This is a genomic window from Stenotrophomonas maltophilia (genome assembly GCF_004920835.1).
Taxonomy (GTDB): domain Bacteria; phylum Pseudomonadota; class Gammaproteobacteria; order Xanthomonadales; family Xanthomonadaceae; genus Stenotrophomonas; species Stenotrophomonas maltophilia_AQ.
This window is the reverse complement of sequence record NZ_QFHO01000021.1, coordinates 1-57,671: the sequence shown is the minus strand read 5'-3', so window position 1 is coordinate 57,671 and position 57,671 is coordinate 1. Positions and strand designations below refer to the sequence as shown.

General features: G+C 66.6%; 45 protein-coding genes and 1 tRNA gene (1 of these 46 running past the window's edge). 18 read left to right on the top strand and 28 right to left on the bottom strand.

The window, feature by feature from the left end:
* The 10 genes from DI041_RS14850 to DI041_RS14805 all read right to left on the bottom strand — a co-directional run.
* Positions 1–1,827, bottom strand: the 5' portion of a protein-coding gene (locus DI041_RS14850) for a tetratricopeptide repeat protein (RefSeq protein WP_136639480.1). The gene continues 9 nt to the left of window position 1, outside the view; 1,827 of the gene's 1,836 nt are visible here — the first part of the coding sequence; its start codon is at positions 1,825–1,827; its stop codon lies beyond the left edge, outside the window.
* Complete coding sequence (locus DI041_RS14845) at positions 1,824–2,828, bottom strand: vWA domain-containing protein (RefSeq protein WP_136639481.1); 1,005 nt, start codon at positions 2,826–2,828, stop codon at positions 1,824–1,826. The genes DI041_RS14850 and DI041_RS14845 overlap by 4 nt, the downstream gene beginning before the upstream one ends.
* Positions 2,825–3,274, bottom strand: a complete 450-nt coding sequence (locus DI041_RS14840; RefSeq protein WP_136639482.1) for a DUF4381 family protein — start codon at positions 3,272–3,274, stop codon at positions 2,825–2,827. The genes DI041_RS14845 and DI041_RS14840 overlap by 4 nt, the downstream gene beginning before the upstream one ends.
* Positions 3,271–4,200 (bottom strand): DUF58 domain-containing protein, encoded by a 930-nt coding sequence (locus tag DI041_RS14835; RefSeq protein WP_136639483.1) that lies wholly within the window; start codon positions 4,198–4,200, stop codon positions 3,271–3,273. Before DI041_RS14835 ends, DI041_RS14840 begins: the two co-directional genes overlap by 4 nt.
* 8 nt (positions 4,201–4,208) lie before the next feature.
* Entirely contained in the window at positions 4,209–5,234 is a 1,026-nt protein-coding gene (locus DI041_RS14830; RefSeq protein ID WP_136639484.1) for an AAA family ATPase, read from the bottom strand.
* 189 nt (positions 5,235–5,423) lie between these two features.
* On the bottom strand, positions 5,424–7,391 hold the full coding sequence (locus DI041_RS14825; protein WP_046984283.1) for a type IV pilus secretin PilQ: 1,968 nt from the start codon (positions 7,389–7,391) through the stop codon (positions 5,424–5,426).
* A gap of 21 nt (positions 7,392–7,412) precedes the next feature.
* On the bottom strand, positions 7,413–7,916 hold the full coding sequence (locus tag DI041_RS14820) for a pilus assembly protein PilP (protein WP_046984284.1): 504 nt from the start codon (positions 7,914–7,916) through the stop codon (positions 7,413–7,415).
* Between the two features lie 26 nt (positions 7,917–7,942).
* Positions 7,943–8,599 (bottom strand): type IV pilus inner membrane component PilO, encoded by a 657-nt coding sequence (locus DI041_RS14815; RefSeq protein ID WP_046984285.1) that lies wholly within the window; start codon positions 8,597–8,599, stop codon positions 7,943–7,945.
* Positions 8,596–9,477, bottom strand: a complete 882-nt coding sequence (locus DI041_RS14810) for a PilN domain-containing protein (protein ID WP_136639485.1) — start codon at positions 9,475–9,477, stop codon at positions 8,596–8,598. Before DI041_RS14810 ends, DI041_RS14815 begins: the two co-directional genes overlap by 4 nt.
* Positions 9,477–10,535 carry a pilus assembly protein PilM gene (locus tag DI041_RS14805; protein ID WP_046984287.1) on the bottom strand — a complete coding sequence of 353 codons (1,059 nt, stop codon included), beginning with the start codon at positions 10,533–10,535 and terminating at the stop codon, positions 9,477–9,479. Before DI041_RS14805 ends, DI041_RS14810 begins: the two co-directional genes overlap by 1 nt.
* A gap of 219 nt (positions 10,536–10,754) precedes the next feature.
* On the opposite strand from DI041_RS14805, the gene DI041_RS14800 reads away from it, so the two are divergent.
* Both DI041_RS14800 and DI041_RS14795 read left to right on the top strand, forming a co-directional pair.
* The gene (locus DI041_RS14800) at positions 10,755–13,178 is read left to right on the top strand and encodes a penicillin-binding protein 1A (protein ID WP_046984288.1); all 2,424 of its coding nucleotides are present in this window, start codon (positions 10,755–10,757) and stop codon (positions 13,176–13,178) included.
* A 208-nt stretch (positions 13,179–13,386) separates the two neighbouring features.
* A complete protein-coding gene (locus DI041_RS14795; RefSeq protein ID WP_046984289.1) occupies positions 13,387–14,031 on the top strand; it encodes a hypothetical protein in 645 nt (214 codons plus the stop codon).
* A gap of 144 nt (positions 14,032–14,175) precedes the next feature.
* Here DI041_RS14795 and DI041_RS14790 read toward each other — a convergent pair whose 3' ends face one another.
* The 8 genes from DI041_RS14790 to DI041_RS14745 all read right to left on the bottom strand — a co-directional run bounded on the left by DI041_RS14790 (position 14,176) and on the right by DI041_RS14745 (position 26,538).
* Positions 14,176–14,925, bottom strand: coding sequence for a hypothetical protein (locus tag DI041_RS14790; RefSeq protein WP_046984299.1), 750 nt, complete (start codon positions 14,923–14,925; stop codon positions 14,176–14,178).
* Between the two features lie 69 nt (positions 14,926–14,994).
* Positions 14,995–19,824, bottom strand: a complete 4,830-nt coding sequence (locus DI041_RS14785) for an ESPR-type extended signal peptide-containing protein (RefSeq protein WP_169050358.1) — start codon at positions 19,822–19,824, stop codon at positions 14,995–14,997.
* Positions 19,825–19,891: 67 nt separating this feature from the next.
* On the bottom strand, positions 19,892–20,590 hold the full coding sequence (locus tag DI041_RS14770) for a pilus assembly protein (protein WP_105164584.1): 699 nt from the start codon (positions 20,588–20,590) through the stop codon (positions 19,892–19,894).
* A gap of 19 nt (positions 20,591–20,609) precedes the next feature.
* Positions 20,610–21,518: a CblD like pilus biogenesis initiator family protein gene (locus tag DI041_RS21555; protein WP_345775783.1), complete on the bottom strand. Its 909-nt coding sequence runs from the start codon at positions 21,516–21,518 to the stop codon at positions 20,610–20,612.
* A gap of 221 nt (positions 21,519–21,739) precedes the next feature.
* On the bottom strand, positions 21,740–24,463 hold the full coding sequence (locus DI041_RS14760; RefSeq protein ID WP_136639487.1) for a TcfC E-set like domain-containing protein: 2,724 nt from the start codon (positions 24,461–24,463) through the stop codon (positions 21,740–21,742).
* 49 nt (positions 24,464–24,512) lie between these two features.
* The gene (locus DI041_RS14755) at positions 24,513–25,019 is read right to left on the bottom strand and encodes a CS1 type fimbrial major subunit (protein WP_136639488.1); all 507 of its coding nucleotides are present in this window, start codon (positions 25,017–25,019) and stop codon (positions 24,513–24,515) included.
* A 276-nt stretch (positions 25,020–25,295) separates the two neighbouring features.
* The gene (locus DI041_RS14750) at positions 25,296–25,661 is read right to left on the bottom strand and encodes a NirD/YgiW/YdeI family stress tolerance protein (RefSeq protein ID WP_136639489.1); all 366 of its coding nucleotides are present in this window, start codon (positions 25,659–25,661) and stop codon (positions 25,296–25,298) included.
* 109 nt (positions 25,662–25,770) lie between these two features.
* On the bottom strand, positions 25,771–26,538 hold the full coding sequence (locus DI041_RS14745) for an alpha/beta fold hydrolase (RefSeq protein ID WP_136639490.1): 768 nt from the start codon (positions 26,536–26,538) through the stop codon (positions 25,771–25,773).
* A 93-nt stretch (positions 26,539–26,631) separates the two neighbouring features.
* On the opposite strand from DI041_RS14745, the gene DI041_RS14740 reads away from it, so the two are divergent.
* Positions 26,632–27,405, top strand: a complete 774-nt coding sequence (locus tag DI041_RS14740) for an AraC family transcriptional regulator (RefSeq protein WP_136639491.1) — start codon at positions 26,632–26,634, stop codon at positions 27,403–27,405.
* Between the two features lie 237 nt (positions 27,406–27,642).
* On the opposite strand, the gene DI041_RS14735 is transcribed toward DI041_RS14740, so the two are convergent.
* The 9 genes from DI041_RS14735 to gmk form a co-directional block, all read right to left on the bottom strand.
* Positions 27,643–28,743, bottom strand: coding sequence for a hypothetical protein (locus DI041_RS14735; protein WP_136639492.1), 1,101 nt, complete (start codon positions 28,741–28,743; stop codon positions 27,643–27,645).
* 290 nt (positions 28,744–29,033) lie between these two features.
* Entirely contained in the window at positions 29,034–30,311 is a 1,278-nt protein-coding gene (locus tag DI041_RS14730) for a citrate synthase (protein WP_136639493.1), read from the bottom strand.
* 296 nt (positions 30,312–30,607) lie between these two features.
* Entirely contained in the window at positions 30,608–30,850 is a 243-nt protein-coding gene (locus DI041_RS14725) for a type B 50S ribosomal protein L31 (protein ID WP_006389217.1), read from the bottom strand.
* 87 nt (positions 30,851–30,937) lie between these two features.
* Complete coding sequence (locus DI041_RS14720) at positions 30,938–31,876, bottom strand: nucleoside hydrolase (protein WP_136639494.1); 939 nt, start codon at positions 31,874–31,876, stop codon at positions 30,938–30,940.
* Between the two features lie 465 nt (positions 31,877–32,341).
* A complete protein-coding gene (recG, locus tag DI041_RS14710) occupies positions 32,342–34,453 on the bottom strand; it encodes an ATP-dependent DNA helicase RecG (RefSeq protein ID WP_136639495.1) in 2,112 nt (703 codons plus the stop codon).
* A 7-nt stretch (positions 34,454–34,460) separates the two neighbouring features.
* Positions 34,461–34,847, bottom strand: coding sequence for a RidA family protein (locus DI041_RS14705; protein ID WP_012511991.1), 387 nt, complete (start codon positions 34,845–34,847; stop codon positions 34,461–34,463).
* A 260-nt stretch (positions 34,848–35,107) separates the two neighbouring features.
* Positions 35,108–37,270 (bottom strand): RelA/SpoT family protein, encoded by a 2,163-nt coding sequence (locus DI041_RS14700; RefSeq protein WP_046987317.1) that lies wholly within the window; start codon positions 37,268–37,270, stop codon positions 35,108–35,110.
* A gap of 106 nt (positions 37,271–37,376) precedes the next feature.
* Positions 37,377–37,676, bottom strand: coding sequence for a DNA-directed RNA polymerase subunit omega (gene rpoZ, locus DI041_RS14695; protein ID WP_005410877.1), 300 nt, complete (start codon positions 37,674–37,676; stop codon positions 37,377–37,379).
* A 110-nt stretch (positions 37,677–37,786) separates the two neighbouring features.
* On the bottom strand, positions 37,787–38,452 hold the full coding sequence (gmk, locus tag DI041_RS14690) for a guanylate kinase (RefSeq protein WP_005410878.1): 666 nt from the start codon (positions 38,450–38,452) through the stop codon (positions 37,787–37,789).
* Positions 38,453–38,743: 291 nt separating this feature from the next.
* Between gmk and fdnG the strand changes: the two genes are divergently transcribed.
* The 8 genes from fdnG to selD all read left to right on the top strand — a co-directional run bounded on the left by fdnG (position 38,744) and on the right by selD (position 49,317).
* Positions 38,744–41,812: a formate dehydrogenase-N subunit alpha gene (gene fdnG, locus DI041_RS14685; RefSeq protein WP_136639496.1), complete on the top strand. Its 3,069-nt coding sequence runs from the start codon at positions 38,744–38,746 to the stop codon at positions 41,810–41,812.
* 10 nt (positions 41,813–41,822) lie between these two features.
* A complete protein-coding gene (fdxH, locus tag DI041_RS14680; protein ID WP_006389637.1) occupies positions 41,823–42,740 on the top strand; it encodes a formate dehydrogenase subunit beta in 918 nt (305 codons plus the stop codon).
* A complete protein-coding gene (locus DI041_RS14675) occupies positions 42,737–43,384 on the top strand; it encodes a formate dehydrogenase subunit gamma (RefSeq protein ID WP_046987320.1) in 648 nt (215 codons plus the stop codon). The genes fdxH and DI041_RS14675 overlap by 4 nt, the downstream gene beginning before the upstream one ends.
* A gap of 367 nt (positions 43,385–43,751) precedes the next feature.
* Positions 43,752–44,735: a formate dehydrogenase accessory protein FdhE gene (gene fdhE / locus DI041_RS14665; RefSeq protein ID WP_136640014.1), complete on the top strand. Its 984-nt coding sequence runs from the start codon at positions 43,752–43,754 to the stop codon at positions 44,733–44,735.
* A 3-nt stretch (positions 44,736–44,738) separates the two neighbouring features.
* Positions 44,739–46,163: an L-seryl-tRNA(Sec) selenium transferase gene (gene selA / locus DI041_RS14660; protein ID WP_136640013.1), complete on the top strand. Its 1,425-nt coding sequence runs from the start codon at positions 44,739–44,741 to the stop codon at positions 46,161–46,163.
* Complete coding sequence (selB, locus tag DI041_RS14655) at positions 46,160–48,091, top strand: selenocysteine-specific translation elongation factor (RefSeq protein WP_136640012.1); 1,932 nt, start codon at positions 46,160–46,162, stop codon at positions 48,089–48,091. The genes selA and selB overlap by 4 nt, the downstream gene beginning before the upstream one ends.
* 24 nt (positions 48,092–48,115) lie before the next feature.
* Positions 48,116–48,211 (top strand) — tRNA-Sec (locus DI041_RS14650).
* 26 nt (positions 48,212–48,237) lie between these two features.
* Complete coding sequence (selD, locus tag DI041_RS14645; protein WP_136640011.1) at positions 48,238–49,317, top strand: selenide, water dikinase SelD; 1,080 nt, start codon at positions 48,238–48,240, stop codon at positions 49,315–49,317.
* A gap of 57 nt (positions 49,318–49,374) precedes the next feature.
* Here selD and DI041_RS14640 read toward each other — a convergent pair whose 3' ends face one another.
* A complete protein-coding gene (locus DI041_RS14640; protein WP_046986673.1) occupies positions 49,375–50,235 on the bottom strand; it encodes a YicC/YloC family endoribonuclease in 861 nt (286 codons plus the stop codon).
* A gap of 124 nt (positions 50,236–50,359) precedes the next feature.
* Here DI041_RS14640 and rph point away from each other — a divergent pair, with 124 nt between their 5' ends.
* The 7 genes from rph (at position 50,360) to pepQ (ending at position 57,610) form a co-directional block, all read left to right on the top strand.
* Complete coding sequence (gene rph, locus DI041_RS14635) at positions 50,360–51,085, top strand: ribonuclease PH (protein ID WP_046986672.1); 726 nt, start codon at positions 50,360–50,362, stop codon at positions 51,083–51,085.
* Positions 51,082–51,471 (top strand): VOC family protein, encoded by a 390-nt coding sequence (locus DI041_RS14630; protein ID WP_046986671.1) that lies wholly within the window; start codon positions 51,082–51,084, stop codon positions 51,469–51,471. The genes rph and DI041_RS14630 overlap by 4 nt, the downstream gene beginning before the upstream one ends.
* Positions 51,468–52,064 (top strand): RdgB/HAM1 family non-canonical purine NTP pyrophosphatase, encoded by a 597-nt coding sequence (rdgB, locus tag DI041_RS14625; RefSeq protein ID WP_136640010.1) that lies wholly within the window; start codon positions 51,468–51,470, stop codon positions 52,062–52,064. The genes DI041_RS14630 and rdgB overlap by 4 nt, the downstream gene beginning before the upstream one ends.
* Positions 52,065–52,120: 56 nt before the next feature.
* The gene (gene hemW, locus DI041_RS14620) at positions 52,121–53,347 is read left to right on the top strand and encodes a radical SAM family heme chaperone HemW (RefSeq protein ID WP_046986669.1); all 1,227 of its coding nucleotides are present in this window, start codon (positions 52,121–52,123) and stop codon (positions 53,345–53,347) included.
* Between the two features lie 202 nt (positions 53,348–53,549).
* Positions 53,550–55,832, top strand: coding sequence for a DUF1631 family protein (locus tag DI041_RS14615; protein WP_136640009.1), 2,283 nt, complete (start codon positions 53,550–53,552; stop codon positions 55,830–55,832).
* Positions 55,829–56,203 (top strand): PilZ domain-containing protein, encoded by a 375-nt coding sequence (locus DI041_RS14610; RefSeq protein WP_046986667.1) that lies wholly within the window; start codon positions 55,829–55,831, stop codon positions 56,201–56,203. Before DI041_RS14615 ends, DI041_RS14610 begins: the two co-directional genes overlap by 4 nt.
* Before the next feature lie 75 nt (positions 56,204–56,278).
* Positions 56,279–57,610 (top strand): Xaa-Pro dipeptidase, encoded by a 1,332-nt coding sequence (gene pepQ, locus DI041_RS14605; RefSeq protein ID WP_136640008.1) that lies wholly within the window; start codon positions 56,279–56,281, stop codon positions 57,608–57,610.
* Positions 57,611–57,671: the final 61 nt, after the last annotated feature.

Sequence of the window (57,671 nt, the reverse complement as noted above, 5' to 3'; positions counted from 1 at the left end):
TTCCTTCTTCCTGCGTTCGTTTTCCAGCTGGAACTTGGCCCGCAGCAACGCGCCCGGATCATCCGGCACACGCCGCATCCACGCCTCCACCGCCTGTTGCTCCTCGCGCTGGCGTGGCGTGGCGCCATCGCTGCCCGGTACCGGTTTGCCGTCCTTGTCGGCCTTGCCCTCGCGTGCCTGCTGCATCGCCTGCTGCATGCGTTGGCGCTGCTGTTCATCGGCCTGTGCCTGCGCCTTGGCATCTTCCACCTGCGGCGGTGCCTGCTGGCCATCGCGGCCACGCTCGCCGGGCTGCGGGTTCGGCTGCGCTTTGTCGTCATCCGGCTTGGGCTGGCCCTGCTGGCCCGACTGCGGCTGGCCCTGGCCGGGATTCTGCTGGCCCTGCTGCGGCTGCTGGCCCTGCGGATTCTGCTTGCCCTGCGAATCGTTCTGCTTCTGCTGGCCGCTCTGCTGTGGCTTCTGCTGATCCTGGCCTTGGCCACCGGATGACTTGCGCTTGCGCGCGGCATCGACCACCGCACGGTTGGCCACCGCATCGGCCATGCCCGGATGCAGCGCCAATGCGCGATCGTAGGCGGCAATGGCTTCGTCGTAGTTGCCCTGGCGTGCCAGTGCGTTGGCCAGGTTGTACCAACCGGCATCGTTGTCGATGCCCTCGAACTGCTTGCGCGCACCGGCGAAGTCGCCATTGCGGTACGCCTGCACGCCGTCGGCCAGGCGCTGATGCTGCAGCTGGTCGCTGCGCTTCCACAGCGTGCCCTGTATCGGCTGCGGCGTGGCGGCCGACGGCGCCTGCGCCTGCACTTCGCCCATCCATGGCAGCAGGCCCACTGCCAGTACGGCAGCCAGCAATGCACGGCGACGGAACGCCAACAGCGCCAGCAGCATCAGGGGCGGCAGCAGCCAGAAACCTTCATCGCGCCATTGCCTGCCCTCGCCCGGCCGCTCCGCCGTCGTGCCCTCACGCACATTGAGCACGCCCAACGCGCGCAGATCGCTGTCATCGGCGGCAATGCGCGCATAGCGTCCGCCGCCGGCCGTGGCCACCGCGCGCAGGCTGGCTTCGTCCAGTGCGGCCTGGCGGATCTGACCGCTGCCGTCGCGATAGGCCGCACCGGCTGGCGTACCCAGGCCCAGCACCGACACCTGCATGCCCAGACCGCGGGCCTGTGCTGCGGCCAATCCGGCTTCGCCGTCGGCCTGGTCGGTCACCAGCAGGATCTGCCCGCGCAATGCACCGATCTGCCGCATCAGCCGGGTCGCCCAGTCGATGCCACGGTCGGCGCGCTGGCCATCACGCGGCATCACATCGGGCGACAAGGCATCCAGGTACAGCGCGACATTGCTGCCGTCATCGGTCAGCGGCGCCACGGTGTAAGCGTCGTCGGCGTACACCACCAGGCCGACCTGCCCGCCCTGGCGCGCGCGCAGCAGCTCACCCACCTTGGCCCGCGCCTGCAGCAGGCGCGAGGGCGGCAGGTCGGTGGCAGTGATCCGGCTGGACAGGTCCAGCACCACCAGCAACGGTGCGCTGGCCTGGAACATCGGTTGCGCCTGCTGGCGCCAGCTTGGCCCGGCCATCGCCAACGCAGCCAGCGTCCAGCCCAGCAGCAGCGCCCACGGCAGGCGCGCACGACGACGGGTGCCCGCCGCCAGCAGATGCGGCAGCAGGTGCGCATCCACCGCGTGCCGCCACACGTCGCTGCGCCGCTGCCGGTACAACGCCACCGCGAGGATCAGCGGCAGCGCCAGCAACGCCCACAGCCATTCCGGACGCAGGAAGTGCAGCGCGTTCCAGTCAGGAAAATTCGAAGCAAACGCGATCATCGGCGACGCTCCGGCCACAACCAGGCCAATGCGCCCAGCAGCAAGGCCAGGCCCAGCGGCCACGCATAGCGTTCCTCGCGCGGGCGCAGGCTCGGACCCTTCGCCGCGATCGGCTCCAACCGGTCCAGCTCGGCATAGATGCCGGCCAGCTGTGCGGTGTCACGTGCGCGGAAGAACTGGCCGCCGGTCATGTTGGCGATCTTCTTCAACGTGGCTTCGTCGACCGGATCCTGGTCGGCGGAAATCAGAATACCAAACAGGCGCATGCTGCCGTCACCACCAAAGGCCACGGTGTGGATGCGCACGCCTTCCGCGCGCGCCACCTCGGCCGCGCGCAGCGGTTCCAGCACGCCGGCATTGCTCACGCCATCGGTCAGCAGGATAAGCACGCGCTGGCCTTCGGGTTGGCTGCGCAGCCGCTTCACCGCCAGGCCGATGGCGTCGCCAATGGCCGTCTCGCGGCCGGCCAGGCCGACCACGCTGTCGCGCAGCTGGTCGCGCACGCTGGCCAGGTCGGCGGTCAGTGGCGTCAGCGTGTAAGCGCGGTCACCGAACACCAGCAGGCCGATGCGGTCGCCAGCTCGACGGTCAAGGAAGTCGGCCAGCACGGCCTTGGCTGCGGTGAGGCGATCAACCGCCTGTCCGCCCAGCACCATATCGCCTTCGCCCATGCTGCCGGACACGTCCATCGCCAGCATCATCTGCCGGCCTTCCTGCGGCGGCGTGATCGCCTCACCCAACTGCTGCGGACGCGCCAGCGCCACGCACAACGCGCACCAGCCCAGCCACAGCAGCAGCGTGCGCAGCCATGACACATCTACGCGGCCGCCACCGGCCAGCGCTTCCAGTTCAGTGGCCGCATACGGCACGCGCAGCGCCGCGCCCGGATCGGCACGGCGTTTCCACCAATGCATCAGCAATGGCAGCGGCAGCGCCAGCAACGCCAGCGGCCACGCCAGCTGCAGGTCCGGCCACGGCCAGTAACTCGCCAGCACATTCATCGGCGGCGCTCCAGCAGCAGCGCCAGGTAGCGTTCGCGCGCCCAGCGGCGCACTGCGGCCACCTCGTTGACGTCCACGCGTGGGCGATAGGCACCTTCGGCCAACAGGCTTCGGCGTGCTTCCGGCAATGTGCCCTGCGGATCCACGCGCTGCCACCAGGCCTCATCACGCAGCGACTCGCTGCCCGGACGCGCATGGCGGGCGGCACGCCGCAGCAGTCCCGCAATGGCCGCCAGTTCCGCAGCGGCGTCGTGGCTCGCAGCCAACTCCTGGTCGAACAGCTGCAACCAGCGCTGGTGACGACGGCGGCGGCGCCACCCCAGCACAGCCACCACCAACAGCACCAGCAGCAACGCGCTGCCGATCATCAGGTAGCCCGGTGCCGGTGGCCACCATGATGGTGGCGGTGGCAGCTGCACATCGCGCAGCGGCAGGTTGGCGCTCATGCCGGCACCTCGGTCGGCGACGGTGCCAGCCAGGCATCGCTGGGCGCATCGGTGGACAACACCTGCACGTCGACACGGCGCGCACCGAGCTGACGCCGCAGCTCCTGCAGCGGTTCAACGAAATGCGCCTGCCAATGCGCCTGTACCTCGCTGCGGCGCAGGTCGAGGCCAATGCGCTGCTGCAGCGTCTGGAACTGCAGCGCGGCCGATGGCGGCTGCAGCTCCAGCGGATCGACCAGCAGCACCAGGCTGAGGTCGTGATGCTGGGCCAGCGCGCTCCAGCGCGCCGGCGGAATACGGATGGCCTGCTGCGGATCGGCCAGCACCAGCATGCGCGCACCCGGGCGCAGCACGCGGGCCGCATGATCCAGCGCGCGCTCAAGGCCGAGATCGTCCGCGGGTGGTTGCGCATACCAGCGGGTAAGCGCATCGAGCACGCGCAGCACGCCGCGCGGCCCGCCTGCGGGTGCGATGGGCGACTCACGATCACTGCCACGCAGGGCGCCCACGCGGTCGCCGCGACGCTGCGCTGACCACGCGGCGACAGCCCCGGCGCGTGCGGCCTGCACCGACTTGAAGCGTACACGGGTGCCGAAATACAGCGCCGGTGAAGTATCGGCCACGATCAAGCTGACGCGTTCGCGCTCGGCCTGGAACAGCTTGGTGTGGGCGCGCCCGGTGCGCGCGGTCACCCGCCAGTCGATATGCCGCGCGTCGTCACCGGCCACGTACTCGCGTGACTCGGCATATTCCATGCCACGTCCGCGCAGCGGTGACGGCGCCTGCCCGGCATTGCCGGCGCGGCCGCGTCGCGGCGGCGGGGGCCGCTGTGCAAGGCGGCGCAGCGCCACCAGCTCGGACAGCTGCGGCCGCAGCCCGTCGCCATCGCTGACGTTGGATGTGGGTTCCAGGGATGGATCGATCATGCGCAGGCTCAGGGTGCCGGCACCCGTGCCAGCAGTTCCTGCACCAGGCGCTCGCCGTCCCAGCCTTCTGCGGTGGCTTCGTAGCTGGGCAGCACGCGATGGCGCAGCACGTCGGCGGCCACCGCGCGCACATCATCGGGGGTGACGAAGTCGCGGCCCGCCAACCAGGCGCGCGCACGCGCGCAGCGCTCCAGTGCGATGGAGCCACGCGGGCTCGCACCCCAGGCGATGCGGCGGCCGAGGCCGGCGTCATAGCGCGAAGGATCACGCGAGGCCAGCACCAGTTCGATCAGGTAGCGTTCCAGCGCCGGCGCCATGTGCAGGTCCAGCACTTCACGGCGGGCATCGAACACATCCTGCATCGGCAGCTTTTCCGGTACCGGTGCCGACTCGCCCAGCGCGCCACGGGCGCGCTCGCGGGCCAGGCGCAGGATCTGCGACTCGGCTGCCTGGTCCGGGTAGCCGATGCGCACGTGCATCAGGAAGCGATCCAGCTGTGCTTCTGGCAGCGGGAAGGTGCCTTCCTGCTCGATCGGGTTCTGCGTGGCCATCACCAGGAACAGAGACGGCAACGCGTAGGTGTGGCGGCCCACGGTGACCTGACGCTCACCCATCGCTTCCAGCAATGCCGACTGCACCTTGGCCGGTGCGCGGTTGATTTCATCGGCCAGCAGGATCGGGTGGAAGATCGGGCCGGGCACGAATTCGAAGCGGCCTTCCTGCGGGCGCCAGATCTCGGTGCCGGTCAGGTCGGCCGGCAACAGGTCCGGGGTGAACTGTACGCGGGCGAAGTCGGCTTCCAGGCGCGCGGCCAGCGCGCGGATGGCAGTGGTCTTGGCCAGACCGGGGGCGCCTTCCACCAGCAGGTGACCGTCGGCCAGCAGCGCGATCAACAGGCGTTCGACCAGCGCGGCCTGGCCGACGATCTCGGCCGACAATGCGTCGCGCAGCTGGCTGAAAGCGGCATGCAGGCGGGAGATGGCCGGCGCGGGCGGCGGCGAGACGGTTTCGGGCATCGGCGGTGGCAGGTTCATGGGGGCCTTTGACCGGCGCAGGACGGCACGGGTTCCCGACATCATCGCAGGGTGCCCTGCGAATGGCATCAAGAACGGCTGAACAGCATCCACGCATGGCGTGGATCTACCGGCCATATGCGTGAACGGGGGGCCAAACGAAGAAGGGCCGCACAGGGCGGCCCTCTTCGTGTTGCCGGTTGCGATGGCTCAGTTCTGCTTGGCCACGCGCAGCACCTTCGGGGTCACGAACACCAGCAGCTCGGCCTTGTCCTTGCTGCGGCCACGCTTCTTGAACAGGTTGCCGAGGAACGGGACGTCACCCAGGAACGGGACCTTGCTGATGCTGTTGCGATCGGTGAACTCGTACACGCCACCGATGACCACGGTCTGCCCGTCCTCGACCAGCACGGCGGTGTTGACCTCGCGGCGGTTGATCGACGGCACGGTACCGTAGCCTTCCAGCTGGATCAGCCGATCCACTTCATCCTTCTTCACCTGCATGTTGAGGAACACGCGGTTGTCGTTGGTGATGGTCGGGGTGACCTTCAGCTCCAGCACCACTTCCTTGAACTGCACATTCGGCGTGGCGACACCACCCGCACCGGCACTGATGGTCACGTAGCCGATTTCCTTACCCTGCTTGATCAGGGCCTCGCGCTGGTTGGTGGTGACCACGCGTGGGTTGGAGATCACTTCGCCACGCGACTCTTCCTGCATGGCCGACAACTCCACGTCCAGCAGGTAGCCGGCATTGAGGATCGACAGTGCCAGCGAGCCTGCCGGGTTGGTCGATGCCGCCGGCATGGCCCAGTTCAGGCCACGGGTGATCGCCGAACCCACCGGCACCGGCGCCGGACCGGTGCTGCCGCCGGCCAGCCAGTCGCGGTACGCCTTGGCATTGGCCGCATCGGCTTCGACCTGCGACTTGCGGGTATCGCGGTTGGCTTCCAGATTGCCACTGAAGTAGGCATTGTCGCGGCTGCCGCTGATGCCGAACCGCGCACCCAGCTCACGTGCGAACGTATCGGTGGCGATGACGATGCGGCTTTCGATCAGCACCTGGTCGACCGGGCGGTCGATCACGCTGATCAGCTCACGCATCCGCGCGATCTTCTTCGGAATGTCGCTGATCATCAGCGTGTTGGTGCGCTCGTCGGCGACGATGCGGCCACGGCCGGACAGGAAGCCACTTTCCTCCTGCGACGACCCACCGCCACCGCCACCTGCGCCACCACCGCCACCGCCGCCGATGCCCTTGGCTTCGGTCAGTGCTTTGAAGATCTGGGTGGCGCTGTGGTAGTTGATCTGGACGTAGTCGGTGACCAGGTCCTCGCGGTTCTCGATGGCGATGCGCGCGTCTTCCTTCTCCTGCTCGAACTTGGCCAGTTCGGCCTGCGGCGCCACCCAGATCACGCTGCCGTCGCGACGCTTGTCCAGGCCCTTGGCGCGCAGCACGATGTCCAGCGCCTGGTCCCACGGCACATTCACCAGGCGCAGGGTCACATTGCCCTGCACCGAATCGGACGCCACCACGTTGAGGTTGGACTCTTCGGCGATCAACTGCAGCACGGTGCGCACCGGCACGTCCTGGAAGTTGAAGGTCACCGGCTTGCCGGTGAAGCCGCGCTGGCCGACGGCCTTGGCGGCCTGGGTCACGCTGCCGGCAGTAACCGCACCGACGGCGGCCGGGGCCTGCCGCGGGCTGATCTCGACCACGTACTCGTTGCCGCTCTGGTAGGCCAGCGATTCGACCGCACCGCCGGTGCTCAGCACCAGCTGGGTACCGGCCCCGGACGGCTTGGCGTCGATGCGTTGCACCGGCGTAGCAAAGTCGATGACGTTCATCGGCTTCTGCAGGTTGGCCGGCAGGCGGGCATTGCCGACATCAACCACCACGCTGTTGCCCTGCGTACGCAGGTCTGGGATCGCGCCCTGGCCATCGAACTGGACGATCAGGCGCCCCGCGCCATCATCGCCCCGCTTGAAATCGATCTTGGCGACCGACAGGCCGGCCGGCGCCGCGGCCGGTGCCACGGTGGTGCCCACCGGCTTCTCTGCCGGTGCGGCGGCCAGCGCCGGAGCGCAGGCCAGCATCAGCGCGACTCCCAACGCGCTGACACGGTTCAAGGTAGAGCGCCGGATGGGACGCAGCCCCTTGGCTTGGTGAAAGGTCATCGTGCTATCCCCAGTAAACGATCATTGATCTTCAAGCGAGAGCGTTGCCGGCCGTTCCAGCCAGCCACCCGCGCCATCCGGCACCAGTTCGATCAGCTCCACGCGGTCCTCGAAGACCGCCGTGGCCCGTCCGTCGCTCTGCCCCAGGTAGCCACCCGGGCGTACCCGGTAGGTCACCTTGTCCGGCCCCATCACCAGCGCAACGGTACCGCTGCCGGTGCCGATGGTACCGACCATGTCCAGCGCGTCCAGCGGGAAGCCTTCCAGCGGCTCCTTGCGCCGGTTCGGATCCGGCCGCAACCCACCGCTCCCCTGCGGATTGGTCCAGGCATCGGTAAACGGATCGCGCAGGCCCTGCGCGGAGTACTCGAAGGTCTCGAACTGCTGCATCACCGGCAGCGGCTCCAGCGGCTGTGCCGGCCGGGCACGCTCGCCCTCCACCCATTTTTCCAGGTTCGGCGCATCGCCCGGCGTGCTGGTCACGCCACGGCCACAGGCTGCCAGCAGCAGCACCGCGGCAACCATCCCACAGCGTGCAAAGAAGGAACGCGTCACTTCTTGTCCTCCTTGCCAGCTTCAGCCTTCTGCTGTTCCTGGACCTCGGTCTCGTCCAGGTAGCGATAGGTCTTGACCGTGCCGGACAGTTCCAGCGCACCCGCACGGGCACCGCCACCGGTCTTGTCGGCAGGTTTCAGGTTGATGTCGTGCATGGTCAGGATCACCACCCGCGGCAACGAGGCCACGCCACTGACGAAGGCGCCGAACTGGTGGTAACTGCCCACCATCTTCAGCTTGATCGGCTTCTCGGCGTAGAACTCCTTGACCTGCTCCTGCTCCGGCTCGAACAGCTGGCTGGTCAGGCCGCTGGACAGCGCCGTCTGCGAGATGTCGATGATCAGGTCCGGCATTTCGGTCTTGCTCGGCAGCTGCCGCAACATCTGCTGCAGCACCTGCTCCATCTGTGCCAGCTGCTGCTTGAGCGGGCCCAGGTTCACCGCGCGTTCCTGCTGCTTGGTGAACTCGGTGCGCAGGTCGCCTTCCCTCGACTCAAGGCTGGACAGTTCGTCGCGCTTGCCGCTGATCAGCAGCATCCAGGCGACGAACATGATGACCAGCGCCAGCAACGAACAGAAGACGATCTTGGCCTTCTGCGGCCAGTTGCCGATGTCGTTGAAATCCAGGTTCTTCAGATCGATTTTCTGGCTCATGCGCGGTCCCCCTGCAACGGGGCGTTGGAGGCCTGCGGCGGCTGCGCCAGGCGGCTGCCCTCAGGCTTGGCCGGTGCCGGTGCGGCCGGCTGGTTCGGCTTGGCCGGCGCGGCGGCCGGTGCAGCCGCCGGGGCCGGTTGGGCCGGGGCCGGGGCCGGGGCCGGCTGGGATGCTGCCGGTGCTGCCGGTGCTGCGGCCGAAGCTGCCGCGTCCGGGCCTGCAGCAAGCGGTGCCACGGCAGGCACTGCCGCTGGTGCGGCCGCCACGCTGCCATCGGCATTCAGGCCGGGCGTGCCGGTCTCTTCGCTCTGCGCAGGCAGCTTCACCGTGACCTTGAACATGTACGGCAGCGCCTTGATGTCAGACACCGGGCCGGTCGCGTTCTTGTCCGCAGCACTGGCCTGGATGATCGACAGTTCCGGATTGGTCATCCAGCCGGAGGTTTCCAGGTTGCGCATGTACGCCGACACGCGTGCATTGGACTGGGTCCGGCCTTCAAGGGTGAGCATGTCGCCCTCCTGCTGCAGCGCGGTCAGTACCACGCCGTCAGGAATGGTGCGCACCAGCGCGTCGAACAGGTGGACCATCTGCGAGCGCTTGGCCTGCAGTTCCTCGATCACCTTCTTGCGCGCCAGCAGGCGGTCCTTCTGGGCGTCGAGGCGGTCGATCTCCTTGTTCTGTTCCTTGACCTTCTCGATCTCGGCTTCCAGATAGGCGTTGCGGTCCATCTGGCCGCTCACCTGCCGGTCGTAGTAGAACCAGATCACCAGCGACAGCAGCAGGCCACCAATCGCGGCCATGCCCAGCATTGCGTAGAACTCGCGCTGGCGTTGCTTGCGCCGCTCGGCGCGCCAGGGCAATAGATTGATGCGCGCCATCAGTCGAAGCTCCTCAGCGCCAGACCGGTGGCGATCATCAGCGCGGGGGCATCCTGGGCCAGCGCATGTGCGTTCACCTTCGGGCCCAGGGTCATCTGTGCCAGCGGGTTGGCGATCACGGTCGGCACGCCCAGCTGCTCTTCGACCATTTCCGGCAGGCCACCGAGCACGGCGCAGCCTCCGGCCAGCACGATGTGATCGACGCGGTTGAATTCGCTGCCCGCATAGAAGAACTGCAGCAGGCGACTGATCTGCTGGACCGTGGCTTCCTTGAACGGCTCCAGCACTTCCATCTCGTAGCTTTCCGGCAGCCCGCCCTGGCGCTTGGCCAGGCCCGCTTCCTCGTAGCTCAGGCCATAGCGGCGCATGATCTCGTCGGTCAGCTGCTTGCCACCGAACACCTGTTCGCGGCTGTACAGGCTGCGGCCACCACGCAGGACATTGAGGGTGGTCATGGTGGCACCGATGTCGACCAGCGCGACCACGCCCTCGATGGACACCGGCAGCTCGCTGGCGACCAGGGCATACGCGTTCTCGACCGCAAAGGCCTCCACGTCCATCACCTTGGCCTGCAGGCCACCCAGCTCCAGCGCCGACTGGCGCAGTTCAACGTTTTCCGAACGCGACGCGGCCAGCAGCACCTGGACCATCTCCGGGTTGTTCGGGATCGCCCCGATCACCTCGAAGTCCAGGTTCACTTCCTCGATCGGATATGGAATGTAGTTGACCGCTTCCAGCTCGATCTGGGCTTCCATGTCGTTTTCGTCGAGCTCGGCCGGCATCGGGATCACCTTGGTAATCACCGCCGACCCGGCGACGGCAGCAGCGGCCAGCTTGGCCTTGCTCCCCGAGCGGCTCATCGCGCGGCGGATGGCCTCACCCACGGCCTCCACTTCCACGATGTTCTTCTCCACCACCGCATTCGGCGGCAGAGGTTCCACAGCGTAATGTTCCACACGAAAACGGTTGCCACTGCGGGACAGCTGCAAAAGCTTTACCGCAGTCGAACTGATGTCGACGCCTACAAGCGGCGACTGACTTTTTGGGATGAGCCCCACGGTTTCTCCCCTGCCGACGGGCACTTGGACGCAAGACCTGCGCCCGAGCATTAATAACGTATTCTTAGCAAATGGCAACGGCCCTGCTGTGAAGTCCCTCACGGATTCACCATGCAGCCCCTGACTGTTCCCTTTGCGCTCCCCGGCGACGACCCCAGCCGCCACCTTGCGTAATCTATACTCTGCGACCACGAAATTCGCAATCGGAATCTGAACCCGATGACTCGACTCCGCCGCTGGCTGCGCTGGATCTTCCTGATTGTCCTGGTCCTGGCGCTGATCGGCGCGGCCGCCGTAGGCGGTCTGTACTATGCCGTTTCCTCCAAGCTTCCCGACGTGCAGACCCTGCGCGACGTGGAAATGCAGGAGCCGATGTACGTCTACGCTGCCGACGGCAAGCTGATGGCGGTGTTCGGCGAGACCCGGCGCACCCCGATCACCATGAAGGATGTGCCCGAGCGCCTGAAGCAGGCGTTCCTGGCCACCGAGGATGCCCGCTTCTACGAGCATGGCGGCGTCGACTACATGGGCATCGGCCGTGCCGTATGGCTGCTGGCCACCACCAGCGACAAGCGCGTACCCGGTGGCTCCACCATCACCCAGCAGGTCGCCCGCCAGTTCTTCCTCAGCTCCGAGTACAGCTACACCCGCAAGCTGGCCGAGATCCTGCTGGCACGGAAGATCGAGTCCGAGCTGAGCAAGGACGAGATCTTCGAGCTGTACCTGAACAAGAGCTTCTTCGGCAACCGCGCCTACGGTGTGGCCGCCGCCGCCGAGTTCTACTACGGCAAGAAGCTCAACGAGCTGGACCTGGATGAAATGGCCTCGCTGGCCGGCATCCCCAAGTTCCCGTCTTCGGGCAACCCGATCTCCAACCCGGAACGTGCCCGCCAGCGCCGCGACAACTACGTGCTGCAGCGCATGGCCGACCTGAAGTTCGTCAGCCAGGCCGAGGCCGATGCGGCGAAGGCCGTGCCGATGCACGCCACCGCGCATGAGCCGCCGGTCCAGGTCGATGCCCCGTACGTGGCCGAGCTGGTGCGCCAGGAAATGATCGCCCGCTTCGGCGGCGATGTGGTCAACAAGGGTTACCACGTCACCACCACCATCGATGCGACCCTGCAGACCGCCGCCAACCAGTCGGTGCGCGACGGCCTGCTGCTGTACGACCACCGGCATGGCTGGCACGGCGTGGAGAAGCAGGTCCAGGTAGGGGCCAGCGAAGACGCCGCGGCCCTGGCCGAGCACCTGCGCGGCATGTTCGGCCAGGCCGGCCTGCTGCCGGCCATCGTTGCCAGCACCGGCGCCGACGGCAGCGCCACCGTGGTGCTGGCCAATCGCAGCGAGATCGTGCTGCCGGCCGGCGCCGCCAAGTGGGCCAACAAGAGCCCGGCCAAGCTGGTGCAGCGCGGCGACATCGTGCGCGTGCGCGCCGGTGCCAAGGAGGGCGAATGGCTGCTGGACCAGCTGCCGCGCGGCCAGTCCGCGCTGGTTTCGCTGGATGCCCACAGCGGCGCGCTGAAAGCGCTGGTCGGTGGCTTCAGCTTCTCCGGCAACAAGTTCAACCGCGCCACCCAGGCCCGGCGCCAACCGGGTTCGAGCTTCAAGCCGTTCGTTTATGCGGCCGCCTTCGACAAGGGCTACAACCCGGCCTCGATCGTGCTCGACGCCCCGGTCGTGTTCCGCGACCGCCGCGGCAAGACCTGGGCCCCGCAGAACGACGGCGGCGGCTTCCGCGGCCCGATGCGCCTGCGCGAAGCGCTGGTGCAGTCACGCAACCTGGTTTCGGTGCGCCTGCTCGATGGCATGGGCGTGGATTACGCGCGCAAGTACATCAGTGAATTTGGTTTTGCCGAGTCGGAGCTGCCGCCGAACCTGTCGATGTCGCTGGGTACCGCCTCGCTGACTCCGCTGTCGGTAGCCCGTGGCTATGCCGTGTTCGCCAACGGCGGCTCGCGCGTGGACACCTGGCTGATCGACCAGGTGAACGACCGCGACGGCAATCTGGTGTTCAAGGAAAACCCGGCAATGGCATGCCGCGACTGCGCCGGCAGCAGCGGCCAGCCGGTCAACCAGGTGGTGGACGGCTTCAACTTCGGCGCCCCGGCCCCGAAGGTGGACCCGGCCGCTGCGGCAAAGGCCGAAGCCAAGCCCGAAACCCCGGCCGCACCGGTCAACCCGGATGCACGCACCGCCCCGCGCGCGATCGACGCCCGCACCGCCTACCAGCTGGTGTCGATGATGCGCGACGTGGTCCAGCGCGGTACCGGTGCTCAGGCCAAGGTACTCGGCCGCGAGGACGTAGGCGGCAAGACCGGCTCCACCAACGACCACCGCGATGCCTGGTTCTCCGGCTTCGGCGGCCCGTACGTGACCACCGTGTGGGTGGGCCGCGACGACTTCCGCTCGCTGGGCTACCGCGAATACGGTGGCAAGGCCGCCCTGCCGATCTGGATCGACTACATGCGCACCGCGCTGAAGGACACCCCGATCGCGCAGAACGACCCGCCCAGCGGCATGGTGCAGGCCACCCTCAATGGCGCCACCGAGTGGGTGAAGGTGGAAGACATGGACCGCCTGACCGACTACGACCTGAACCTCAATACGCCGCAGGCCGACGCCGCCGCTTTCGATATCTTCTGAGGAAGGGGGCGATGGGTGCCAACCGTGGGTTGGCACCGATGCTGCTCTGGTAGCTGCCAACCTTGGTTGGCGCCCCGTGCCGACCAAGGTCGGCACCTACCAGAGCGTTGGTGGGTGCCAACCGTTGGCTGGCGCCTCCGCGAAATACCCACGCAGATGTCACATCCGTGCGCTAGTCTGTAGCCAGGTCGCAACAGGGAGTCATCGCATGCATCGCGCCCGTCAGCATGCTGCCAGCCAGACCCGCGAGCGTCGTCACCGTCTCGCCCACGAAGCCGCGCGCCTGATGGCCGAAGGCGGCATCCGCGACTACCACCAGGCCAAGTTGAAGGCCGCCACCCGGCTCGGCATCCACGACGATGCCTCCCTGCCCCGCAACACCGAGATTGAAGACGCCCTGCGCGAGTACCAGCGGTTGTTCTCCGGGCCGCAGCACGGCAACGAACTGCAGCGCCGCCGCGAAGCCGCGATGCGCGCCCTGGAGTTCCTGCACGGCTTCGCCCCGCGCCTGGTCGGCCCGGTACTGGATGGCACCGCCGACGCCAACAGCCCCGTGCAGCTGCACCTGCACAGTGACGACCCGGAAGCCGTGCATCGCTTCCTGGACGAACATGGCATCCCCGCCGAATCACGGACACGTCGTCTGCGCATGGACCGCGAACGCTGCCTGGACGTGCCGGTGTGGGTGTTCAGTGCCGAAGAGCTGACCTTCGACCTGGCCGTGCTGCCCTACGACGCCCTGCGCCAAGCGCCGCTGTCGCCGGTGGATGAGAAGCCGATGCGGCGCGCGTCCGTGGCGCAGCTGCGGCAGGTGCTGGCTGAGGCGGAGATCACCGCGTATATCGGCGGGTGACGGTAGCGCCAGTCTTGGTGGGTGCGGACTGTTGGTCCGCACTGCATTTCAGACTTCCGGATACCTGACCGAAGAGCAGCCGAGCGTGGGCTCGGCTCTACAGGGAGCGTGGCATCCGCGGGCGCCACCTAGCATGGCAGTGCTCTACAGTGGCATGCCATTACCGGTCGTCGGCTCCGGGCCAATCAACCACTCCGGCAACCACGGTGCGGGTGCGCGCTTGGGGTACTCCGCCATCATCCGCGCGTGCATGGTCTGCAGATCGTTCAACAGCCATACCTGGTGAAAGATGTCACTGAACGAATCCGACCAGCCGCTCTTCACCCGTTGGCGATCGACGCTCGTGAGACCGGGCACCAGATCACGCGGGCCCTCCAGAATGGGTTGCAACGCCCTGTTGATGCCCGCGTTCTCCGTCGCGGCCTCACGCAGCTGGCTGATGTGCGCCTGCACCCGTGTGCATTGATACGGCACGCAGCCCGCGGTCGCCTCGATGTAATCGGCGATATCCGCCAGCAGGTTCGCCTTCAGCCGCCATGCCACCTCGCCATCCAGCACTTGCCGCACCCGCATCGTACGCACCGTGCTGGCCCGGATCTCCTCCGGCGTGGAGAACGGCTTGCCGGGAGGAGTACCACCATGGCGCACCAGAACAATCCTGTGGATCGCCTCGTTGGTGATGCCCTCCACCCGTAGCGCAGCTACCTGCGGATGCATGCGCGGAAGCGGCACATTGGTGAACCGCCAGTAGTACCAGAGCAACGCCACTACCCCCAGGAAGCACAGCACGCTGGCAAGCATCCAGACGTCCAGATGCCGGGTGTGGTAGTAAAACCGTGCCCGCCAAACGTAGAACGTGCGGTAGCTGATGAATCGACTCACCCATCGGTACATTGCCATCTCCTCGGCAAGGACCCCGGCGCGGCGGGGCTCGTTACGCGCACCACGCCGGGGCGCCATGGCTTACCAACCGATGCCCACACCCACGCCCATGCTGCGTTCACCGCTGTTGGTGAAGGCACCATTGAGGCTGAAGGTGGCTGAGCCCTTGTCGTTGAGTACGCGCTGGTAACCCACCGCCATGGCCGACTCGCCCTCGGCGTAGCCCACACCCGCGCCGAGGCGGTTGTAGGTGGCCAGGCCGGCGGTGTTCATGGCCATGGCCGTCTGCGCGCTGCTCATCGCCGCCATGCGGTTGAAGCGCTTGTCCATCTTGTCCAGGCGGCGCTCAAAGTTGCTGATCGCACCATCGGTGTACTCGTTGGCGCGGGCCAGCATCTTTTCCAGCTCGGCGGTATCAACCTGCGGCGTGGGCGCGGGCGAATCGTCCTTCTTCGACTTCGGCTGCGGTGCAGGCGAAGCGCCCTCGCCTGCCGAAGCGACCTGCGGCGAACCGCTGGCTTCCAGGCTTGGCATGATCTCTTCGGTCGGCGCTGCCGACGCCGTGGCCATTGCACGCGCCTGCGGCTGGCCGTCCACGCGTTGCTCCAGGCCATCGATGCGACCGTTGAGCTGCTGCTGCGCGGCATGCAACTGGCCACCGTTGACCGCCTCGCGGCTGCCGGCGGCGATCAAACCGTTGGCAACGTTGGAGATGACCATGCCGTTGGCACCCGCCAGGGTGAGCTGGGCGGTGCCGTCGCTGCGGACGGACGGAGATTCCTGGAACACCGAGCGGAGCTGGGTTTCCACGCGGTCGACACGGGAGCCGGTGGTGACTACGGCCGAGTCGAGCGTGGCGAGGGCTTCGTTGATGGTGTTCTGGTGTTGGCCCTGGACGTTGAAGCCGGGGGTGACGACACGACCATTCTCATCGAGACCCGCACCGCCCCCAAGTGCAGCTAGCGACTCGCTCAACTGTGCCACGGTGACTGCATCATGCTCACCAGTGCCACGACCAAGGTTCACCAAACGCCGTTTAACCGAGCCGTTACCGAATGAAGCCGTATTTGATTCGGTCGCGATTGAGTAGGAACCCAGCGCGAGCGCTCCATCAGCGCCTGCTACCACACGACTCGACGCGCCAAAGGCCACACCCTGGTTCGCATAGACATTCGAACCAACGCCCAGAGCAAACCCGCTCTCAGCAGAATCGGCCACGTTAGATCCTCGGCCCAGCGCAACTGAGTTCGTCCCTTGTGCAATCGAGTAACTCCCGATGGCCACACCACCTTCAGAGCCGGTAGACGCCTTGGCGGAATCCCCCAATGCGACACCGAGGAGACCAGCCTCGGCATCATTGCTCAGGCCGTCAAATCCCACGCTCAGGAAACGCCCCGTCTGCTCCAGCTCTCGCACGCGCAGATTTGTGGAGAACAGCTGCCCACCGTTCACAACATCCCTACTCCCAGACGACAGTTCACCATCTGATACACCCGTCAGCGTGGCGCCGCCGTAGTCGATCACGCCGTATGCGTCCCCGGCAGTTGAAGCACCAGATCCGCTTGCATCAAGCAATGCATTCAGTTCGCTTCGGTTCCGATCAACATCCTGCTTGACTGCAAACAGCTGATTGCCAGTCACCGCATCACGACTACCCGCGGCAATATGCCCATCGGCGAGATTGGACAGAACCATGCCCTGCGCACCAGCCAGGTTCAGCTGATCGATTCCAGCCGCATTGGCCGAAGGTATCTGTTGGAAGGTCGCAAGCAGCTGGTTTTCGATGCGGTCTACGCGGCTGTCGGATCTCAGTACTGCACCATCAAGTGCTGCCAAGGCATCTCCAACATTGTTCTGGGTACCACCCTGCACGCTATAGGCGGGGGAAATAAAAGATCCATTCCCATCCATACCTGCTCCACCGCCCAAGCCTGATATGGATTCAGCAAGCTGACTAATGGCCGCTGCGTCGGAATCGCCGATTCCTCTACCAACGTTGACAAGCCGACGCTGAAGATCGTCATGACCGAATGAAACGGTAGATTCTTCCGACGCCAAGGAGCGGCTACCAATTGCTACGCTGTCGAGCGCCCCAGACTGCACACGGCTTTCAGCACCAACCGCGAGCCCACCCTCAGCCTCCACCAGTGACCTGACTCCGAGTGCGAAGGCGCCGATAGCACCGTCTCGAACCGACGCAGCCCGCCCTATTGCGACGGAGTTGGTACCACCTGCAACGGCATAGCCACCAACCGCGACTGCTCCCTCGCCCGAAACGGACGCCAATGCGGAATCTCCGATGGCCACAGAAAACCTTCCCGCCGAAGCCTGCTCCTGATCGCCACCAGCACCTACAGCAAGGAACTTTCCGGCGCTCTCGATTGCATCAATACGCCCATTGGTCGCAAACAACTGCCCACCATTCACCGCATCAGTACTGGCCGCAGAGCTGACATCACCCGCCGCGACTCCCGATACGCGCGCATCTTCCATGTCCACAAGCAGGCGATCGGCACTGAACTTCACCACCCCATCCAGATCCGGATCGAAGTTGTCCACGTCGGTACGAAGCTGATCGATGTCGGCACGGTTGGTCGCAACGCGCTGGTCCTGTTCCGCCAGGGCCTGGGTATGCGCTGCCAGCTGCTGGCCGTGCAGCACCAGTGACTGTCCCTGCGTGGAAACAGACTGGTTGGTGGCATGAAGCTGCTGTCCAGTCACAACGTCAGTGCTGCTGCTGCTCAGCACGCCATTGGCGACGTTGTTGACGCGCCGCTTCGCGCCGTCCTTGTTGGCCACATCCACCACGGTGCCAGTGTTGTCTGCGCCCAGGCGCACATTGCCCGTGGCCGATACCTGGCTGACCAGACCACTCAACGCCGTGGCCCTGCCCAGCGCGTTGTCCGCGGCGGTCCTGGCGCCGGTTGCGGCCGTCTGCGCGGCATTGGCCGCATTCTGTGCAGTCGTCACATTGGCATTGGTAGCGTTGAGCTGCTTGCCGGTCACGGCCTCGGTGCTGGACGTACTGAGCGTACCGTCGGCCAGATTGACCAGCTTGCGCTTGATGGCGCTGCTGCCGACGGAAATCTGATTGGCGGCGCTGGTCTGCGAACCATTGCCCAACGCCACCGAGCCATTGTGCTGAGCCAGGGAGCGATCACCAATGGCCACGGCACTTTCGGCCGAGGCCCTGGCCAGATTGCCCATGGCCGTCGCGTAGAGGCCGCTTGCGTGGGTACCGCGCCCGAGTGCGGTGGAATGCCCGGCGCTGGCCTTGCTCTGATATCCGATCGCGGTCGCGTGAATCACATCCGCCGACGCCTCATGGCCAACGGCAATGGCACGATCACCCACCGCGCTGGCCTGCAACCCTGCCGCAACAGCACCGTTGCCGCTGCGTGACATTGCCCCCACCGACACGCCCCCATTGGCATTGGCAACACGGTTCCCGTCCTTGTCCACGCCAGACCTTGCGTCGTCACCCAGCGCGACGCTCTTGCCGTTGTAGCCCCTGGCGTTGCGTCCCACTGCGGTGCTGATGCCATAAGCATTGGACTCTGCAAGCGCACCGCCCCCCAACGCCAGCGCTTCTGCATTGAGTCGCCGGTTGACTGCATCAACACCGGCCTTTGCCTCAGCGGCCGTTGCCGCCGCGGTCGCCACCGATGCATTGGTCGTATGCAACTGGTTGCCGGTGATCGCGTCGGTACTGCCCGCCGCAATCACACCATCGGCGAGGTATTGGATCCTGCGCTTGTTGCTGCTGCTGCCCACCGACACCGTATTGGCGCTGGAGGTCACCGAGTTGGCGCCCAGCGCAACCGAATTTCCGTGCGTGACCGTTGCCCCGCGACCAAGCGCGATCGTACCGCTGCTGCTTGTCTTGGCCTGATAGCCGATGGCAACGCCGTCATGCGTGGAACTGGCGCTCCCACCCAGGGCGATGGCCCCCGTCCAACCGCTGGTGCCCGCGAAGGCGCCTGCACCGATGGCGATGCGGGAGATGCCCGAGCCGGACGCTGTGCGAGCGCCCCCGCCCAACGCAACGGTATCATCGCCATCAGCCGTTGACCCAATGCCCATCGCAAGCGCACGGTTACCCACTGCCTGGGCAGCGTTGGCATTGGTCGCCGCGGTCCCCGTCGCCAGCAACTTCTGACTCTGGCTCACGCTGGCCAGCGCCTGCTGGGTAGCATGCAGCTGCCTGCCGGTCACTGCATCGCTGCTGTTGGCGTCGACCGCACCGTCGGCAAGGTATACGATTTTGCGCCGCATGCTGCCGTTACCGACCGACACCTGATTGTCGCCGTAGTCGTTGGAGTCAGCCCCCAGTACGACGGAATTGCGTCCGGAAGCTAGCGCACCACTTCCCAGTGCGACCGCGTTATGCGCGTATGACTTCGCATCGTTGCCCACCGCGACTCCGCCGAGCTCCCAAGCGACCGACTTGTGCCCAAGCGCGGTCGCGTATTGCCCATTGGCATTGGCCTGGTAACCGAGTGCCGCGCCGTAGCTGTTGGAGAATGCCCATACACCGACCGCGACCGCCCTGTCACGGGCACCGGCGTACGAACCGAGCTGGACGAAATCGCTGTAGGCCAGCGGAAGCGCGTTCGCGCGCGAGAACGCTCGCCCGCTGGGAGCGGTGGCGGCATCCTCGTGCACAAGCATGGCGCTTGTGTTGAACGGGCCAAAGGCAGCGTACAGGGCATCTTCCGTCCACTCATCAGCGCCTGTTTCGAGATGGCCCGCAGTGGCTGCCATGACCGATGCCGGCAGCATGGCCAGCACCAGCGCCAGTCCGGGACCACGCGATGTGTGCCTGCGCGTGCCGCGCGCTGCCGCCAGTTCGCTTGCAACCACCCAGCATTGGCGGGCGGCGGACCAGAGTCGTCGATAGATCTTGTTCATGGGATTCTCCTTAACAAACGGAACAGAAGGAACCGCTGTGGCACCAAGCCACAGCGGCGAGATGCACTCAGAGCGCGACGTTGTGCACGTGCTCGCGATAGCCATCGCGGGTCAGCCGATAGCGCAGCTGCAGCGTGTGGCCCGGTTGCAGGGGAAATGGCAGTTCCAGCGCGCTGCCGGGGTACAGGCTGCGCGAGACGTCATGCGCGGTGCAGCGCGCGCCATCGCAGTCAGCGATGCTGGTGATGCCCACGCGTACCGTGCCGGTGTTGCGCAGCTGGTTTCCCTCCACCTGCACGTCCATCGTCGATTGCGCGGGCAGTACATTGACCAGCGCGCCCCATACCAGGCTGACGCCGACATTGGCCTGGGCCTTCTCACCCTCGCCTGCCGGGTCCGCGCGTTCGGGGCCGCGCACGCCCTCGAAGTACACGCGGTATGCCGTTTCCTTTTCGACTGGCTGCAGCGGAATCACACGGATCAGCCGGTTGCCGCCACCGGCCAGGGCGAACTTTCCTGGCGTGATGGCGATGGCGGCCTCATTCGGCTCCACCTCAACCTCTTGTTCACCTGCTCCCGCCGGGTCGACGATGCGCTTGATCGATGCCTGCACGTACTGCGGTTGGGTGGACTGCGAGTAGATGCGTATCTGTGCGCCTTTCTTCGCGTCTACCGACGTACGCATGGGGTGCACGGTGAGATTGGCATGGGCAGGCAACGCCATCAGCAGCGACAGCGGCAGCAAGCAGCGGACTAGGGGTTTCATCGGGGACTCCATGTGGGGTTCAGGGCGTGACAGTGGGAACACGCAGTTCCACCTTGAGATCGCCGCTGTAGTAGCCGGGGCGCTTGGTGCTGACCGGCACGCGCGGTGTTTCCAGCGTCAATGGCGTAGGCACGCAGAACACCGGCTGCGTCATGCCGGGCAGCAACACCAGCCGCAGCCGAGCGGTATCGATGCCGTGCAGCAACTGCTCCACACCATTGCGCATGGGCAGCGCGCTACCGTTGTGATCCAGGGTGACGGTGTAGTCCACGCGCTGGCTGGCATCACTGCTGCCATCGACGTGCCATACCGAGTAGCCCGAGGGCCCGGGAGGTTGCGCGCCGCTGTCATGCACGGTGACGCCCAGGTAGCTGCTCTGCGAGCCAAGCCCGTCGTACAGGCACATGTCGAGCTGGGTACGGCCGCCGATGGTCTGCGCGATCGGGTCGTACTGCAGGTTCAGGCCGACGTGCGGGGTGACTTGATCGAAAAGCGGGAAGTAGATGGAGACCGCGTTGTGGTCGGTGATGGTGAAGTCGAACTTAAAGGAGTAGGTCGCAAGCTGCTGATGAGGAGGTTTGCGTAATGCAAGCACCAGATGTGCTGTCCATCGGCCTGCAACCAGCTTCTCCAGTTCAGAAGGCGGTACCCGAAGTTCGGCGCCAGTTCCTGCGGGCATCAGGAAATTGCACTCGGGAGCACTTGAAGACCATAGAGGCCTGGGTGTGGTGGCCCAGTAATCCGATTCACATGCGGGAGTCGCTGCGATGCGGAAGAGATTGCCGTGTGCCTCAACATCAATCTCCATACCACTCCGCTGTTCAGTGAAGCGAAGCGGAATTGCACTGCTCTTGCCTGACGGTAGCTCCCCCGTATCTGACTCCGGGCAACTGCCCGATGACGAATCGGAGCTGGAGGAGCACGTCATGTACAACTGCCCATATGACAGAGTCAGTGCTCTCTCGTAAGCCAGGATCGTCCGGCGCGGTAGCAGTTCGATGTCGCCAGGTAGGGCTGAGCGGTCCCAAGACATACTGATGTCGTGACTGATATCAATCGGATCTTGATCCGGCGGCCTCTGCGCCTTCGCCCTCGGCACCAACAGCACCAGCCCACACAACACCGCCATTACCCACCACACGCGCCGGCTCACTTCGCACCTCCCGCTGCTGCGGTCTGTGGCGTGGCGGCGATCAGCGACTGCTCCTGCAGCAACCGCGTCACCCGTGCCTGGTGGCGGATGTCGGCGGGCAGCTGGGCCACGGCCAGCGGCTCGCACTGCACGGCGCCTACCAGCATCACCACGCTGCGGCGCTCGCGCACCTGCAGCGGGCAGTGCAGCAACCGGTCGTCCTGCAGCAGGTACAGGGTCTTCTCGCGTCGTGGGAAGTCGGCCACGAAACCTCCATTGCTGCCGGTGCCAGGCACCGGCGCGTTGAGAATGCGGGCACCGCGCAGCGGTGCGCCGGCGATGTCCTGGGCGTTGCCGATGAAGGTGTAGGTCACTTCAATCGGCACCGGCATGCGCACCAGCCGCCCCGGTGGCAGGAACAACGGACGCGCGCCGCCCACACCGCTAACGCGCACGGCGGCGATGCTGTCCAGGGCGCTGGCGTCCTGCACTTCAGCGCGGTGCGACTGGTAGGCGGAAATCGGCAGCAGCCGGCGCTCGCCCAGCTTCAGTCGCTGTCGACGCAGCCCGCCCACCTGCAGCTCGGCGGCAACACCGGTCAGGTCCAGGTCGTCGGTGTCGTCCACCTGCACCGCCAGCCCCGCGTCGGCGCCGACGCCAGCGCCCCAGTACACGCCGCGCTTGCCGATGGCCAGGCCGGAACTGTGCGTGGCGCTGTACGCCACTTCGTTGCCACCCTGGTGCTGGTAGCGCGACACCGTGGCACCGGTCTGGCCGATGCGGTTCTGCAGCTGGGTACTCAGCGTGGCGCTGTAGCGTTCGTTGTTGTTGCCGCGCAGTTCGCCCGATACCTCCCGGTACTGATCCTCGTATTCCTGGCGCAGCGTCTGCCCGGCGCTGTAGTTGATGTCCGGCCGCGCATGCTGTGGTTGCCGCACGTCCACGCCATAGCGTCGCTGCGAACTGCCGCGGTCATCGTGCTGCAGGCGGTTGAGGCTGAAGTTGACGTAGATGCCGCGGTCACGGCCGTCGCGCAGTCCACCGCCGCTGGTCTGCTGCCACACGCCGATGCGGCTGGAGACACTGAACTCGCCCCAGCGCTGGCTGCGGCTGTAGCTGGCCTGCCAGGTGCGGCTGAGCTGCGGTATGCGCGTGGGCTGTGGAAGCCACGGCGGCAGCAGCGGATCAAGCCCGGCCAGCGGATCATCATCCAGCCCCGGCCGCACGGTGCCTGCACGCCAGGTCTGGCGGCGGGTATAGGCCACGTAGGCGTTGCCGCCGGCCACCGGCAGCGCCATCGAGGCGCTGAGCGAATCGGCGCAGCCGAGCCGGTCGCGCGCGTCATCCTCGAACTGGCAGGCACGGCCGCGCATGCGCTGGTGGTACACATTCCACGAAGCACGGCGACGGTAGGAAAGCTGATGCTGCTGGCCACGGCTGCCATCGCTGCCGTGCATGCCACTGAAGGTGGCGCGGACTTCCTGGGTGGCAAACACATGGCGCAGGTCCACCCGCAGTTCGCCGTAGCTGAAACCGCCCAGATCGGCGATGCCAGCAGTCATGGCCACGTTGCGCCCCATCGGCACGCGCAGGCCGCCCATGGCCGCCAGTTCGTCGTCGAAGCGGTCGCTGCGGCGCTCGTTGCGGCGGCCTCCCTGCAGGAACCACTGCACGCTGCTGTCGGTCCAGTCACCGCCCTTGTCGAACGGCGCGTCCTCGTTGCGTACCAGCACGCCGTCTTCGTAGATGCGCAGGCTGACGGTGTAGTTGCCCATGGGAAACCGGCGCGTATCGAGCTGGTTGATGCCGGCCTGCAGGTAGAAGGTCTGCAGCAGGCGCTCGCCATCGAACGCATCCACACGCGCATCGCGCGCCAGCAGCACGGTGAGCGGCGTGGCCTGCACGGCGGCGGCGGAGTCCACGTAGGCCTGCGTGGTGCCCAGCCGCAGACCCTGGAAGCGATCCATCGGCAGCATGCTGAAACTGAAGGTGCCGCCCTGCGGGCTGCTCAGGTTGCGGCGGTCCATGCGCCCGGCCTGCAGGTAGTGCTGCTGGCCAAGGTCATGGCGGTAGTAGGCGTTGTCGAGCTGGAAACGGCGGCTGGCAAGACCGCCGCGGTAGTGCTGCTGGCTGAAGGTCCAGTCGGCGGACAGGTGCCCGCGCTGGAACACGCCCAGTGCGCCCATGCCCTGCGCGGCCAGCGCCTGGTAGCCCCGGCCACCGCTGACATTGAAGGTGTGCTGGTGCAGGAAGGCGTTCTCGGCATTGACACTGACCTGGTGGTAGCGCTCGGCGGCCGGCTCGCCGGGGATCCATTGGCGGGCGACAAACAGGCGCACAGCGCCCTCGCCTTCGTCATACAGCGCGCGCACGGCAGTGGGCTCCTGGGGAGGATCGATGTACCCGCAACCGGCACTGGCACCGCCGTAACGGCATGCCAGGTGGCTGTTGCGCGGCAGCGGCTGCGACAACGCCGGCAGCAGCGCAGCCTGCGCTTCGGCGGACAGCTGCAATGCCTGCAGCGCCTCGACCGGGGTTTCCAGCTGCACGTGTTCCAGGGTCACGCGCACCGGCACCAGCCCGGTCGAACGACCGAACAGACGGATCTCCAGTTGTTCGGTCTGGCCTTCGACCAGATCCTCGAAACCGGCGGGAACGCCGCGCGCCGCGACCAGGGGTGTGGCCAGCGACAGGGCGAGCGCGACCGCCAGCCGGGTGACGGCGGGTGCGGGAGCATTCATGGGGATTACCGGAAGCAGCCGGCCCGGCAAGCGGGCCGGCGCGGGTGCCTTACGGGCTGGTGGTCTTCTGCTGCATGGCGATGGTGACGATGCCTTCGTAGCTGCCGCCGCGGGCGATCGGCGCCTGGACGGTCTGTGCAATACGCAGCGCCAGCGGGATCGATGCGCCCGGCAGTGCGCCGTCGAACAGGTCGGTTGCGGAGAAGTCCTGTGCCGCCACGGTCAGCGCCCTGCCATTGAGGCTGACGGTCAGCGGCACCGGCGCGCCGCCACCATCGGTGTTGAGCAGCTGCGGGGTGCTGCCAACACGCACTTCGATGTCCTTGCTTTCATCGTTGGAGTAGATGCGCACCTGCTGCGACCAGGGCACCAGGCCGCTGATCGGGTTGTGGACCATGTTGACCACCGAATCCAGCGCCGTGCCATCGGCCTTGAGCAGGGCCAGGGTCGGATCGACGTTGGCCCAGACCTTGATGTCAGCATCGAATGCATTGGCGGACAGCGAAACGGTGGCCAGCGCTGCAGCGAGCGCGGCCTTCTTCAGGATGGAGTTCATGGTGTCTCTCTCGGACGGTGGGATATGAGGCCTCCAGTGCGGAGGCATCACCCGCCTGCGTGGGGGCGGGCGACGGAGAGAATGGTAGGTAGGCCTACCGCACGCTGACCATTCAAGGATTCCTAAATAACTGAACGTTAAGAAGAATCCTTGAATTCACTCAATGTTTAGGGGTTATGCAATCTTCCTCATACCGCGTTTGCAACAACCCTCATTGCGGGAGATGCCCTTTGTAGAAGTGCACAATGCTCGACGCACGTGTGCACTACCGCCGCCTCAACGCGTGCTGACGATCCGCACATGATCCACGTCGATGTCGGTGGGCTTGAAGCGGTGCGTATCCACTTCACCGTGCAGTTCCACCACGGTGGTCGCGCTGACGGCCTGGTGGCTGGGCAGATCCTTGTCGTCGATTTCCACATCGATCTCGCCGGTTGCGTCCTTGAAGCGGTAGCGCTCGTGGCCGATCTTGGCCACCAGCGTGCCCTGCAGCACCACCGGCTGATCGTCACGCTGGTCGCGCGCCTCGGCAACCGTGGTGACGACACTGGTGGCACCCGGGCCGGTGTACTGGGCGAAGGCGCCAGCGCTGGGCAGGCTCAAGGAGGTGGCGATGAGCGCAAGGGTGAGTCGTCGGTTCATGGGGGTCTCCATGCAGGGATATGTGCCCTCAGCTTCTATCGCCTCGAATGTGGTGCCCATGCAATAGATCCGAAAAGATGTGAAAACGACATCCCCTGCCAGAAACCATTCATCCCGGAACCGACAGCTCTTTCAGGAACGATTCCATGGCCGCCACCAGGGCCAGCGGCGTCTCGTTCATCGGGTAATGCCCGGCATCCTGCAGGACCGCCATCGTGGCCTGCCGGTAGCGGCGCAGATAGGTGCGCTGCATCAGTGCGCGGTTGAAGGTGGGATCGTGCCCACCCACCAGCACCTTCAACCAATGATTGCCGACGATCTCATTGCTGAAATCGGTATCCGCCCATGCTGGAAGATAGGCGGCAAATGCTGCAGGTGAAGCATGTGCCGCCGAATACGCGGCCTTCCAGTCGAGCCATTGCGCCGGCAGCCGTCCGCCGGTACTGCGATCGATGATGGTCCGACGCACGCCTACGTCCCCGGCTGCCGTATCAAGCAGGCTTCGCGTCGCGGCGTCGTAGGCAATGCCGCCGCATGGCACCGGCGCAATGGCCACCATGCCGTGTACCCGGTCCGGCGCAAGCACCGCCATAAGTTCAATGGCCATGCCGCCCATCGAATGACCCGCCACGCTGAAGCGCTCGTGGCCCAGGGCGGTCATCAGATCCAATGCATCGGACGCAATCTCGCCGATGGTATAGGCCCCCCGTACATCGCGCATGCCGCCGTAGCCACGACAGTCCATGAAGATGTAGCTGAAGTCGTCGCGCGACAGCCATGGCTCGATGGGCTCGAACGCATGCGCGTCGCCGAACCAGCCGTGCAGCACCAGGACAGCGTGGGGTCCGTGTCCCACGCGATGGAAAGTATTGGTCATGTGGTTCCATTACAGCCGAGGGGAGCGTTGATGCTAGACAGCGCTGATCCGGCCCACCGTCGATGACGGGTCAATCGCTATAGAATCCGGGCCATGCGCAATTCGCTGCTTGATCCCTACGAAGACCTGCCACGCGATGTCGTGGTTACTTCGAACGACTACGCAGCCGAGTTCACGTTTCCCCGCCATGCCCACCGGCGCGGGCAGTTCGCGTTCGCTGCGCGCGGCACCATCAGTGTGGCCACGCCGCAGGGGCGGTGGCTGGTTCCCCCACGGCGCGCCTGCTGGGTGCCTGCAGGCCTGACGCATGAGATGACCATGCGCGGGCCAGTGACGATGCTCAACGCCTTTCTCTCCGCCGAGGCGGCCGACGCAGTGGCGCTGCCAGCGCACTGCCGGGTGTACGCGGTCTCTGCGCTGTTGCAGCAGCTGCTGGAGGCGGCGGTGGACCTGCCCCCGCTGTACGACGAGGACGGGCGCGCAGGCAAACTGATGCAGCTGCTGGTGGCGGAAATCGCATCGATGCCGACACTTTCCCTGCATGCACCGCTGCCCGCCGATGCACGTCTCGCACGTGTCTGCCGCGCATTGCTCGACAGTCCTTCACTGGCAGTCCGCCTCGATGACGTTGCTGCCGAAGCAGGCATGAGCCGGCGCACGTTCACGCGCCTGTTCCGCGCCGATACCGGGGTGGGTTTTGCCGAGTGGCGGCAGCAGGTGTGCCTGCTGGTAGCCATTGAGCGGCTGGGACAAGGCCAGGCGGTGACGCGTGTGGCATTGGACCTGGGCTATGCAAGCCCGAGCGCGTTTTCCGCTGCCTTCCGGCGTGTGCTGGGATGTTCGCCGAGCCGGTACGCAGAGGCGTAGTGCTGGGCCGGTGATTGGCTGTTGTGTGCGCTGCGCGCGTGGGTCGAGCGTGGCTCGACGCTGTAAATGTCCATGCGCAACTGGATGGCATCAGGCCGCCTCGCGGCGGCCTGATGGATCTCACTCAACGACACGATCTCAGAAGAAGATCGCGTACAGGATCAACAGCGGAATCGGCACGCCCAAGAACCAGAGCAGAAGCGTTTTCATGGCAGGTCTCCTTGCATCAGATGCGGGTTACAGGTCGCGGCGACGGCCGCCCCAGGTGGCGCTGAGGCTGGCGAAGAACGCGCCGATCAGCAGGGTGATGAACAGCCACAGCGCGGCATAGGCCGTTGCCTTGCGCGCATCATCGGCAGCTTGCTTGGCGGTGTTCTTGGCCTTCTCCAGCGCGACACGCATGCGGGTCTGCACGTCGGTCACACGGGCCTGCGCTTCAGCCGGGCTCATGCCCGTCTCGCGCGCGATCAGCTGCGACAGGTACTGGGTATCAGCCGGGTCCAGGCCGTCCCCCTGCAGACTGTTGACGATGATGCGGTTCACTTCGGCACGGACTTCGCGGCGGTCGCCCATCGGGCCATTGCCCGGCATCGGGCGCGGCGGCGGCGGGGCCGTGCGGGCGTCACGTGGGCCAACGCTGGCGGCGGCCGGGGGCGGCGGCGATGCGGCAGGGTCCATTGGGCTGGTACCCGGCGCTGCGCCCGCTGCCGGCGCAACCGGAGGTGCGCCGGCAGCGTCCGGGCCCGCCGTGGTGGCACTGCGGAACAGCGAATCCACCCAGTAGTTGAGGTCGCTCTCCGGTGCGCTTGCAGCAGCGCTGCCAGCTCCGGCCACGGCAGCACCGGCAGTGGTGGCAGCGGCGCCTGCGGTCGCACCGGCAACCTTTGCGCCGGCGCCCAGCACGCCACCGATGGCCGAGGTCAACAGGCCAGCAGTGAGCAGGGTCGCCACAGCCCAGGACACGAAGCCGTGCGCGGTGTCGCGGAAGTAGGTTTCATCACCGTGCAGCTGCGTCCACTTGGTGCGCAGGCGACCGGCCAGATAACCACCCAGGCCGGAAGCGGCCAGCGCGGTGAAGGTCAGCCAGATGATGCTGGACCAGCCGAAGGTTTCCTTGCTGACGCCTTCGAACGACCACGGTGACACCGAGGACAGACCAAGGCCTACACCCAGGATGAGCAGGATGAGGGACAGTGCAGCGGCGGCAACGGCGCCGGCCAGGATCGCGCCCCAGGACACTGCGCTTTCGCTGGTGGGCGGCACGATGGGTGCGGTAACGACAGCGGCGACGTCGGGACCGAGCGGGCCGCGCTCGGGTGGATCGAATCGGGTACTCATGGGGTGGATGCTCCGTATCAGTGCTGCGGGTGCAGCTGGCGTCCTGAGGCTGCGCGAGCGCTTGTGAAGCTGGCGAGACCCTTGAATCACGCGGTCTTGGCGCGGTGAAGAGCGTGCCAACCAAGGTTGGCACCTACCAAAAAGCGGGAACGCGGTAGATCCATGCCACGCGTGGATGATTTTTCCCGAGTGTCGAAAGCGTGCCAACCAAGGTTGGCATCCACCAGAGCCGAAGCAAAAAAAAACGCCCCGCGAATGCGGGGCGTTCTTGGCACAACCTACGCGGGCGATCAGCCCTGGTAGTCGCGCACGTCGCTGCCGGTGTAGACCTGGCGCGGACGGCCGATCTTCATTTCCGGGTCGACCTGCTGTTCCAGCCAATGCGACACCCAGCCGGAGGTGCGGCCGAGGGCGAACATGACGGTGAACATCTCGGTCGGGATCTGCAGCGCCTTGTAGATGATGCCGCTGTAGAAATCGACGTTCGGGTACAGCTTGCGGGCGACGAAGTACTCGTCCTGCAGCGCGGCCTGTTCCAGCTTGACGGCCACGTCCAGCAGCGGATCCTGCACGCCCAGCTGCTTGAGCACCTTGCCGGTCATCTCACCGATGACCTTCGCGCGCGGATCGAAGTTCTTGTACACGCGGTGGCCGAAGCCCATCAGGCGGAAGCCGGAGGTCTTGTCCTTGGCCTTCAGCACGGCCGATTCGACGTTGTCGGCCGAACCGATCTCTTCCAGCATCTTCAGCACGGCTTCGTTGGCACCGCCGTGGGCCGGACCCCACAGCGCGGTGACGCCAGCGGCGACCGACGCATACGGGTTGGCACCGGTCGAACCGACCAGACGCACGGTCGAGGTCGAGGCGTTCTGCTCGTGGTCGGCGTGCAGGATGAACAGCAGGTCCAGTGCCTTGACCACGTCCTGGTTCAGTTCGTACTTGCCGTCAGCCGACTCGAAGGTCTGCTTCAGGAAGCGGCTGACGTAGTCCAGCGAGGTGTCCGGCTTGTTGGCCGGCAGGCCCTTGCCGTGGCGGTAGATCAGCGCCGACAGGGTCGGCACCTTGGCGATCAGGCGCACGGCGGCCTGGCGGCGCTGCTCGGCGTCGGACAGGTCCAGAGAGGCGTGGTAGATGCCCGACAGCTGCGCGATGGCGGCGGTCAGGATCGCCATCGGATGGGCATCCTTGGCGAAGCTGCCGATCAGGGTGTTGATCGACTCATCGACGTTGGCTTCGGCAGCCAGCTCGTCGGTGAAGGCCTTCAGCTGCTCGGCGCTCGGGCGCTCGCCGTTGATCAGCAGGTAGGCCACTTCGACGTAGCTCGACTTTTCCGACAACTGTTCGATCGGGTAGCCGCGGTACAGCAGCACGCCCTTGTCGCCGTCGATGTAGGTGATGGCGGACTTGCAGCTGGCCGTCGCGGTGAAACCGGAATCGTAGGTGAAGTACCCCGTTTCCTTGGTCAGCTTCGCGATGTCGACGCAGTCGTTGCCAAGGGTGGGTTTGATGACGGGCAGAACGACCGACTTATCGCCGGCGTTGAGCGTGACCTGATCAAGATCGGACACTGTGTGCGCTCCTTCATGGGAAGGCGCCTGCCCAAGCGCATTGGTCAGGCACGTGAATGACGTCCTCGGCCTGTGCCGGGGATCACGCCATTATCGCACAGCAGCATTTGCCCGGCGCTAGACAGAAGTCGTAGACGACAGGCGGCCAGACGCCGGCCGTTGAGCGGCCCGGATCGGCAAAAGCGTTGTCACCCGAACGCAGTGTTCCGTCCATCCAAACGCCCGTTGGGCAGGCGCCGGGGAAAAACAAACGGCCGCGCAGAGCGCGGCCGTCGGTTCGAAGCTGGATCGACAGATCAGCGCGCGTAGCGCTTCTGGAACTTGTCGATGCGGCCCGAGGTATCGATGACCTTGTGCTTGCCCGTGTAGAACGGGTGCGAAGCAGAGGAAATTTCAACCTTCACCAGCGGGTAGTCGTTGCCGTCTTCCCACTTGATGGTTTCCTTCGTGCTCATGGTCGAGCGGGTCAGGATCTTGAAATCGGAGGTGACGTCATGGAAGACGACGTCGCGGTAGTTCGGATGGATATCGGCCTTCATGGGCTCACACCGTAAATGGGCTGGTGGTCAAGAGCGGCATTATAAGCACCGGTTGCCCCTCGGGGCAACCGGTTGCCGGCATCCGGCTCAGGCGGCGCCCAACGCCTGGCGCACCAGGGCCTCGAAGCGCGCCTGGTCGTAGGCCATCAGCAGATCGCAGTTGTCCGGCTGGCCGGTCTGGCGGTTCCAGTCGACGATGGTGGCACCGCGGCTGAACGTACCGTTCAGCTCCACGTTCAGCGGCCGCGACTCCACCTGCAGCTGCCCTTCCGGGTTCAGCGCCCAGGCCATGGCCAGTGCGTCGGCGGTGTACCAGCGGCCGCCCTTGCTGTCTTCGGACAGGCCGCGGGTCTTGCGCGAGATCAGCTCGTAGAAGCGGGCGCGATCGGAATCGGCCTGCAGCCACTTCTCAGCCTCCTGCAGCGGCAGGCCGTGGGCGACAGTGGCCTCCCAGTCGGACACCAGCAGGTGCTTGAAGGCGGTGAACACCACGTGCGCCGCTTCCGGATCGAAGGCGATATTGAATTCGGCCGCCGGGGTGATGTTGCCGTGGCAGGTGACCGCGCCGCCCATCACCACGATGCGCTTGATGCGCTCAGGCAGGGTCGGATCCAGCTTCAGCGCCAGCGCCAGGTTGGTCAGCGGGCCGAGCATCACCAGCATCAGTTCGCCGGCGTGTTCGTGCGACAGGCGCAGGATCGCCAGCGCGGCGTGTTCGGCTTCAGCCTGGCGGCTCGGCGGTGGCAGGTCCACATCGCCATAACCATCACGGCCATGCACGTGGGCGGCGTCGACGGACGGATGCAGCAGCGGATCGGGGCTGCCGGCGAACACCGGCACGTCGGCGCGGCCGACGATGTCGCAGAGCTTGAGGGCGTTGCGGACCGTGTACTGCAGGCCGACATTGCCGGCGGCGATGGTCAGGGCGACCACGTCATGCCGTTCATCGGCAAAGGCCATCAGCAGGGCCAGGGCGTCGTCCACACCAGGGTCGGTGTCGATCAACAGGGGGATCTTGTGGGTCATCGTTGCCGTCTTCAGATCGGCAACGAAGTGTGGACCGGGATGATGACCGTTGCAAGTACGGGGGTCGGCAGGGCTGCGCCCTGCACCCGCAGAGGCCGGAGCAACGGCAACGGCAACGGCAACGGCAACGTCAAAAGCTGGTTTTCTGGGGGATGGCGGGGTGGATCCGGTTGCGGGGGACGCCGTAAACCCGTCCTTGGGGGCTTGGCCGCGGCATCCATGCCGCGGACACCCCCGCAACCGGACCCACCCCGCCTTCGACAGATTTCCGCGGTCTGTCGGAACGGCGGATGTTGGTAGGTGTCGACCTTGGTCGACACATCCACGCAATGCGTGGATGAACATGGAAATGATCGAAAGCGCTGTCTGTAGAGTCGAGCCTTGCTCGACTCCCGCGCGCAGCGCGATGTAGATCTACGCCATGCGTGGATGTGTGGACCAAGGTCCACACCCACCAAGGCGGCATTAGGCCGAGGCGTAACGCACGGCGGTGCCGATCCATCGCTGCACCACACGATCGGCCAGCGCGGGCTGCTGCGCCAGCAGGCGCTCAGCCAGCTCATGCACGCCCGGCAGCAGGCCGGCATCGCGCGCGAGATCAGCAATGCGGAAGCCGGCCAGGCCGGTCTGCCGGGTACCCAGCAGTTCGCCCGGGCCACGCAGTTCCAGATCCTTTTCGGCAATGACGAAACCATCGTTGGTTTCGCGCATGGTCTGCAGGCGCTCGCGCGCCATCTGCGAGAGCGGGGCCTGGTACAGCAGCACGCAGCGCGAGACCGCCGAGCCACGACCGACGCGGCCGCGCAGCTGATGCAGCTGCGCCAGGCCCAGGCGCTCGGCATTCTCGATCACCATCAGCGAAGCATTGGGCACATCCACGCCCACTTCAATCACGGTGGTGGCGACCAGCAGGTCGATCTCGCCGGCCTTGAACGCGATCATCGTGGCCAGCTTTTCCGCCGCCTTCAGCCGGCCATGCACCAGGCCGACGCGCACGCCCGGCAGCAGCGCCTGCAGCGATTCGTATGTGGCCTGCGCCGGCGTGGCATCCAACTCTTCGCTTTCCTCGATGAGCGTGCACACCCAGTACACCTGCCGCCCTTCCTGGCAGGCCAGGGCGATGCGCTCGATCAGTTCCGGGCGGCGATCGTTGTTCAATGCGACGGTCTGCACCGGGGTGCGGCCCGGCGGCAGTTCGTCGATGGCCGAGACATCCAGATCGGCGTATTCGGACATCGCCAGCGTCCGCGGAATCGGCGTGGCAGTCATCACCAGCTGGTGCGGCACGCTGTTGCCGCCCGCGCCCTTGTCGCGCAGCGCCAACCGCTGGTGCACGCCGAAGCGGTGCTGCTCGTCGACGATGGCCAGGGCCAGATCCTGGAACACCACCGCCTCCTGCATCAGCGCATGGGTGCCCACCACCACCTGCGCTTCGCCGGTGGCGACCTGTTCCATCACCTTGGCGCGCGCCTTGCCGGTGACCTTGCCGGCCAGCCACGCGATGTGCACGCCGAGCGGTTCCAGCCAGCCGCGCAGGTTGTTGAGATGCTGCTCAGCCAGCAGTTCGGTGGGGGCAGCCAGTGCCACCTGCTTGCCCTGCTCCACCGCCAGCATGGCAGCCAGCGCGGCGACCACGGTCTTGCCGGAGCCGACGTCGCCCTGCACCAGCCGCAGCATCGGGCTGGGCCGCGCGAGATCTTCGCGGATCTGCTTGAACACACGTGTCTGCGCGCCGGTCAGCGCGAACGGTAGCTGCTTCAACAACGCCTTGGCCAGTTTGCCGGGGCCGGCCAGCGGCGGCGCATGATGCGCCTGCAAGGCAATGCGCTGGCGACGCAGGCTGAGGTGATGGGCCAATAGTTCTTCCATCGCCAGCCGGCGCTGCGCCGGATGCGTCCCGGCGGCCAGTGCAGCCAGGTCGGCATCCGGCGGCGGCCGGTGCACGGTCAGCAGCGCGCTGCGCAGTGACGGCAGGCCCAGGCCATCCAGCCAGCCATTGGGCAGCAGTTCCAACGTGCTTTCCTCGGGCAGGCGGTCCAGCGCCTGGCCGATCAGCTTGCGCATGGTCATCGGGCCAACGCCTTCGACGGTGGGATACACCGGGTCGAGGCGGTCGCCGAGTTCGGGATCGTCGTTGCGGCCCAGCACCTGGTAGCTGGGATGGACGATTTCCAGGCCGAGATGGCCGGGTTTGGGCGTGCCGAAGCAGCGCAGCCGGTTGCCGACCGCGAACTGTCCGACCTGCTGCTGGCGGAAGTGGAAGAAGCGCAGCACCAGGGTGCCCTGCCCTTCGTCTTCCACCGCCACTTTCAGCATCGGCCGGTAGCGCATGCCGCGCTCGACCGCGACCACCCGCCCTTCCACCTGCGCCGGCACGCCGTTGCGCAGGTCTTCGATGCGGGTCAGCCGGGTGCGGTCTTCATAGCGCAGCGGCAGATGAAGCCAGAGATCCTGCAGGGTGGCCAGGCCACGTGTCTGCAGTTTGGCGGCCACGGCCGGACCGACGCCGGCGAGCATCGCAAGCGATGCTTCGCCGGACGGTGACAGGACCGGGGTGACCGCCGCCTTGCGTGCCACGTGGTGGTCAGTCGATGACCATCACCGCGTCAACCTCGAAGTTGGCACCCTTCGGCAGGCCGGAGACTTCGATGGTGGAACGGGCCGGGAACGGGGCCTGGAAGTAGTCCTGCATGACCGCGTTGACCTTGGCGAACTCGCCCAGATCGGTCAGGTACAGGCCCAGACGCACGACCTTGTCCAGCGAGCCGCCAGCGGCTTCGGCCACAGCCTTGAGGTTGTCGAAGGCGCGGCGGGCCTGCGCTTCGACGTCACCGGCGCCGACGATGTCGCCGGTGGCCGGGTCGAGCGGAATCTGGCCGGAGAAATACACGGTGTTGCCGGCGCGCACGGCCTGCGAGTACGGGCCGATGGCGGCCGGGGCCTTTTCGGTGTTGATGATCTGGCGGGACATGGGTCGCTCCGGTGCTTTTGGGGGAAAACAGAGCGGTGATTGTACCGGGTGGGCGCGCATCCACGCATGGCGTGGATCTACCGCGCCGCTTCGGTAGTGCCGGCCGCTGGCCGGCAACCTCATGAACGTCGGAAGCACCGCGAAGTTGCCGGCCAGCGGCCGGCACTACCGGAAGCATCCACGAATGGCGTGGACCTGCAGCGGGATTCAATGGGGTCGGATCCCTCTCCGTTGGAGAGGGATCCGACCCCGGGTTCGCGTTACTGCCGGCGCACGGCCTGCACGACCGACAGGCGGCGCAGGCGGCGCATCACTTCGGCCAGGTGGTTGCGGTCGCGTACCTGGATGTTGAACGCCAGCACGGCGGCGTTGAAGTCGCGGTCCAGGTAGTCCACGCGCTCGATGTTGGAGTGGCTCTGCGCGATGGCCGCGGCCAGCTGCGCCAGCACGCCGGTGCCGTTCTCCACTTCCACCACCAGCGAGGTGTCGTAGTCCCCGGAAACGGTGGTATCCCAGCCGATCGGCACCCAGCGCTCGGGTGACTTGCGCAGTTCGGCCAGGTTCGGGCAGTCCATGCGGTGCACCACGATGCCCTTGCCGGCGGTGTGGTAGCCCATGATCTCGTCGCCGGGAATCGGCTGGCAGCAGCCGGCGAAGGTGACCACGCCGCGTTCGCTGCCGTTGATCAGGATCTTCTCCTGCGAGTGGTGGCGCGAATGCGGGCCGCCCCGCAGTTCGGCGTAGGCCATCAGCGCCTGTGCGGCCTGGGTCGGCATCCAGTTGCCCAGCGCAACTTCGGCCAGCAGCGCCTCCAGGCGCGGGAACCGGTGCTCGGCCAGGAACGCATCCAGGCGTCCCTTCGGCAGCCGCTCCAGCGAGCTGTCCATCGCTTCCAGCGCGCGGTCGAGCATGCGGTGCCCCAGCTGCACGGCGTCTTCGTGCTCCAGCTGCTTGAGCTGGTGGCGGATGGCGGTGCGTGCCTTGCTGGTGACCACGAATTCCAGCCACTGCGGTTTCGGCGTGGCCGAGCGCGCGGTGATGATCTCTACCGACTGGCCCGACACCAGCTTGGTCCGCAACGGCACCAGTTTCTTGTCCACGCGCGAGGCCACGGCCATGTTGCCGACGTCGGTATGCACGGCGTAGGCGAAGTCGAGCGCGGTGGAGTTGCGCGGCAGCGCGAGGATCTTGCCCTTCGGGGTGAAAAGGTAGACCTCGTCCGGGAACAGGTCGACCTTGACGTTGTCGAGGAACTCCAGCGACGAACCGGCAGCGCGCTGCGAGTCGATCAGTTCGACGATCCAGGCATGTGCGCGGCTCTGTGCGCTGTTGGGTGAATCACCACCGAACTTGTAGGTCCAGTGCGCGGCCACACCGCGTTCGGCGATCAGGTCCATTTCCTCGGTACGGATCTGCACTTCGATCGGCGAGCCATACGGCCCGAACAGCACCGTGTGCAGCGACTGGTAGCCGTTGGCCTTGGGAATGGCGATGAAGTCGCGGAAGCGCCCATCCAGCGGCTTGAAGGTAGCGTGCACCGAACCCAGCGCGTGGTAGCAGCTGGGCACGCTGCGCACGACCAGGCGGAAACCGAACACATCCATCACCTGATCGAAGGATTTGTTCTCTTCGTGCATCTTGTTGTAGATGCTCCACGGAGTCTTGATGCGGCTGACCAGGCGGTGCTCGATGCCCTCCTTGGCCAGGCGCTGCGACAACTGCACTTCCACCTGCGCCAGCGCCTCGCGGCGCACCACCGGCTGACTGCGGATGTGCTTTTCCAGGATGGCATGGCGCCACGGATACAGCGCCTTGAACCCGAGGTTCTGCAGTTCGCTCTTGACCAGGCTCATGCCCAGGCGCTGGGCGATGGGCGCGTAGATCTCCAGCGTCTCGCGGGCAATGCGGCCACGTGCCTCGCGGCTCTGCGCGCCCAGCGTGCGCATGTTGTGCAGGCGGTCGGCCAGCTTGATCATGATCACGCGCAGGTCGCGCGACATCGCCAGCAGCATCTTGCGGAAGCTCTCGGCGGCAGCCTCCTGGCGGTCGCGGAACTTCAGCTTGTCCAGCTTGGTCACGCCGTCGACCAGCTCGGCCACGGCCTCACCGAACTCGGCCGCCAGCGCCTCACGGGTCAGGGGAGTGTCTTCGATGGTGTCGTGCAGGATCGCAGCGATCAGCGCTTCCACGTCCAGGCCCAGCTCGGCCAGCACCTGGGCCACGGCCACCGGATGGGTGATATAGGGCTCGCCCGACTTGCGCGTCTGCCCAGCATGCGCGGCGGCTCCAACTTCCCAGGCGCGGCGCAGCAGCGGCAGCTGCTCGGGCGGCAGGTAGTGGGCGGCGCGTTCAAGCTGGAGGACGTAGTCGGGTACGGCGGCAGCGGGGACTGCGGCGACCTTGGCAGTGGGGCCTGGGTTCATGCCCGAAGCCTATGCCAGTGCGCCGTTTACGGCAAATCCTGAATGCGAAACAGCCCGCACGGGGCGGGCTGTTCGGCGTATCCAGCAATGACCTTGATCGATGCGATCAATCGTCGTTCTTGGACATGTCTTCGTCGGCGACCACTTCGGCGGCGGCCCACTCCAGCGCTTCGCGCTCGGCGCGCTCACGCTCGGCCTTCTCGACTTCGTCGATCAGCGCGTTGTCGATCTTGCGGGCGGCGATTTCGCGCAGTGCCAGCACGGTCGGCTTGTCCTCGGTCTCGCTGTTGTCCAGCGTGGCCTGCACGCCGTTGGCGAGCTGGCGGGCACGCTTGGAAGCCATCATGACCAGTTCGAAACGGTTGTTAACGACTTCCAGGCAATCTTCTACGGTGATGCGGGCCATACGGGCTCCCGGCGACCGGTCGGCCGCTCAGTCGAATGAGGGAAAGGGGACGGAGTGTACTGGCAGGGGCTGGACAAAATCAAGCCAACCCCTACCCGATTCTTTTGGAATCAGTCAGTTGCGCCCGGATCAGGGGTCAGCAGCGCCTGGATCAGGCCGGCGTGGCGGACCTTCTGGGCCTCCCGGCGCAGGCGGCTGGCGGTGAAGATGGCACACAGCTCGTCCACGGCGGTGTCAAACACCTCGTTGACGATGACGTAGTCGAACTCGTTGAAGTGCAGCATCTCGTCACGGGCAGCACCCAGGCGCTGGGCGATGACCGCCTCGCTGTCCTGGCCGCGCTTGCGCATGCGGTCCTGCAGGGCCTGCTTGGACGGCGGCAGGATGAAAACGGTGACCGTGCCCGGCACCAGCTGGCGTACCTGCTGCGCGCCCTGCCAGTCGATTTCCAGCAGCACGTCCTGGCCGGCAGCCAGCTGCGGTTCCACCGACTGGCGGGCGGTGCCCTTCCAGTCGCCGTGCACCCAGGCATGCTCGAAGAAGTCGCCGGCAGCGATCATCTGCTCGAACTTCTCGGCACTGACGAAGTGGTAGTGCTGGCCGTTCACTTCACCCGGGCGCATCGCGCGCGAAGTGAAGGAGATCGACAGGGCGATCTGCGGATCACGCGCCAGGGTGGCATTGACGATGCTGCTCTTGCCGGCACCGGAGGGGGCGGCAACGATGTACAGCGTGCCGCGCGCAACGGCGTCCGACGGCTTCGACGGGGCGCTCATGCGCGGAACCCAACTGGTTGATTTCGCAAAATTTTTCCTCAGTGTTCCAGATCCGGCGCGGAGGATCGCGCCAGGACGGCGGGGGCTGCGCGGAACATCCTGGAACCAGGCCCGGCAGACGGCTCCCCGGGGTGCGGGCACGCAACTTTAGCAGAGGCGCCCCTTTCCGCGCCCGGCCAGCAGGGTGCAGGGCCTTGTGCCACATGGGCGTGCGGGGGCCTGTGCTATAACCGGGCCGTACCCACCGACAGCCCGGAGGCCTGCGCCTCCTCGCCATCCCAGGAGAACGGCATGCCCTCGATGAGCCGCCGCCAGTTCCTGAAAGTGACCGGGACAACCCTGGTCGGCTCCAGTCTGGCATTGATGGGCTTCGCGCCCGGCATCGCGCTCGCGGAGGTCAGGCAGTACAAGCTGACCCGCGCGACCGAGACCCGCAACACCTGTACGTACTGTTCGGTGGCCTGCGGCATCCTGATGTACAGCCTCGGCGATGGCGCCAAGAACGCCGAGCCGAGCATCTTCCATATCGAGGGCGACCCGGACCATCCGGTCAACCGCGGCACGCTGTGCCCGAAGGGTGCCGGCCTGGCCGACATCATCCACAGCAAGTCGCGCCTGCTCTACCCCGAGTACCGCGCGCCGGGCTCGAACGAGTGGAAGCGGCTGAGCTGGGACGATGCGCTGGACCGCATCGCCCGGCTGATGAAGGAAGACCGCGATGCCAACTTCGTGCAGAAGAACGAGGCCGGGCAGACGGTCAACCGCTGGCTGACCACCGGCATGCTGGCCGCCTCGGCCACCAGCAATGAAACCGCGGTGCTGACCCACAAGGTCGTGCGCTCCCTTGGCATGTTGGCATTCGACAACCAGGCACGTGTCTGACACGGCCCGACGGTGGCAGGTCTTGCCCCGACGCTAGGCCGTGGTGCGATGACGAATCACTGGGTCGACATCAAGAATGCCGACCTGGTGCTGATCATGGGTGGCAATGCCGCCGAGGCACACCCGTGCGGTTTCAAATGGGTGACCGAGGCCAAGGCCCACAACAAGGCACGCCTGATCGTGGTCGATCCGCGTTTCAACCGCTCGGCCGCGGTGGCCGACGTATACGCGCCGATCCGCACCGGCACCGACATCGTGTTCCTGGGCGGCCTGATCAACTATCTGTTGACAGAAGACCGCATCCAGCACGAGTACGTGCTGAACTACACCGACATGTCGTTCCTGGTGAAGGACGAGTTCGCCTTCAAGGACGGCCTGTATTCGGGCTACAACGAGGAGAAGCGCAGCTACGACCGTTCCAGCTGGGACTACGTGTACGGCGATGACGGTTTCGTGCGCAGCGACCCGACGCTGAAGGACCCGCGCTGCGTCTACACCCTGCTCAAGCAGCACTACGCGCGCTACACCGTGGAGATGGTCGAACGTATCTGCGGCACGCCGGCCGACAGCATCCGCCAGGTCTGGGACATGATCGCGTCCACCGCCGGCAAGGACAAGGCGATGACCATCCTGTACGCGCTGGGCTGGACGCAGCACTCGGTGGGCGCACAGAACGTGCGTGCCGGCACCATGGTGCAGCTGCTGCTGGGCAACATCGGCGTGGCCGGCGGTGGGATGAACGCGCTGCGCGGGCATTCCAACATCCAGGGCCTGACCGACATCGGCCTGATGTCCGACCTGCTGCCCGGCTACCTGACCCTGCCGAAGCAGGACGAGCAGGACTACGACGCCTACATCGCCAAGCGCACGCAGAAGCCCCTGCGCGCCAACCAGATGTCGTTCTGGCAGAACTACCCGAAGTTCCACGTCAGCCTGATGAAGTCGTGGTGGGGCGACGCCGCCACCGCCGACAACAACTGGTGCTTCGACCATCTGCCCAAGCTCGACAAACCGTACGACATGCTGCAGGCGTACGAGCTGATGAACGAAGGCAAGATCCACGGCTACATCTGCCAGGGCTTCAATCCGCTGGCCTCGGCGCCGAACAAGGGCAAGCTGATCAGCGCGTTCTCCAAGCTCAAGTTCATGGTCAGCATGGACCCGCTGGAAACCGAGACCATCGCGTTCTGGCAGAACCACGGCGCGTTGAACGACGTCGACCCGGGCACGATCCAGACCGAAGTGTTCCGCCTGCCGACCACCTCGTTCGCCGAGGAAAACGGCGCGGTGGTGAATTCCTCGCGCTGGCTGCAGTGGCACTGGAAGGGGGCCAATCCGCCGGGCGAAGCGCGCAGCGACATCGAGATCATGTCCGAACTGTTCCATCGCATCAAAGCGATGTACGAAAAGGACGGTGGTGCGTGGTGGGAGCCAGTGCGCGACCTGGCCTGGAAGTATTCCAACCCGGAACTGCCGACGCCGGAAGAACTGGCGATGGAGTACAACGGCAAGGCGCTGGTGGACGTGTTCGATCCGAAGGACCCGACCAAGCTGGTGCGCAAGGCCGGCGAGCAGCTGGCCGCGTTCGGCGACCTGCGCGACGACGGCAGCACCGCCTCCGGCTGCTGGATCTACATCGGTGCCTGGGGCCCGACCGGCAACATGATGGCGCGGCGTGACAACAGCGACCCCACCGGCATCGGCAACACGCTGGGCTGGGCCTGGGCGTGGCCGGCCAATCGCCGCGTGATGTACAACCGCGCCTCGTGCGACGTGGCCGGCCAGCCGTTCGATCCGCGGCGCACACTGCTCGCCTGGAACGGCAGGAACTGGGGCAGCGTGGACGTGCCGGACTTCAAGGCCGACGAAGATCCCGCCGGCGGCATGGGTCCGTTCATCATGAACCCGGAAGGCATTGCCCGCTTCTTCGCCAAGGCAGGCATGGCCGAGGGCCCGTTCCCGGAGCACTACGAACCTTTCGATACACCGCTGCGCAGCAACCCGCTCAGCCCTGGCCAGGCACTGACGCTGAACAACCCGGCGGCCCGTGTGTTCGACAGCGATCGTGCACAGATCGGTTCGCCGGATGAGTTCCCGCATGTGGCCACCACTTACCGGTTGACCGAGCATTTCCACTTCTGGACCAAGCACGGCAAGCTCAACGCCATCATCCAGCCCGAGCAGTTCGTCGAAATCGGCGCGGCATTGGCCGACGAGCTGGGCATCAACAACGGCAGCCGCGTGCGGGTCAGTTCCAAGCGCGGCCACATCGAAGCGGTGGCGATGGTGACCAAGCGCATCAAGGCCCTGCAGATTGATGGCAAAACCGTGCACCAGGTGGGCGTGCCGATCCACTGGGGCTTCCTCGGTGCGGCCAAGCCCGGATACATCGCCAATACGCTGACCAACGCCATCGGTGACGGCAACTCGCAGACGCCCGAATCGAAGTGCATCCTGGTCAAGGTCGAGAAGGTGTAGGAGACACGCCATGTCACTGCAATCGCTGGATATCATCCGCCGCTCGGCCACCACCACGCCCTCGCCGGAGGCACGTGGTGCGCACACCGGCCAGGTCGCCAAGCTGATCGATGTGAGCAAGTGCATCGGCTGCAAGGCCTGCCAGGTCGCCTGCATGGAGTGGAACGACCTGCGCGACGAGGTCGGCAGCTGCGTTGGCAGCTATGACAACCCGCCCGACCTGAGCGACCAGTCGTGGACGGTGATGAAGTTCCGCGAGTACGAGGACGAGAAAGGCAAGCTGGAGTGGCTGATCCGCAAGGAAGGCTGCATGCACTGCGCCGACCCGGGATGCCTGAAGGCCTGCCCGTCACCGGGTGCGATCATCCAGTACGCCAACGGTATCGTCGACTTCCAGGAAGAGAACTGCATCGGCTGCGGCTACTGCGTGACCGGCTGCCCGTTCGACGTGCCGCGCATTTCCAAGAAGGACCACAAGGCCTACAAGTGCACGCTGTGTTCGGACAGGGTGGCGGTGGGCCAGGAACCGGCCTGCGTGAAGACCTGCCCGACCGGTGCGATCACCTTCGGCAGCAAGCAGGCGATGACCGAGCATGCCGCGGGGCGCGTGGAAGACCTGAAATCGCGTGGCTACGAAAACGCTGGCCTGTACGACCCGCAGGGCGTCGGCGGAACCCACGTGATGTATGTGCTGCAGCACGTGGACAAGCCCGAGCTGTACGCCGACCTGCCCAAGGACCCGCGCATCAGCCCGATGGTGGAGGTGTGGAAGGGCGTGGCCAAGCCGCTGGGCGTTCTGGCGATCGCCGCCACCGCCTTCGCCGGCTTCCTGCATTACATCGGCATCGGCCGCAACACGGTGAACGATGAGGAAGAAGAAGAGGCCGAGCACGAGGCGAAGAAGATCGAAGAGGAGCAGCGGCCATGAAGTACGCCCCGCACCCGCGGCAGATCGTGCGCTACCGCGCACCGACCCGCATCAACCACTGGATCGTGGCGATCTGCTTCGTGCTGACCGCGCTGTCCGGGCTGGCCTTGTTCCACCCTGCCCTGTTCCCGCTGACCCAGCTGTTCGGCGGCGGGCCGTGGACGCGCATCCTGCACCCGTTCATCGGCCTGGCGATGGTGGTGGGCTTCGCCTTGCTGGCGTTCCGCATGTGGCGCGACAACCTGCCGACCGCCGACGACGGCAAGTGGATGCGTGGCATGCGCGATGTGCTGCGCAACGAGGACGAGAAGCTGCCGCCGGTGGGGCGCTTCAATGCCGGCCAGAAGCTGCTGTTCTGGGCCATCATCGGTTGCCTGTCGGCGCTGCTGCTGACCGGCTTCGTGATCTGGCGGCAGTACTTCAGCCACTTCTTCCCGATCGGGGTGATCCGCTTCTCGGTACTTGCCCATGCGCTGTTCGGCTGGGTGCTGGTGTGCGCGATCGTGGTGCACATCTACGCGGCAATCTGGATCAAGGGCTCGGTGCGGGCGATGACCCAGGGCAAGGTGACCTATGGGTGGGCGTACAAGCACCACCGGCAGTGGTTCCGGGACATCCTGCGCGGGCGGCGGGGAGAGGGTTGACGACAGGGCCTGCGGCCCTGCACCCGCAAAATCAACGTCAACGTCAACGGCAAAAGCGGGTTTCCTGGGGATGGCGGGGTGGGTCCGGTTGCGGGGGCCGCTGCAAGTACGTCCATGTAAGCTCGGTCGCCGCATCCATGCGGCTCACGCCCCCGCAACCGGACCCACCCCGCCTTCGACAGTTTCCCGGTGCTGTTGGTAGGTGTCGACCTTGGTCTACACGATGAACACGGCAACGACCGATGGGGTCAGATCCGTTTTCCTCTGGAAAACGGATCTGACCCATCCTTTCAAATGGCCGGCAGCACGCTGGACGCCAGCGCCGACAACGGCGAGGATGGAGGCTGGTTCTTCCGGCTGGCCCTGCATGGCGCAACGCATCCTTGAACCCGGTGAAATCGAGACGCTGGCCTCGCGCGATGTTCCGCGCATCATCCTGCCCGATGCTGCGTCCCTGTTCGCCGATCGCGCGGCCCGCCTCCGCAGCCTGGCCACGCACAGTGCCATCGGCGGTTACCTGCAGTTGCTGGCGGCGTTGGCCGATGCGCAGCAGGCGCTGCTGGATGAATTGACGCCGCAGCAACGTGAAGCGCTGCAGGTGCAGGCCCGCGCGCAACAGTCGAGCGCTGCGGCCGGCGCCGGCATGCCGCTGCGTCCCGCCAACACTCTCCATCTCGACGACCGCTGGCACGGTTGGTTGCGCACGCTATGCCAACACTGTGCCGATGAAGCCGGCCTGCCCGCGGAAACCCGCCAGGAACTGCAACGCGTTGCCGCTGCGGATGACGCGTGGCTGGATGCGCAGGCTCACGCAGTGCTGGAGCGGGACGATGCACCGTCGCTGGATGCGGTGGCTGCGCTGCTGGTGATGACGGCGCTGCAGGTGTACTGGGCGGTATTGGCCGAGAGCTTCCGCCCGGCCGATCTGAAGCCGCTGGCCGATGCACCCGGGGTGTGCCCGTTGTGCGGCACCCTGCCGGTGGTGAGCGTGGTGCAGGCACGCCCACCCTATGCGTCCTATCGCTACCTGTCGTGCGCGTTGTGCGCCTGCCAGTGGCATTACGTGCGCGTGCAGTGCAGTCAATGCGGCACCGCCGGCAAAGACATCGCCTACCGTGCCTTGGCCGATGTGGATGGCGATGCCGGCCACGCCGTGCGCGAGAGTGCGGTGCGTGCCGAGACCTGCGACCACTGCCACAGCTACCGCAAGATCCTGTACCTGGAAAAAGACCCGATGCTGGAGCCGGTGGCCGATGACCTCGGCACGCTGGCGCTGGACCTGCTGCTGGCCGAGGAAGGCTATGCGCGCGCCAGCCAGAACCCACTGCTGTGGCAATCCGACGGCGACTGACCGATGTCACGCACGCCTCCTGCTCCAGCATCAGCCGCTGCCCTGCCCTCGCTGGATCGGCTGCTGCGACTGCCGGCGTTGTCCGAACTGATTGAAAGTCACGGGCGCAGCCGCGTCACCCAGCTGCTGCGCGTGCATCTGCAGGCGCTGCGTGAGCGCATCGTTGCCGCACAGCTCTCGGTCGAGGCACTTCAGCAGGCCATTGACGGCCCGGCGCTGGTCGCCGCACTCAACGCAGCGCTCGCCGGCGATGCACGCTTGGACCTGCAGCCGATGTACAACCTGACCGGCACCGTGCTGCACACCAATCTGGGCCGCGCCCTGCTGCCCGAGACTGCGGTACAGGCGGTGGCGCGTGCGATGACCGCACCGGTCGATCTGGAATTCGACATCAGCCGGGGCCGCCGCGGCGACCGCGATGCACGGGTGCAGGCGCTTGTCTGCGAATTGACCGGCGCCGAAGCCGCAACCGTGGTCAACAACAATGCGGCGGCGGTCCTGCTGCTGCTCAACAGCCTGGCCAACCGGCGCGACGTGGTGGTGTCGCGCGGCGAACTGGTGGAGATCGGCGGTGCCTTCCGCATTCCCGATGTGATGCGCAGCGCCGGCGCGCGGTTGCTGGAAGTGGGTACCACCAACCGCACTCATCCGGCCGACTTCGCCAACGCCATCGGCGCGCGCACTGCGCTGCTGATGGAGGTTCACGCCAGCAACTACGCGATCACCGGTTTCACCGCCAAGGTCGAGACCGCGAAGATGGCGGCGATCGCGCACGAGCATGGCCTGCCACTGGTGGTGGATCTGGGCAGCGGCAGCCTGTGCGATCTGGCTCTGTTCGGCCTGCCGCACGAGCCGACCGTACAGGAAACGCTGGCGGCCGGCGCCGACCTGGTCTCGTTCAGCGGTGACAAGCTGCTGGGCGGACCGCAGGCCGGCATCATCGCCGGCCGCGCCGATCTGATCGCACGGATCAACCGCAACCCGCTGAAGCGCGCGCTGCGCATGGACAAGATGGGGCTGGCCGCGCTGGAAGCGGTACTGGCCCTGTACCGCGAGCCGGAGCTGCTGGCGCACAGGCTGCCGACCCTGCGCACCCTGTCGCGCACGCAGGACGACATCGATGCGCAGGCACAGCGTCTGTTGCAACCGATGCGCGACGGGCTGGCCTCGGAGCACAGCCTTGAACGCGCGGCGATGCACAGCCAGATCGGCAGCGGTGCGCAACCGCAGGCACAGCTGGCCAGTGCCGGACTGCGCGTCACCAGTACACGCCGTGGCGGACTGGATCGCCTGACCAAGCGCCTGCGCCAGCTGCCACAGCCGGTACTGGGCCGCATCGCAGATGACGCATTGTGGCTGGACCTGCGCTGTCTCGAGCCTGCTGACGAAGCCGCCTTCCTCGCGCAATGGAGCACGCTGCAGGCATGATCGTCGGCACCGCCGGGCATATCGACCATGGCAAGACCAGCCTGGTGCGGGCGCTGACCGGCATCGAGACCGACCGCCTGCAGGAAGAGCGCACGCGCGGCATATCGATTGAGCTGGGCTACGCCTATGTGCCCGTTGAAGCCGCCGCCGGAGAAGGACCAGCAGCCACGCTTGGCTTCGTCGATGTGCCCGGCCACGAGCGCTTCGTACACACCATGGTGGCCGGCGCCACCGGCATCGACGTCGCGTTGCTGGTAATTGCCGCCGACGACGGTGTGATGCCGCAGACCCGCGAACATCTGGCGATCCTGCAGCTGTTGGGCGTAGACCGTGGCGCGGTGGCGTTGACCAAGATCGACCGCGTGGATGCCGCACGCCTCGCTCGGGTCGAAATCGAGATCGCTGCATTGCTGGCCGGCACGCCGCTGCAGGACGCTCCCATGTTCGCCTGCAACAGCACGTCACCTGAAGACGCAGGCGTCAGCGCGCTGCGTACCCAACTGCACGCATGGGTCGCGGATGGTGCCAGCATGCGCCAGGCCGGGCTGCGCAGCGAACTGTTCCGCATGCCGGTGGATCGCGTGTTCTCACTGGCCGGCCACGGCACGCTGGTGACCGGCGCAGTGCATGGCGGCGTGGCTACTGTTGGCGAACATCTGCAGCTGATGCCGGCCGCCACTGAAGTTCGCGTGCGCAGCATCCACGCGCAGAACCAGGCCAGCGAACAGGCGGTGGCTGGGCAGCGCTGCGCGCTGAACCTGGCCGCCATCGCCCGCGACGACATCACGCGCGGCGACTGGATCGCCGACCCGCGCGCGCTGCTGGCCACCACCCGTGTCGATGTGCGCCTGCGGCTTTCCGCGCGGGAAGCCCCTCTGCGCGACTGGGCGCCACTGCATATCCACTGGGGCACGATGTACCGGCAGGCCCACGTGGTGCTGCTGGAGGACCATGACCACGGCGATGGTCAGTTGGTGCAGCTGGTGTTCGACGCACCAGTCTGCGCGATGTGCGGCGACCGCTTCATTGCCCGCGATTCGGCCGCGACCCGTACCCTGGGCGGTGGTGTCGTGCTCGATCCAGATCCCCCGCAGCGGCGTCGGCGCAGCCCGGCGCGGCTCGCGTGGCTGGGTGCGCTGGAGCAACTGGCGGCCGCCGCTGGAGTTGGCCCGCTGCTGCAGCAGGCACCCGCCGGCATTCCCCTCGGCGCCCTGCAGCGCTACTGCCGGCGTGCCGCCGACCGGATCGACCTGCCCGACGACGCGCGCCGCATCACTACCCGCGAAGACACGGTGATCATTCTTGCCCCGCACTGGCAGGCGCTGCGCGAACAGGTGCTCACCTCGCTGCGCGGCTGGCATGAGCGCCGCCCCGACGAACCCGGCGTCGACAGTGGACGCCTGCAGCGCAGCGCCCTGCCTGCGCTGGCAACCAGCCTGTGGAACGCCCTGCTGCAGGACCTGCTCGACGATGGCAGCGTGCAGCGCGCGGGTGCATGGTGGCGCTTGCCCGGCCACGATCACGCACCGCCGGAACGCGAACGCCTGCTGCTCGAACGCGTGCTGCCGCAACTGCACGCGGGCGGTTTCGATCCGCCGTGGGTACGTACCCTGGCGGCCGACATCGGCCTGCCCGAGGATGAGGTCCGCGCGGTCCTGCGCCGCGCTGCCGCGCGTGGTGAACTGTTCCAGGTGGTGCCCGACCTGTTCTATGCACCGGCCCGCATCGCCGAGCTGGCCGCGATCGTCGCGCAGCTGTCACAGGCCAGCGGCACGGTGGATGCGGCGGCGTTCCGCGATGCCATCGGCCTCGGCCGCAAGCGCAGCATCCAGATCTTGGAGTTCTTCAATCGCGTTGGCTACACTCGACGCGTCGGTGACCAGCATCGGCCGCGCGGCGACCTGCAGTGGAATGCAGCCCGCGACTGAGCCCACCGGCATTGCCGTACTTTCGGAAGGCATGCGCATCCGGGCATGCGGCTGGGCTTCAAACCCAGTAGGGGGCGTCGATCGTTCCCTGGTAGGTTCGACTCCTGCTGCCTTCCGCCATTCGTGTTTCCGCAGGAGATGTCGGCATGGCCACGCACGTGCAGTTCCCCGCTCCTTCAACGGCCGATGCCCCGCAACGACTGACGTCTCTCGCGCATGGCGGTGGCTGCGGCTGCAAGATCGCGCCAGGCGTGCTGACCGAACTGTTGCGCGGGGTTCCCGCACTTCCCGCACCGGCCGAACTGCTGGTCGGCCGCGAGACCAGCGATGATGCCGCGGTGTACCGCCTGGATGACCATCAGGCGATCGTCGCCACCACCGACTTCTTCATGCCGATTGTCGACGACCCGTTCGACTTCGGTCGCATCGCTGCCACCAACGCATTGTCGGATCTGTACGCAATGGGCGCGCGGCCGCTGTTCGCGCTGGCCATCGTCGGCATGCCGATCAATACCCTGCCGCAGGACACCATCCGCGGCATCCTGCAGGGCGGCGAACGCGCCTGCGCCGACGCCGGCATCGTGGTCGCTGGTGGCCACAGCATCGATTCGGTGGAACCCATCTATGGCCTGGCCGCGATCGGCGTGCTCGACCCGCAACGACTCAAGCGCAATGCCGATGCCCGCCCCGGCGATGTGCTGGTGCTGGGCAAGCCGTTGGGCGTGGGCGTGTACTCGTCAGCCCTGAAGAAAGAAGTCCTGGACGCCGACGGCTACCAGCAGATGATCGAGTCGACCACCCGCCTGAACAGCGTGGGCGTGCCCCTTGCCACGCTGGACGGCGTGCATGCCATGACCGACGTCACCGGCTTCGGCCTGCTCGGCCACCTGCTGGAAGTGTCCCGCGCCAGTGGCGTGGCTGCCGAGGTGGACAGTGCACGGGTGCCGCTGCTGCCGCAGACCCTGGACCTGCTGCAACGTGGCTGCGTAACCGGCGCCTCCAACCGCAACTGGGCCTCGTATGGCGCCGAGGTGCGCTTCGCCGAGGGCTTGCCCGCCCATTGGCAGCCGCTGCTGACCGACCCGCAGACCAGCGGCGGGCTGCTGGTGTCCTGCGCCCCGGAGGCAGTGGATGCGGTGCTCGCCTGCTTCCACGACGCCGGGTTCGGCCAGGCGGCCGTGGTGGGGCGGTTGAGTGCGGGAACACCGGGTGTCAGCGTGCGCTGATGCGCTGAAACGACAAGGGCGCCCGAAGGCGCCCCTGCTGTATCACTGGATGCAACATCACTCGATGTTCTGCACCTGCTCGCGGATCTGGTCGATCAGCACCTTCAGTTCCACCGCCGCATTGGACGTACGGCTGTCCACCGACTTGGACCCCAGCGTATTGGCTTCGCGATTGAACTCCTGCAGCAGGAAGTCCAGGCGGCGGCCGACCGGCTCGCGCTGCTTGAGCACGCGGCGGATCTCGACAATGTGGCTGCCCAGCCGGTCCAGTTCTTCATCCACGTCCAGCTTCTGCAGCCACAGCACCAGTTCCTGCTCGGCACGACCCGGGTCGACCGGGTGCGGCAGGTCGGCCAGTCGGGCAGCCAGCTTGGCGCGCTGGCCGTCGCGAATGGCCGGAATCAGGGTGCGCACTTCCGTTGCAATGCGCTCGATGCCGTCCACGCGCTCGCTGATGGCCGCGGACAACTTGCTGCCTTCACGCTCGCGGGCCTCGACGAAGCCGTCCAGCACCTGGTCCAGCAGGGCCAGTGCCTCTGCCTGCAGGGCAGCGGCATCGGTGGCCTCGCCACGGGTGACGCCCGGCAGCTGCAGCAGATCGGTAAAGCTGACCTGCAGGTTGGGGAAATCGGAGGTCAGGCGGTGCGCCAGGCGACCCAGCTGGCCCAGCAGGGCCTCGTCCACCTGCAGGTTGGCGGCGGCTTCCGGCGCGCGCAGGCGCATCACCAGATCCAGCTTGCCGCGGCTCAGGCGTGCGGCAATGCGCTCGCGCAGCTGCGGTTCCAGCGCCCGCAGTTCATCGGGCAGGCGCGTACCAACCTCCAGGAAGCGGTGGTTGACCGAGCGCAGCTCGCAGCCCAGCGTGCCCCACGGGGTGACCCGCTCGCCGCCGGCGTAGGCGGTCATGCTTCGAATCATGGATTGTGTCCGGTGCGTGCAAAGGGGGAATGGTACCCTAGCGCCCTCACCAGAGCCCCCTTGCCCGCCCCGTGAAGGCCGCGGGCGTGGCGGCGTACTCCCTCGCCATTACGGAACCCGCACCATGTCCGATTCCCGCCCCAGCGGCCGCCAGCCCGACCAGCTCCGCCCGGTCGTCATCCAACGCGGCTTCACCCGCCACGCCGAAGGTTCGGTGCTGGTGTGCTTCGGTGAAACCCGCGTGCTGTGCACCGCCAGCGTCGAGAACCGCGTGCCGGGCTTCCTGCGCGGCAAGGGTGAGGGCTGGGTCACCGCCGAGTACGGCATGCTGCCGCGCGCCACCCACACCCGCAGTGACCGTGAAGCGGCCCGTGGCAAGCAGGGCGGCCGCACGCTGGAGATCCAGCGCCTGATCGGCCGCAGCCTGCGCGCCTGCGTGGACCGCAACGCGCTGGGCGAACGCACCATCACCCTGGATTGCGATGTGCTGCAGGCCGATGGCGGCACCCGCACCGCCGCCATCACCGGCGCCTACGTGGCCCTGGTCGATGCGGTGAACGTGCTGATGAAGCGCGGCGACATCAAGCGCAACCCGATCCTGGGCGCGGTGGCCGCCGTGTCGGTGGGCGTCTACCGCGGCACCCCGGTGCTGGACCTGGACTACGCTGAAGACAGCGACTGCGACACCGACATGAACGTGGTGATGAACGACGGTGGTGGCTTCATCGAACTGCAGGGCACCGCCGAAGGCCATGCCTTCCGTCGCGATGAACTGGATGCGCTGCTGGGCCTGGCCGAAACGGGCGTGCGCGAGCTGCTGGACGCGCAGCAGGCGGCACTGTCGGCATGAAGCGGCGTCTTGCCCTGACCACGCTGGTGGTGGCCGACTACGACGAAGCCATTGCCTGGTACACCGGCAAGCTCGGCTTCGCGCTGCTGGAAGACATCGACCAGGGCCACAAGCGCTGGGTGGTGGTCGGTCCGTCCGACGGCAACGCCGCCGCCCTGCTGCTGGCACGCGCCAGCGATGAGGAACAGCGCAGCCGCATCGGCAACCAGACCGGTGGCCGCGTCGCCTTCTTCCTCAACACCGACGACTTCCACCGCGACCACGCGGCAATGCTGGCCGCTGGTGTCGAGTTCCTGGAAGCGCCGCGCGAAGAACCCTATGCAACGGTGGCGGTGTTCCGCGACCTGTATGGCAACACCTGGGACCTGCTGGAGCCACGTCAATGAAGAAACTGGTACTGGCCAGCCACAACGCCGGCAAACTGGTGGAGATGCGGGAGATCCTCGCCGACCTGCCGCTGCAGATCACCTCGGCCGCCGAGCTGGGCCTGGGCGACGTGGAAGAGACCGGCCTGACCTTCGTCGAGAACGCGCTGCTGAAGGCGCGCGCAGCCTGCGAAGCCACCGGCCTGCCGGCGCTGGCCGATGATTCGGGCCTGATCGTCGATGCCCTCGGCGGTGCACCGGGCCTGTACAGCGCGCGCTATGCCGGCCACCCGACCGACGCCGCAGCCAACAATGCCAAGCTGCTGGAGGCAATGGCGGACATTCCCGATGGCCAGCGCGACGCCCGCTTCTATGCGGTGATCGTGCTGCTGCGTCACGCCACCGACCCGCAGCCGTTGATCTGTGAAGGCCGTTGGGAGGGGCAGATCATCCGCGAACTGCGTGGCACGAATGGTTTCGGCTACAACCCGGTGTTCCTGGATACCACCCACGGCCTGACTGCCGCGGAGATGGAGCCGGCCCTGAAAAACGCCATCAGCCACCGTGCGCTCGCCCTGCAGCAGCTCAAGCAGCAGCTGGCGACCTGGCTTTGACGCCTTACTGATTCCCCAGGGAAGCCGGCCAGCGGCCGGCACTACCGAAGAAACCCATGCCGCACGCCCACGATCACTGCAACCACCTGCCCGGCGAAGCCTGCTCCGCTGACCACGACAGCCCGCCGCGACTGGTGCCGCCGCCGCTGTCGCTGTACGTGCACCTGCCGTGGTGCGTGCGCAAATGCCCGTACTGCGATTTCAATTCGCACCAGGCCAAGGGCGAACTGCCGTTCGACGCCTACATCGACGCACTGCTGCGCGATCTCGACCAGGATCTGCCGCTGGTCTGGGGCCGGGTGGTGCACAGCGTGTTCTTCGGCGGCGGCACGCCCAGCCTGTTCCCGCCGGAAGCGATCGACCGCTTCCTGCAGCAGGCCAGCGCGCGCCTGCGCTTCGCGCCCAATGCCGAAATCACCCTGGAAACCAACCCGGGCACCGCCGAGCATGGCCGCTTCGACCGTTACCGCGCGGCCGGCGTGAACCGCCTCAGCTTCGGCATCCAGAGTTTCGACGATGCGATGCTCAAGCGCCTGGGCCGCATCCATGACAGCGGCGAGGCCGAACGCGCCGTGAAAATGGCGCAGGACGCGGGCTATGACAACTTCAACATCGACCTGATGTACGCGCTGCCGGAACAGACCCTGGCCGGTGCCGAGGCCGACCTGGAACGTGCGTTCGCGCTGCAGCCGGCGCACATCTCGCATTACCAGCTGACGCTGGAACCGAACACGGTGTTCTTCGCACGACCGCCGCAGGGCATTCCCGACGAAGACAACGCCTGGGACATGCAGGAGCACTGCCAGGCGCTGCTGGCGCAGGCCGGCTTCGGCCAGTACGAGGTGAGCGCCTACGCCCGACCCGGCCGGCAGAGTGCGCACAACCTGAACTACTGGCGCTTCGGCGACTATCTCGGCATCGGTGCCGGCGCGCACGGCAAGATCAGCTCCGGTGCAGAGGAACACGTGCTGCGGCGCTGGAAACTCAAGCATCCGCAGGCCTACCTGGACAGCGCGGGCACGCCAGCCTCGTTCGGCGGTGACGAAGTGATCGCACCCGAGCGGCTGCCCTTCGAATACATGCTGAACCTGCTGCGCCTGCATGAAGGCTTTGGCCTGCGCGATTTCGAGTCGCGCACCGGGCTGCCACGCAGCGTGCTCGATGCACCACTGGCCGAGGCCGTGCAGCGCGGCTGGCTGGACGTGACCAATGGCCATGTGCAGCCGACCGAACTGGGCCGGCGCTTCACCAACGATGTGGTGAGCCTGTTCCTGGAGGAATGAGCTTCCTGGAGTAATGGGTAGTGCCGGCCGCTGGCCGGCAATCCGGTAAAGACAGAGTTGCCGGCCAGTGGCCGGCACTACCGTTCATCCGCCGGGCGATGCCTGGCGAACGGGATGCACATTCACCCTAAAGTAGCGCCGACAGCGGCCGACACGGTAGATTCACCAGATCGATCCGCGGGAATCCGGGTACCGCCTGCCGATGTCAGCTGTCTTTTCCATCACCCCTGCCGACAAAGCCCGCCTGGCCGCGAGCGACCTGCCACCGCGGGTGCGCGAACTGCTGGGCGCGTTGATCGGCCTGTGCCGGCAAACGCTGGCCGCGCCGCTGATCCTGACCGTCGAAGCACTGGAGCAGACCCTGCTGCACGACGCCGACCGTGCGCGCAATCCGCAGCAGCAATCTGAACTGATGGCCCAACGCGGCCAGCTGCACACCTTCTCCGGTCACTTCGCCGACCGCATGCTCGATGCCGTTGCCGACGCACTGGCACGCCTGCGCGAGCCGCCCACCGGCGCCACGACCAGCGCGGCTCCGCCACCGCTGCCGGGCATGCTGGGGCTGTCACTGGTAGCCGAGCATGACGTCGACCGCGACCTGCTGCTGACCGAGATGGTGCGGCGGGAAACCCTGCGTTCGACCAACACGCTGAACCTGCTGGGCCAACGCCTGGGCGTGCTTGCCGCAGCGCCGGCTTTCGAAGCCGACACCCTGCCACTGGCGCCGCAGGCGCTGTGCGCGATGGTGCGCAGACTGGCCGAACAGGATGCGCTTGGCGCCGAGGTGCAGCTGGCGCTTTACCGCAGCTTTGAACGGCAGGTGCTGGAGCGGCTGGGCGATGTACTCGACCGCGCCAATGCACTGCTGGCCCAGCACGGCGTGCTGCCGGGGCTGGTCTACACCCCCTATCTGGCGCGTTCCTCGAGCACGCGGCGGATCATCACCCAGTCGGTAGGTGGCGGCCGCACCACGCAGCCTGCCAAACGTGCCGCTGCGCCCCTGACCGGCTGGAACGGTTCGGCCCCTTCGGGCTCCTGGTCGAGCCTGGTACAGGACGCCTTCAACGAGGGCGGCGCTGCCGGCCCCGCCGCCACGCCGGGACTGACCACGTCCACCGGCAGCGCACTGCATGAGCTGTTGCAGCAGGCACGCCATGCCAGCGCCGCACCCGCGGACAGCAATGCCGTACCCAGCGCTGCGGTGGACGCCGTACTCGCGCGCCTGCAGGCCCAGTCCAGTTCCGCCACCGGCGTGGCCAACCTGCAGGCCGCCGTTGTCGCCCAACTGCGCAGCGAACACGGCGCGCAGGCCCAGTTGGGCAGCCATGACCGCGACAACCTCGACCTGCTGCGCATGCTGATGCAGCAGGTGCAGCAGCAACAGCGCCCCGACCCGGTACCCGCCGCCCTGCTGGCGCGCCTGCAGGTACCGCTGGCGCGGGCTGCGATGGCCGACCCGGGCTTCTTCGTACGCGACGAACATCCCGCGCGCGAGCTGCTCAACCAGATCGCCGAAGTCGGTGCCAACTGGCTGGGCGACGATGATGTCGACCCGCAGCTGCTGCAGCGCATGGCGCAGAGCGTGCAGGGCCTGCTTGGACAGGATGCACGCGCGCCGGAAGCCTTCGCCGCTGCCAATGAAGATGTGCAGCAGCACCAGCGTGCCGCCGCGCATCGTGCCGAACTGGCCGAGCGCCGCCACGTGGAAGCCGCACGCGGCAAGGAACGGCTGGAACTGGCCCGGCGCCAGGCCAGCGCCCGCATCGATCAGTGCTGCGATGCGCAGGAGCCACCGCGATTCGTGCAGACCCTGTTGCGCCAGGCCTGGGCCGATGCCCTGACCCTGACCCGGCTGCGCCATGGCGACGACTCGCCGCAGTGGCAGGAGCGCCTGCAGCAGACCCAACGCATCGCCGCGGTGACCGCACAGCCGGTGGGTGCCGCTGCCGGCACCGATACGGTACTGGCCGCCGAGGTCGAAGCGGCCTTGCTGCAGGTTGGTTACCACGCCGAGGAAGCTGCTGCCGTCGCCCGTCGCCTGGCCACGCCCGGTGGTGAGGATGACAGCACCTCGCGTACCGAACTGAGCGCTCGCCTGAAGGCGCGCGCACGCCTGGGTGAACATGCCGGCACGACTGCCGGTACCGCGGCGACCGCACCGCGCAACAGTGCAGAAGAAGCGGCATACCAGCAGCTGTCGACGCTGCCGTTCGGCAGCTGGTTCGATATCGGCAACGACGACGGCACGCTGCGCCGCCAGCGACTGTCCTGGTACAGCCTGCTGACTGGCCACGCGCTGCTGGTCAACGCACGCGGGCAGAAGATCGCCGACACCGACCTGGATACGCTGGCCCGGCAGATCAGCGCTGGCCATGCGCAACTGGTCACCGAGGACAAGGGCCGGCTGGTCGACCGCGCCTGGCAGGCCAGCCTTGGTGCATTGCGCGCACTGGCCGCTGATCGCACGCAGGAGACCCACGCATGAAACCCGTCCCACCGCAGGACACGCGCCGCGCACCGCGCCGCCAAGTCTCGGACCTGGTGCCGGTCACCGACCAGATGCGCGAATGCGTGGTCGGCCGGCTCGGTAATGTCTCCGAGACCGGCATGCTGATGCTGGCCAGCGCCCCGCTGCGCGAAGATGCGCTGTACCAGCTGCGCTTCCCGCTGCCGATGGGTGATGGTCGCCAGGAAGCGATCGACGTCGGCGTGCATCTGCTGTGGAGCGAGCCGGCGCACGCGCCCGGGCAGAGCTGGACCGGCTTCCGCTTCCTGACCCTGTCACGCGAACATCGGCAGCTGCTGCGCCAATGGGTAGGCGAGGACAGCGACGAGGGACCGGTTTCGACGGCCTGAGTGCCGGTTCCGGCACAGCGGTTTTTCGCGGTATGCGGCAGAATCTAGGGCCGTTTTCCGTGTCGAGCCACCGCAATGATCCAGCAAGACCCCGGCGCCCTGTATTCCGACCACCTGGCCGTGCTGTGCCGACGCGCCGAACAGGCGCTGGCCCGCGGCAGCCTCGACCATCTGGTGGTGCCCAGCGGCACCCTGCACTACCAGGTGTTCGACGACCGCGACTACCCGTACGCGGTGAACCCGCAGTTCAAGGCCTGGCTGCCGCTGACCCGCGTGCCCAACAGCTGGATCGTGTTCACCCCCGGCAAGCGCCCGGCGGTGATTTTCCACCAGCCGTTCGATTACTGGCACGTGGTACCGGACGCACCCAGCGGCTGGTGGGTGGAGCACTTCGACATCCACATCATCCGCAAGCCCGAAGAGGCGCTGGCGCTGCTGCCGGCCGACCCGTCGCGCTGCGCGATCCTCGGCGAGCCGCAGAGCGCGCTGGGCAGTTACGTGCCGAACAACCCGGCACCGGTGGTGAACTACCTGGAATGGCACCGCGGCAGCAAGACGCCGTATGAAATCGCGTTGATGCGCCAGGCGCAGGTGCTGGGCGTGCGTGGCCACCGCGCCGCCGAAGCCGCGTTCCGCAACGGCGCCGACGAGTTCAGCATCCACATGGCGTACTGCCAGGCCGTGGGCCAGGATGCCACCGAGTTGCCGTACGGCAACATCGTGGCGCTGAACGAGCATGCCGCCGTGCTGCATTACACCGAGCTGGGCCGCAAGGCGCCGCAGCCGCTGCGCAGCTTCCTGATCGATGCCGGCGCCAGCGCGCACGGCTATGCCAGCGACATCACCCGTACCTACGCCGCACACGGCCACGACGAGTTCGCGGCGATGATCGCTGCCGTCGACGCCGCGCAGCAGCAGATGTGCGCGGCGGTGCGTCCGGGCTTCGACTACAAGCAGCTGCACGTGGACGCGCATCTTTCGCTGATGGGCGTGCTGAAGGACTTCGGCGTGATCAAGGTCTCGCCGCAGACCGCACTGGAGACCGGCGTCAGCGCCGCGTTCTTCCCGCACGGCATCGGCCACCTGATCGGCCTGCAGGTACACGACGTGGCCGGTTTCGCGGCCAGCGATGAAGGCGGCCGCATCGAGCGCCCGGCCGGCCACCCGTACCTGCGCCTGACCCGCGTGCTGGAACCGGGCATGGTGGTGACCATCGAACCCGGCCTGTACTTCATCGACATGCTGTTGAATGAAGTAAAGGACGCCGGCCATGGCGATGCGATCAACTGGGACCGTGTGGACTTCTTCCGTCCGTACGGCGGCATCCGCATCGAAGACGAAGTGCTCTGCACCGAGGGCGAAGCGGACAATCTGACGCGGCCGGAGTTTGCGGCGGCGAACGGCTGAGCCCCTCGTGGTTGGTCGCTGAAATCAAAAGCCGCGCTTGGCGGGGCGGGGTGGGTTCGCG

What these genes read in the sequence shown, in the direction of transcription:
- DI041_RS14845 (WP_136639481.1), bottom strand. Translation starts at nt 2,828, where the DNA reads ATGAATGTGCTGGCGAGTTACTGGCCGTGGCCGGACCTGCAGCTGGCG.
- DI041_RS14840 (WP_136639482.1), bottom strand. Translation starts at nt 3,274, where the DNA reads ATGAGCGCCAACCTGCCGCTGCGCGATGTGCAGCTGCCACCGCCACCA.
- DI041_RS14835 (WP_136639483.1), bottom strand. Translation starts at nt 4,200, where the DNA reads ATGATCGATCCATCCCTGGAACCCACATCCAACGTCAGCGATGGCGAC.
- DI041_RS14830 (WP_136639484.1), bottom strand. Translation starts at nt 5,234, where the DNA reads ATGAACCTGCCACCGCCGATGCCCGAAACCGTCTCGCCGCCGCCCGCG.
- DI041_RS14825 (WP_046984283.1), bottom strand. Translation starts at nt 7,391, where the DNA reads ATGACCTTTCACCAAGCCAAGGGGCTGCGTCCCATCCGGCGCTCTACC.
- DI041_RS14820 (WP_046984284.1), bottom strand. Translation starts at nt 7,916, where the DNA reads ATGGTTGCCGCGGTGCTGCTGCTGGCAGCCTGTGGCCGTGGCGTGACC.
- DI041_RS14815 (WP_046984285.1), bottom strand. Translation starts at nt 8,599, where the DNA reads ATGAGCCAGAAAATCGATCTGAAGAACCTGGATTTCAACGACATCGGC.
- DI041_RS14810 (WP_136639485.1), bottom strand. Translation starts at nt 9,477, where the DNA reads ATGGCGCGCATCAATCTATTGCCCTGGCGCGCCGAGCGGCGCAAGCAA.
- DI041_RS14800 (WP_046984288.1), top strand. Translation starts at nt 10,755, where the DNA reads ATGACTCGACTCCGCCGCTGGCTGCGCTGGATCTTCCTGATTGTCCTG.
- DI041_RS14795 (WP_046984289.1), top strand. Translation starts at nt 13,387, where the DNA reads ATGCATCGCGCCCGTCAGCATGCTGCCAGCCAGACCCGCGAGCGTCGT.
- DI041_RS14790 (WP_046984299.1), bottom strand. Translation starts at nt 14,925, where the DNA reads ATGTACCGATGGGTGAGTCGATTCATCAGCTACCGCACGTTCTACGTT.
- DI041_RS14785 (WP_169050358.1), bottom strand. Translation starts at nt 19,824, where the DNA reads ATGAACAAGATCTATCGACGACTCTGGTCCGCCGCCCGCCAATGCTGG.
- DI041_RS14770 (WP_105164584.1), bottom strand. Translation starts at nt 20,590, where the DNA reads ATGAAACCCCTAGTCCGCTGCTTGCTGCCGCTGTCGCTGCTGATGGCG.
- DI041_RS21555 (WP_345775783.1), bottom strand. Translation starts at nt 21,518, where the DNA reads ATGACGTGCTCCTCCAGCTCCGATTCGTCATCGGGCAGTTGCCCGGAG.
- DI041_RS14760 (WP_136639487.1), bottom strand. Translation starts at nt 24,463, where the DNA reads ATGAATGCTCCCGCACCCGCCGTCACCCGGCTGGCGGTCGCGCTCGCC.
- DI041_RS14755 (WP_136639488.1), bottom strand. Translation starts at nt 25,019, where the DNA reads ATGAACTCCATCCTGAAGAAGGCCGCGCTCGCTGCAGCGCTGGCCACC.
- DI041_RS14750 (WP_136639489.1), bottom strand. Translation starts at nt 25,661, where the DNA reads ATGAACCGACGACTCACCCTTGCGCTCATCGCCACCTCCTTGAGCCTG.
- DI041_RS14745 (WP_136639490.1), bottom strand. Translation starts at nt 26,538, where the DNA reads ATGACCAATACTTTCCATCGCGTGGGACACGGACCCCACGCTGTCCTG.
- DI041_RS14740 (WP_136639491.1), top strand. Translation starts at nt 26,632, where the DNA reads ATGCGCAATTCGCTGCTTGATCCCTACGAAGACCTGCCACGCGATGTC.
- DI041_RS14735 (WP_136639492.1), bottom strand. Translation starts at nt 28,743, where the DNA reads ATGAGTACCCGATTCGATCCACCCGAGCGCGGCCCGCTCGGTCCCGAC.
- DI041_RS14725 (WP_006389217.1), bottom strand. Translation starts at nt 30,850, where the DNA reads ATGAAGGCCGATATCCATCCGAACTACCGCGACGTCGTCTTCCATGAC.
- DI041_RS14720 (WP_136639494.1), bottom strand. Translation starts at nt 31,876, where the DNA reads ATGACCCACAAGATCCCCCTGTTGATCGACACCGACCCTGGTGTGGAC.
- DI041_RS14705 (WP_012511991.1), bottom strand. Translation starts at nt 34,847, where the DNA reads ATGTCCCGCCAGATCATCAACACCGAAAAGGCCCCGGCCGCCATCGGC.
- DI041_RS14700 (WP_046987317.1), bottom strand. Translation starts at nt 37,270, where the DNA reads ATGAACCCAGGCCCCACTGCCAAGGTCGCCGCAGTCCCCGCTGCCGCC.
- rpoZ (WP_005410877.1), bottom strand. Translation starts at nt 37,676, where the DNA reads ATGGCCCGCATCACCGTAGAAGATTGCCTGGAAGTCGTTAACAACCGT.
- gmk (WP_005410878.1), bottom strand. Translation starts at nt 38,452, where the DNA reads ATGAGCGCCCCGTCGAAGCCGTCGGACGCCGTTGCGCGCGGCACGCTG.
- fdxH (WP_006389637.1), top strand. Translation starts at nt 41,823, where the DNA reads ATGTCACTGCAATCGCTGGATATCATCCGCCGCTCGGCCACCACCACG.
- DI041_RS14675 (WP_046987320.1), top strand. Translation starts at nt 42,737, where the DNA reads ATGAAGTACGCCCCGCACCCGCGGCAGATCGTGCGCTACCGCGCACCG.
- fdhE (WP_136640014.1), top strand. Translation starts at nt 43,752, where the DNA reads ATGGCGCAACGCATCCTTGAACCCGGTGAAATCGAGACGCTGGCCTCG.
- selA (WP_136640013.1), top strand. Translation starts at nt 44,739, where the DNA reads ATGTCACGCACGCCTCCTGCTCCAGCATCAGCCGCTGCCCTGCCCTCG.
- selB (WP_136640012.1), top strand. Translation starts at nt 46,160, where the DNA reads ATGATCGTCGGCACCGCCGGGCATATCGACCATGGCAAGACCAGCCTG.
- selD (WP_136640011.1), top strand. Translation starts at nt 48,238, where the DNA reads ATGGCCACGCACGTGCAGTTCCCCGCTCCTTCAACGGCCGATGCCCCG.
- DI041_RS14640 (WP_046986673.1), bottom strand. Translation starts at nt 50,235, where the DNA reads ATGATTCGAAGCATGACCGCCTACGCCGGCGGCGAGCGGGTCACCCCG.
- rph (WP_046986672.1), top strand. Translation starts at nt 50,360, where the DNA reads ATGTCCGATTCCCGCCCCAGCGGCCGCCAGCCCGACCAGCTCCGCCCG.
- DI041_RS14630 (WP_046986671.1), top strand. Translation starts at nt 51,082, where the DNA reads ATGAAGCGGCGTCTTGCCCTGACCACGCTGGTGGTGGCCGACTACGAC.
- rdgB (WP_136640010.1), top strand. Translation starts at nt 51,468, where the DNA reads ATGAAGAAACTGGTACTGGCCAGCCACAACGCCGGCAAACTGGTGGAG.
- hemW (WP_046986669.1), top strand. Translation starts at nt 52,121, where the DNA reads ATGCCGCACGCCCACGATCACTGCAACCACCTGCCCGGCGAAGCCTGC.
- DI041_RS14615 (WP_136640009.1), top strand. Translation starts at nt 53,550, where the DNA reads ATGTCAGCTGTCTTTTCCATCACCCCTGCCGACAAAGCCCGCCTGGCC.
- DI041_RS14610 (WP_046986667.1), top strand. Translation starts at nt 55,829, where the DNA reads ATGAAACCCGTCCCACCGCAGGACACGCGCCGCGCACCGCGCCGCCAA.
- pepQ (WP_136640008.1), top strand. Translation starts at nt 56,279, where the DNA reads ATGATCCAGCAAGACCCCGGCGCCCTGTATTCCGACCACCTGGCCGTG.